The 57,671-nt window shown below is 26.5% G+C and carries 57 protein-coding genes and 1 tRNA gene (2 of these 58 cut by a window edge); 20 read left to right on the top strand and 38 right to left on the bottom strand.

Going from position 1 to position 57,671, the window contains the following annotated elements; genetic code table 11:
* The 16 genes from ABLL_RS00935 to mqnP form a co-directional block, all read right to left on the bottom strand.
* On the bottom strand, positions 1-279 hold the 5' end (the start) of the coding sequence (locus ABLL_RS00935) for a hypothetical protein (protein WP_014472901.1). 807 nt of this gene lie to the left of the window's left edge; the window shows 279 of its 1,086 coding nt (coding positions 1-279); its start codon is at positions 277-279; its stop codon lies beyond the left edge, outside the window.
* A gap of 9 nt (positions 280-288) precedes the next feature.
* Complete coding sequence (locus tag ABLL_RS00930) at positions 289-1,290, bottom strand: SH3 domain-containing protein (protein WP_014472900.1); 1,002 nt, start codon at positions 1,288-1,290, stop codon at positions 289-291.
* An 18-nt stretch (positions 1,291-1,308) separates the two neighbouring features.
* A complete protein-coding gene (locus ABLL_RS00925; protein WP_014472899.1) occupies positions 1,309-3,483 on the bottom strand; it encodes a hypothetical protein in 2,175 nt (724 codons plus the stop codon).
* Entirely contained in the window at positions 3,480-3,971 is a 492-nt protein-coding gene (locus tag ABLL_RS00920) for a hypothetical protein (protein ID WP_041654611.1), read from the bottom strand. Before ABLL_RS00920 ends, ABLL_RS00925 begins: the two co-directional genes overlap by 4 nt.
* Positions 3,968-4,717, bottom strand: coding sequence for a hypothetical protein (locus ABLL_RS00915; RefSeq protein ID WP_014472897.1), 750 nt, complete (start codon positions 4,715-4,717; stop codon positions 3,968-3,970). The genes ABLL_RS00920 and ABLL_RS00915 overlap by 4 nt, the downstream gene beginning before the upstream one ends.
* A complete protein-coding gene (locus tag ABLL_RS00910; RefSeq protein ID WP_014472896.1) occupies positions 4,705-6,396 on the bottom strand; it encodes a GspE/PulE family protein in 1,692 nt (563 codons plus the stop codon). Before ABLL_RS00910 ends, ABLL_RS00915 begins: the two co-directional genes overlap by 13 nt.
* A 12-nt stretch (positions 6,397-6,408) precedes the next feature.
* Complete coding sequence (locus tag ABLL_RS00905; protein ID WP_014472895.1) at positions 6,409-7,425, bottom strand: hypothetical protein; 1,017 nt, start codon at positions 7,423-7,425, stop codon at positions 6,409-6,411.
* Positions 7,426-7,427: 2 nt separating this feature from the next.
* A complete protein-coding gene (locus ABLL_RS00900; protein ID WP_014472894.1) occupies positions 7,428-9,086 on the bottom strand; it encodes a hypothetical protein in 1,659 nt (552 codons plus the stop codon).
* Positions 9,087-9,097: 11 nt separating this feature from the next.
* The gene (locus ABLL_RS00895) at positions 9,098-12,400 is read right to left on the bottom strand and encodes a hypothetical protein (RefSeq protein WP_014472893.1); all 3,303 of its coding nucleotides are present in this window, start codon (positions 12,398-12,400) and stop codon (positions 9,098-9,100) included.
* Between the two features lie 69 nt (positions 12,401-12,469).
* Positions 12,470-13,243, bottom strand: coding sequence for a hypothetical protein (locus ABLL_RS00890; protein WP_014472892.1), 774 nt, complete (start codon positions 13,241-13,243; stop codon positions 12,470-12,472).
* Positions 13,240-13,968: a hypothetical protein gene (locus ABLL_RS00885; RefSeq protein ID WP_014472891.1), complete on the bottom strand. Its 729-nt coding sequence runs from the start codon at positions 13,966-13,968 to the stop codon at positions 13,240-13,242. Before ABLL_RS00885 ends, ABLL_RS00890 begins: the two co-directional genes overlap by 4 nt.
* Complete coding sequence (locus ABLL_RS00880) at positions 13,965-14,672, bottom strand: hypothetical protein (protein WP_014472890.1); 708 nt, start codon at positions 14,670-14,672, stop codon at positions 13,965-13,967. Before ABLL_RS00880 ends, ABLL_RS00885 begins: the two co-directional genes overlap by 4 nt.
* Before the next feature lie 99 nt (positions 14,673-14,771).
* The gene (locus ABLL_RS00875; protein ID WP_014472889.1) at positions 14,772-15,470 is read right to left on the bottom strand and encodes a hypothetical protein; all 699 of its coding nucleotides are present in this window, start codon (positions 15,468-15,470) and stop codon (positions 14,772-14,774) included.
* Positions 15,471-15,551: 81 nt separating this feature from the next.
* Positions 15,552-16,139, bottom strand: a complete 588-nt coding sequence (locus ABLL_RS00870; RefSeq protein ID WP_014472888.1) for a hypothetical protein — start codon at positions 16,137-16,139, stop codon at positions 15,552-15,554.
* Positions 16,140-16,372: 233 nt separating this feature from the next.
* Positions 16,373-16,449, bottom strand: a tRNA-Arg gene (locus tag ABLL_RS00865).
* Between the two features lie 57 nt (positions 16,450-16,506).
* Positions 16,507-17,367 carry a menaquinone biosynthesis prenyltransferase MqnP gene (gene mqnP / locus ABLL_RS00860; RefSeq protein WP_014472887.1) on the bottom strand — a complete coding sequence of 287 codons (861 nt, stop codon included), beginning with the start codon at positions 17,365-17,367 and terminating at the stop codon, positions 16,507-16,509.
* A 91-nt stretch (positions 17,368-17,458) separates the two neighbouring features.
* Between mqnP and ABLL_RS00855 the strand changes: the two genes are divergently transcribed.
* The 8 genes from ABLL_RS00855 (at position 17,459) to ABLL_RS00820 (ending at position 23,653) form a co-directional block, all read left to right on the top strand.
* Positions 17,459-17,662, top strand: a complete 204-nt coding sequence (locus tag ABLL_RS00855) for a hypothetical protein (RefSeq protein ID WP_014472886.1) — start codon at positions 17,459-17,461, stop codon at positions 17,660-17,662.
* Positions 17,659-18,534, top strand: a complete 876-nt coding sequence (miaA, locus tag ABLL_RS00850; RefSeq protein WP_014472885.1) for a tRNA (adenosine(37)-N6)-dimethylallyltransferase MiaA — start codon at positions 17,659-17,661, stop codon at positions 18,532-18,534. The genes ABLL_RS00855 and miaA overlap by 4 nt, the downstream gene beginning before the upstream one ends.
* Positions 18,535-18,614: 80 nt before the next feature.
* On the top strand, positions 18,615-18,818 hold the full coding sequence (gene rpmE, locus ABLL_RS00845; RefSeq protein WP_014472884.1) for a 50S ribosomal protein L31: 204 nt from the start codon (positions 18,615-18,617) through the stop codon (positions 18,816-18,818).
* 9 nt (positions 18,819-18,827) lie between these two features.
* On the top strand, positions 18,828-19,649 hold the full coding sequence (gene rsmI / locus ABLL_RS00840; protein ID WP_014472883.1) for a 16S rRNA (cytidine(1402)-2'-O)-methyltransferase: 822 nt from the start codon (positions 18,828-18,830) through the stop codon (positions 19,647-19,649).
* Complete coding sequence (gene rlmB, locus ABLL_RS00835) at positions 19,646-20,335, top strand: 23S rRNA (guanosine(2251)-2'-O)-methyltransferase RlmB (protein WP_014472882.1); 690 nt, start codon at positions 19,646-19,648, stop codon at positions 20,333-20,335. Before rsmI ends, rlmB begins: the two co-directional genes overlap by 4 nt.
* A gap of 19 nt (positions 20,336-20,354) precedes the next feature.
* Positions 20,355-21,161 carry a hypothetical protein gene (locus ABLL_RS00830; RefSeq protein ID WP_014472881.1) on the top strand — a complete coding sequence of 269 codons (807 nt, stop codon included), beginning with the start codon at positions 20,355-20,357 and terminating at the stop codon, positions 21,159-21,161.
* A 5-nt stretch (positions 21,162-21,166) separates the two neighbouring features.
* Positions 21,167-22,381, top strand: coding sequence for an LL-diaminopimelate aminotransferase (locus tag ABLL_RS00825; RefSeq protein ID WP_014472880.1), 1,215 nt, complete (start codon positions 21,167-21,169; stop codon positions 22,379-22,381).
* Between the two features lie 9 nt (positions 22,382-22,390).
* Positions 22,391-23,653 (top strand): homoserine dehydrogenase, encoded by a 1,263-nt coding sequence (locus ABLL_RS00820; RefSeq protein WP_014472879.1) that lies wholly within the window; start codon positions 22,391-22,393, stop codon positions 23,651-23,653.
* 30 nt (positions 23,654-23,683) lie between these two features.
* Here the strand turns inward: ABLL_RS00820 and ABLL_RS00815 are convergent, their stop codons facing one another.
* Positions 23,684-24,289, bottom strand: coding sequence for a cysteine hydrolase (locus ABLL_RS00815; RefSeq protein WP_014472878.1), 606 nt, complete (start codon positions 24,287-24,289; stop codon positions 23,684-23,686).
* Between the two features lie 172 nt (positions 24,290-24,461).
* On the opposite strand from ABLL_RS00815, the gene ABLL_RS00810 reads away from it, so the two are divergent.
* The gene (locus tag ABLL_RS00810) at positions 24,462-24,776 is read left to right on the top strand and encodes a MerR family transcriptional regulator (RefSeq protein WP_014472877.1); all 315 of its coding nucleotides are present in this window, start codon (positions 24,462-24,464) and stop codon (positions 24,774-24,776) included.
* On the top strand, positions 24,769-26,124 hold the full coding sequence (locus tag ABLL_RS00805; protein WP_014472876.1) for an MATE family efflux transporter: 1,356 nt from the start codon (positions 24,769-24,771) through the stop codon (positions 26,122-26,124). Before ABLL_RS00810 ends, ABLL_RS00805 begins: the two co-directional genes overlap by 8 nt.
* A gap of 25 nt (positions 26,125-26,149) precedes the next feature.
* Here the strand turns inward: ABLL_RS00805 and ABLL_RS00800 are convergent, their stop codons facing one another.
* From ABLL_RS00800 to hisF, 14 genes are all read right to left on the bottom strand, one after another.
* Positions 26,150-26,455, bottom strand: a complete 306-nt coding sequence (locus ABLL_RS00800; protein ID WP_014472875.1) for a hypothetical protein — start codon at positions 26,453-26,455, stop codon at positions 26,150-26,152.
* 45 nt (positions 26,456-26,500) lie between these two features.
* Positions 26,501-27,076 carry a YceI family protein gene (locus ABLL_RS00795; RefSeq protein WP_014472874.1) on the bottom strand — a complete coding sequence of 192 codons (576 nt, stop codon included), beginning with the start codon at positions 27,074-27,076 and terminating at the stop codon, positions 26,501-26,503.
* A gap of 50 nt (positions 27,077-27,126) precedes the next feature.
* The gene (locus tag ABLL_RS00790) at positions 27,127-30,228 is read right to left on the bottom strand and encodes an efflux RND transporter permease subunit (protein WP_014472873.1); all 3,102 of its coding nucleotides are present in this window, start codon (positions 30,226-30,228) and stop codon (positions 27,127-27,129) included.
* A gap of 6 nt (positions 30,229-30,234) precedes the next feature.
* A complete protein-coding gene (locus ABLL_RS00785) occupies positions 30,235-31,239 on the bottom strand; it encodes an efflux RND transporter periplasmic adaptor subunit (protein WP_014472872.1) in 1,005 nt (334 codons plus the stop codon).
* Positions 31,236-32,432, bottom strand: coding sequence for a TolC family protein (locus ABLL_RS00780; protein WP_014472871.1), 1,197 nt, complete (start codon positions 32,430-32,432; stop codon positions 31,236-31,238). Before ABLL_RS00780 ends, ABLL_RS00785 begins: the two co-directional genes overlap by 4 nt.
* Positions 32,432-32,815, bottom strand: a complete 384-nt coding sequence (locus tag ABLL_RS00775; protein ID WP_014472870.1) for a FixH family protein — start codon at positions 32,813-32,815, stop codon at positions 32,432-32,434. The genes ABLL_RS00780 and ABLL_RS00775 overlap by 1 nt, the downstream gene beginning before the upstream one ends.
* Positions 32,816-32,877: 62 nt before the next feature.
* Entirely contained in the window at positions 32,878-34,032 is a 1,155-nt protein-coding gene (locus ABLL_RS00770) for a HAMP domain-containing sensor histidine kinase (protein ID WP_014472869.1), read from the bottom strand.
* Positions 34,007-34,669 carry a response regulator transcription factor gene (locus ABLL_RS00765; protein ID WP_014472868.1) on the bottom strand — a complete coding sequence of 221 codons (663 nt, stop codon included), beginning with the start codon at positions 34,667-34,669 and terminating at the stop codon, positions 34,007-34,009. Before ABLL_RS00765 ends, ABLL_RS00770 begins: the two co-directional genes overlap by 26 nt.
* Positions 34,670-34,826: 157 nt before the next feature.
* Positions 34,827-35,093: an RNA-binding protein gene (locus tag ABLL_RS00760; RefSeq protein WP_014472867.1), complete on the bottom strand. Its 267-nt coding sequence runs from the start codon at positions 35,091-35,093 to the stop codon at positions 34,827-34,829.
* A gap of 53 nt (positions 35,094-35,146) precedes the next feature.
* Complete coding sequence (gltX, locus tag ABLL_RS00755) at positions 35,147-36,556, bottom strand: glutamate--tRNA ligase (RefSeq protein WP_014472866.1); 1,410 nt, start codon at positions 36,554-36,556, stop codon at positions 35,147-35,149.
* Between the two features lie 90 nt (positions 36,557-36,646).
* On the bottom strand, positions 36,647-37,729 hold the full coding sequence (rlmN, locus tag ABLL_RS00750) for a 23S rRNA (adenine(2503)-C(2))-methyltransferase RlmN (protein WP_014472865.1): 1,083 nt from the start codon (positions 37,727-37,729) through the stop codon (positions 36,647-36,649).
* 19 nt (positions 37,730-37,748) lie between these two features.
* Entirely contained in the window at positions 37,749-38,285 is a 537-nt protein-coding gene (locus ABLL_RS00745) for a purine-nucleoside phosphorylase (protein ID WP_014472864.1), read from the bottom strand.
* Positions 38,282-38,968, bottom strand: coding sequence for an SIMPL domain-containing protein (locus ABLL_RS00740; protein ID WP_014472863.1), 687 nt, complete (start codon positions 38,966-38,968; stop codon positions 38,282-38,284). The genes ABLL_RS00745 and ABLL_RS00740 overlap by 4 nt, the downstream gene beginning before the upstream one ends.
* A 1-nt stretch (position 38,969) precedes the next feature.
* Complete coding sequence (gene hisF / locus ABLL_RS00735) at positions 38,970-39,731, bottom strand: imidazole glycerol phosphate synthase subunit HisF (RefSeq protein WP_014472862.1); 762 nt, start codon at positions 39,729-39,731, stop codon at positions 38,970-38,972.
* A gap of 73 nt (positions 39,732-39,804) precedes the next feature.
* On the opposite strand from hisF, the gene rsmA reads away from it, so the two are divergent.
* The 10 genes from rsmA to ABLL_RS00685 all read left to right on the top strand — a co-directional run bounded on the left by rsmA (position 39,805) and on the right by ABLL_RS00685 (position 50,441).
* Complete coding sequence (gene rsmA, locus ABLL_RS00730; protein ID WP_014472861.1) at positions 39,805-40,599, top strand: 16S rRNA (adenine(1518)-N(6)/adenine(1519)-N(6))-dimethyltransferase RsmA; 795 nt, start codon at positions 39,805-39,807, stop codon at positions 40,597-40,599.
* The gene (locus ABLL_RS00725; protein ID WP_014472860.1) at positions 40,586-42,517 is read left to right on the top strand and encodes a ribonuclease J; all 1,932 of its coding nucleotides are present in this window, start codon (positions 40,586-40,588) and stop codon (positions 42,515-42,517) included. Before rsmA ends, ABLL_RS00725 begins: the two co-directional genes overlap by 14 nt.
* 13 nt (positions 42,518-42,530) lie before the next feature.
* Positions 42,531-43,493: an SIS domain-containing protein gene (locus ABLL_RS00720; protein ID WP_014472859.1), complete on the top strand. Its 963-nt coding sequence runs from the start codon at positions 42,531-42,533 to the stop codon at positions 43,491-43,493.
* Positions 43,494-44,321, top strand: a complete 828-nt coding sequence (locus tag ABLL_RS00715) for a pseudouridine synthase (RefSeq protein ID WP_014472858.1) — start codon at positions 43,494-43,496, stop codon at positions 44,319-44,321.
* Entirely contained in the window at positions 44,305-45,489 is a 1,185-nt protein-coding gene (locus tag ABLL_RS00710; RefSeq protein ID WP_014472857.1) for a replication-associated recombination protein A, read from the top strand. The genes ABLL_RS00715 and ABLL_RS00710 overlap by 17 nt, the downstream gene beginning before the upstream one ends.
* A gap of 1 nt (position 45,490) precedes the next feature.
* A complete protein-coding gene (gene hemJ, locus ABLL_RS00705) occupies positions 45,491-46,009 on the top strand; it encodes a protoporphyrinogen oxidase HemJ (RefSeq protein ID WP_014472856.1) in 519 nt (172 codons plus the stop codon).
* Positions 46,009-47,415: a PhoH family protein gene (locus ABLL_RS00700; protein WP_014472855.1), complete on the top strand. Its 1,407-nt coding sequence runs from the start codon at positions 46,009-46,011 to the stop codon at positions 47,413-47,415. The genes hemJ and ABLL_RS00700 overlap by 1 nt, the downstream gene beginning before the upstream one ends.
* A gap of 341 nt (positions 47,416-47,756) precedes the next feature.
* Positions 47,757-48,113 carry a hypothetical protein gene (locus ABLL_RS00695; RefSeq protein WP_014472854.1) on the top strand — a complete coding sequence of 119 codons (357 nt, stop codon included), beginning with the start codon at positions 47,757-47,759 and terminating at the stop codon, positions 48,111-48,113.
* A gap of 1 nt (position 48,114) precedes the next feature.
* The gene (locus ABLL_RS00690; protein WP_014472853.1) at positions 48,115-49,716 is read left to right on the top strand and encodes an FAD-binding protein; all 1,602 of its coding nucleotides are present in this window, start codon (positions 48,115-48,117) and stop codon (positions 49,714-49,716) included.
* Positions 49,713-50,441 (top strand): succinate dehydrogenase/fumarate reductase iron-sulfur subunit, encoded by a 729-nt coding sequence (locus ABLL_RS00685; protein WP_014472852.1) that lies wholly within the window; start codon positions 49,713-49,715, stop codon positions 50,439-50,441. The genes ABLL_RS00690 and ABLL_RS00685 overlap by 4 nt, the downstream gene beginning before the upstream one ends.
* A 16-nt stretch (positions 50,442-50,457) precedes the next feature.
* Here the strand turns inward: ABLL_RS00685 and ABLL_RS00680 are convergent, their stop codons facing one another.
* The 7 genes from ABLL_RS00680 to ABLL_RS00650 form a co-directional block, all read right to left on the bottom strand.
* A complete protein-coding gene (locus ABLL_RS00680; RefSeq protein WP_014472851.1) occupies positions 50,458-51,525 on the bottom strand; it encodes a TRAP transporter substrate-binding protein in 1,068 nt (355 codons plus the stop codon).
* A 55-nt stretch (positions 51,526-51,580) separates the two neighbouring features.
* Positions 51,581-52,201, bottom strand: coding sequence for a 5,6-dimethylbenzimidazole synthase (gene bluB, locus ABLL_RS00675; protein ID WP_014472850.1), 621 nt, complete (start codon positions 52,199-52,201; stop codon positions 51,581-51,583).
* The gene (locus ABLL_RS00670) at positions 52,201-52,503 is read right to left on the bottom strand and encodes a hypothetical protein (RefSeq protein ID WP_014472849.1); all 303 of its coding nucleotides are present in this window, start codon (positions 52,501-52,503) and stop codon (positions 52,201-52,203) included. Before ABLL_RS00670 ends, bluB begins: the two co-directional genes overlap by 1 nt.
* Positions 52,504-52,557: 54 nt before the next feature.
* Entirely contained in the window at positions 52,558-54,348 is a 1,791-nt protein-coding gene (gene asnB, locus ABLL_RS00665; RefSeq protein ID WP_014472848.1) for an asparagine synthase (glutamine-hydrolyzing), read from the bottom strand.
* Between the two features lie 6 nt (positions 54,349-54,354).
* Positions 54,355-55,260 (bottom strand): AEC family transporter, encoded by a 906-nt coding sequence (locus ABLL_RS00660; RefSeq protein ID WP_083840879.1) that lies wholly within the window; start codon positions 55,258-55,260, stop codon positions 54,355-54,357.
* Positions 55,261-55,343: 83 nt separating this feature from the next.
* On the bottom strand, positions 55,344-56,969 hold the full coding sequence (locus ABLL_RS00655) for an inorganic phosphate transporter (RefSeq protein ID WP_371325615.1): 1,626 nt from the start codon (positions 56,967-56,969) through the stop codon (positions 55,344-55,346).
* 128 nt (positions 56,970-57,097) lie between these two features.
* Positions 57,098-57,671, bottom strand: the 3' portion of a protein-coding gene (locus tag ABLL_RS00650; protein ID WP_014472845.1) for a DEAD/DEAH box helicase. Its footprint extends 962 nt past the window's final position; 574 of the gene's 1,536 nt are visible here — the last part of the coding sequence; the start codon falls outside the window, past its right edge — the gene reads right to left on this strand; its stop codon occupies positions 57,098-57,100.

Raw genomic sequence — 57,671 nt, 5'->3', positions numbered from 1 at the left:
GAATTGATGATATTTTGCCAATAACTTTTTCATTTCTTCTTTTAAAATGCCAATAATTTCATCTATACATAAACTTATTTCCAAAATAGATGTTTGAATATTTTCATGATTTTCATTGAATATTTGTCTATTTAATCTAGTTTTTCCACCATTTTCACTAGAAAATATCTCTTCTATATTAAAAAACTTGTTATATTTTGCTTTTAATATAAAAACTTCATTTGATATTTTTTCAATGTTTTTTGAAATTTCTGATTTATAATCGTATAGATTTTCCAATTTTATTTCCTATTTACAATTACTTGTAGCACTTACAGTTCCATCACTTACTTGCACCCAGTTACTCTCTTTTGATACATCCATCACATCACCTGAGATTTTTTTATAAATTGTATTTATTTGTACCCAATCTTTATCTTTTTTATTAATCGTAAATTGATCATTTATTTTTAAAACTCTTAAGATTTTAGCATTTAAATCATTTTCATTTCTTACATTTAAGTTATATTTTTTTACTGTGTATAAACAATTTGAAAGTTCTTCTTTTGTTAATTTAGTCTCTGTTTGCACATTTTCAAAAACTTTTTTTATAGTAGGTTTTTCTTGTTCATTTTCTATTTTTTTATTTTTATTATTGTCAGTAGTTTTATTTTCTTCTTTTTTTTCTGTTTTCTTTAAATCACTTACTGATATACCATAATTACTTAAATAAATAGTGTATCCATACTCTTCATCAAGTTTTTTATACAACTCTACACTTTTTGTTCTTGTATTAATATCGATTATTTTATGCCCTAAAATATTATCACCTTCTACATATCTTCCTTCTATATTTGCACTTAATTCTGATTTTTGATTGTTTTGTTTATTTGAATTTGCTTCGTCACTCAACTCTAAAACAACATAATCTTTTCCATTAAAAGAGTACATACTTTTAATTCTCAAATCTTTTAATTTTTTAGTTCTTGTAAAATCTGTTGTTAGTCTTGCCATTTCATTTTGATGAGTAAATACATTTTTTTCATAATCTTCTTGGGATAATTTTGGTTCCTCTTTTATAATAGTTTGAGGTTGATTTACTGGATTTTGATTTGGCATATTTTCTTTATTTTTGATTGTATTAACCTGTTCTTCTAAATAATCTTTTTCAAGTCCTGTAATTGCTTTAAAAAACTCTTTAGATTGTTGATCTAAAACATCCAACTTATCAATATTTTGCATATTTTGTTCTTCTGCATAAAGACTAAATGCTGTAAATAACCCCAATAAAACTATACTTATTCTCTTCATATTTTCCCTTTTAAATTTTTATTTAAATATAAACTCATAATTAAATCCACCTATATATGTAGGATATTTTATAAAAAATGGTTTTCTTGAATCATTTGTTGTCCATTCATCTGATGTCATGTTTGTAAGATAATTATCTCCACCTTCTGCTACTAAAAAATCTCTATCTAAATCATACAAATTTGTATTAAATACAGGTATCATAAAAGTATTACCATCTGCATAGCCAGAACGATAAAAAGATTGTATTCCCCAACAATACATTTGATTATATATATCTATTCCACACATTCCATTATCATCTTCAATTACTTTTATTTTTTTCCATTGAATTTTTGATATTGAATCCTTAAATATAGGATTTGATTCATTTTCACTTGTATAATAGTCTCCCTTTAATTTATTCTTACTATTTATCCATACTATTCCGTTAGAAGTAAAATCAACTGATATAAGTTCACTATCATTATCTTTATCGTATTGACTATCATAATTTGTTTTTATTAGTTCTTCAACTGATTCAACTTTTACCTCTTTTCCCCATGCTTGACTTATTTTATAATACTTTTCATCTTCACCTTTTGCAACAAAAGCATTTAAGCCTCCTTGAATAGAAGCAAATACAATATCTGAATCAACTTTTAAAGGACTACATAGATTTACTGTCGTATTATTTATTTTTTGCTTACAACTGTAATTATAATAATTATCTAATCCCCAAAGATATACATTTCCATTATTAGATAATGCAGCCATTTTTCTATATCCAATTGTCAATAAATAAGTTATATCTTTAAATAATACTTTTGTATTATTTTCTGTTACACTTATTTCTGTAGGATTATTTTTATTATTATATGATTTTCCTCCATCACCTGCAAAACCTGCAAAATCATAACCCCATCGATAAATTCTTCCATTTTGATAATTTCCATTTGCATCAACATCAGTATTAGCTAAAATCAACCAAATTTGATTATTTGCAAATATTTTTGTTGCTTTTTTATCAGCTGTTCCATCAAAATATTTACTTCTATAAAACATCTCTTTGGGATTACTTTGATTATTTGTGTCTAGTTGTGTGTACATTGAAGTTGTGCTATCTGCAGTCACTCCACCACAATACAATTCACCTTTTGTAGAAATACCACAAGTTCCATGATAAACTGTGCTAAAAAAATCTATAAATTTAGGTCTTAGTGGTGAAGAAAAATAATTCTGATTATCTAAACTTGTATTATATGTCTTTACTTTTGCTCTTACAAGTCCTGTAATTACAGGGAAATTTTTATAGGAACCTGCTAATCCATTACCTTGTGTAAATTTTTCTATATCTATACCTGTAATTTTATTTGCATTATTTCCCCACGTATAGATATCTCCATTTATTATCATTCCACCTGCACGTCTTGTAAATTGAATTATTGTTTTTCCTATATCTCTTGTTATCTGTTTAACTTTTACTGCATTTGATGAACCTATCATAATATATTCATCTGCTGTATTTGAAGTTGCATTTTTATGTAATACTGTCATTCCAGCAAAAGAGACATCACTTACCAAATTTTTATACTCTGTATTAACTGTTCCATCATCATTTAATAAAGTCACACTTTCATCAAGAAGTAATTCATTATCAAATGAAAATTTATATTTTCCTGAAGCATCATACCAATGTAAAACACCTTTTGAATCCAAAAAATATTTATCTTTTGCATCTTCTTTAGTTGTAGTAATTTTTGATTTATTTGAATAAATAAATTTCTCTTTTGATGATAATAAGATTTCAACTTCATCATTATTATCTTCATTATCTTTTTTTATTTTTAATGGAGCTTTTGTATAGGTTCTATACTTATTTGAATAGTAATAATCATATAAATTTGATTTTAAATTCATATCCTCTGGCAATGAACTTTCTATTTTATTATCTTCTATTAAACTAATTATTTTACCAAATGGATTTATTGTACTAAATCCCTTTGGTAAATAATTATCTATTAATAAACTAGATATATTAGTTGGATTTTCACCTTTTTCTAAAATATATTTTTTATAGGCAATTGCAATTTCTTCTTCTTTTTGCACAAGTTTTTTAATTTTTGTTAAAGTCAAAGTATCTACATTATTATCTGCATTTAATACACTTATAAAAAGGAATAAAAGGAAAAATAATTTTAAATTAAATCTCATTTTATTTCCTTCGCTTTTGAAATATAATTTACAAAATATAAAGAGTCATCTTTATCACTTTTTTTAATCTCTCCTAAATATGATAAAATTCCCTCCGCTGCTTTTAATCCATTTTCACTTTCAGTATGTATTCTTGCTACTATTATATATCTATCAATACACATTTTTTTGGCGTCTATATAATTTAATTGATAATCAACTAAAGACATTCTCTTAAATATTTCTTTTACTTTTGGTTCTAATTCCTCTTTTGTTATATAACTCTTTTCTAAATTTTGAATTCTTTTTTTTGCTTCATTTACTTTTGTTTTCAAAGAGTTTGTTTCTTCTCTTTTAACTTGAAGTTCGTTTGTTAGTTTTTCTTTTTCATAATAGCTTTTATAATAATTCATTGCTCTAAAAGTTATGTATAAAGCTGAGTATATAACTAATGTTGATATAACTATTTTACTAATATTTAATATAAGTTTATTACTAAGACTAATCATTTAACTACCTCATTTTTACTTATACAATCAGTTAAATCTTTATATTTCTTTTGATTATCATTCAATAATATTTGTTGCCTTTTGGCTAACTGTGTTTCTATTCTCAACTCTCGATTTAGATTTTCTAAAGGCTCAATATAAAATACTTTATCTGTTATTGTTTTTAATCCAAAAAATATTATCCAAAAGCTAGCACCTAACAATAAAGACATATAAACCAATTTTGTTATATGTGATTTTGTAGTATCTAACTCTTTTAAAGGTTTTACTAGCTCTTCCATCTCTCCCAATGATTTTGCAACAACTTCTTGTTTTTCATTTTTTGTATTTTGTTTCAAAATATTTTCTATTGCACATTTATATTTTGAATTAATTACATAATAGATATTTTCTATTGCTCCACCACTTGAAAGCATTGCAATATGTTTTGTAATCAAAATCGATTTAATCATATCATCTGTAATAAAATTTTGGTTTATTTTTGCAGAATAAACTGTTTTATGATTAAATAAAATTACATATTCTCCATCAGCAATATGGATTAAAAATTGATTTTTCCCTAAATATTTTCTTGATAATAGATTTAAAGAGTATATTTCATCATTAGTATATTTAGATAAATAAACACTATATTTCTTAAAAGATTGATATGTGAACATATTTTGAGAAATATCAAATTCATCATTTATATAAAAAAATTCACTATCTTCTTTTGTTGCAAAATCAGTAATTACTAATCGTACCATACTTCTTCTCCTCTGATGATAGCTACTGCATCCTCTTTTGTTATTAGTCCCTCATTATATTGAGCCATTGCAGCTTTTTCTACTGTCATATATTCTGCTGGATTATCAAAATCTCCACCATGTCCAAGTTTAAATCTAATAACCTCAGCAATTGGTACCCTATCTTTAAATCCAGTATTATTACACTCATCACAACCAACTTTTTTATAACCACCTTCACCATCTGGTTCTTTACAATAACTACAAAGTTTTCTAACTAATCTTTGAGACACTATTCCTCTTAAGTTATCTATAATATCCCCTTCATTAATTCCAAGAGAACTTGTCATCCTTGAAACTGTTGCAGGAGCAGAGTTAGTATGCATAGTTGAGAATACCAACTGACCTAAGTTAGAAGCATTAACAAGTTGAGATGCTGTTTGAGGTTCTCTTGTTTCTCCAATAAGTATAATATTTGAATCTTGTCTTAAAATATCAACTACGGCTTCTGGATAACCATATTTGAACTCTTCACTTGCACTTGCAAACTCAGATAAATCAATTTGGAAAAATGATTCATCCACATATTCAACTGGATCTTCAATAGTTATAACATATTGTTGTTGTTTTGCTAGTTGTTGTAAAAGTGCATACATCAAGTGAGTTTTTCCTGAACCAACTTGTCCTGTGATTAATATCATTCCATTTGCATATTTTGTTAAGTTTGATAAAATATCAACTGTTTCTTGTGGATAATTTAATCCTCTTAGATTATGAGAAACAACTCCACGCCCACCAATCATCCTCATAACTAAAGAAAAATTTAATTTTGAGTTTATAAGCCCAAGTCTAAATTTGATATTTTTTTTACCATATTCATAATTTATAACACCATTAATTGATTCATAATCAGAATCTTCTTGATCTGCCATGGTTACCAATCTTCTTTTTACTGTTTTTGCAATAGTAATTGGCATTGTTCCCATATCAACTTTTATACCATCTATTCTAAACCATAAAGATGCATATCTACTTGTTTTTTGTATGTGAATATCAGAAGCTCCAAGTAAAATAGCTTGCCCCATCATTTTGTCAAAATATTTATTTATCTCTTCGTCATTTTCAGTATCACTATTTGAACTAAAAATAATCTCTCTATCTTCTCCAAATACTGAAGATAAAACGCCCTCACCTAAAACTACGATTTTTGTAAAATAAAACTTACTTAAAATTTCAAAATCAAGATTTACAACATCTCTAATACCTAAAACTTTATTTTTATTCTTTTTATCTTCCAATGTAATAATATACATTGTTGTACAAAATTCAAGTTTTTTTTCATCTAATTGAAAAGAAGTATCTTGATAATATTTTGATAACTCATTATAAGTTGCATAATACTCATAACCCAAAGTTCTTACAAATTGTTCATATTTTTCTTCATTTGCAATTAAATCTCCATATCCACCTTTTAGGTGAAATTTATCTTTTATCATATCTTCAATTACATTTGATAAGTGAGTATCTGGGTCGTCACTTTTACCTATAAAATCATAAATTGATTTTTTTTGTTTTTCAAAAAAACTTTTAAAATTTATCTCGTTTAGAAAATCTTTTTTATTAGCTTTTTTCTTTTTATCTTTTTTCATAAAACTAAAGTTTGGTACATTTTTTAAAGTAGTTACTATTTTTTTTATCATATCTTCTGTCTTTTATTGATATAAAGTTTTAAATGTAAAGGTACTAATTACTAAATTTATAACATCAGAACCTATTATTACTGTAACTAACATTGCAATCATCCAAAATAGAAATTTCCATTGCAAAACCATATAATTGATATTTTTTTCATACATTGTGTCGCAAGTTTGATATAAAGCTTTTGTCACTTCTGAAAAACTTGTTTTACTAAGTTCTGATAGTTTTATATCTGCTGTGATAATTGCAGGAAAATTATATCTTTCAAACATAATAAACAATTTTTTATTTTTATTTATCATTTCAGCTAAATCTTTGAAAAATGGTCTAAATCCATCTTTGAAATAATCTTTTGATAAAATCAATGAAGTTTTATGAAAAGAAATACCAGCACTAAGCATTCCATTTAAAATTCTAAACATAAATCTTCCATCTGAAAATGCTTGTGTTTTAAATACTTTATATAACCAAGCTGGCTTATATTTTTCAGTGTATAAATATCCAAAAAATATAAATGCAGTAACAAATATGGAAATACCTAATCCTATATAAGCAACATCATATGTAAAATATTTTGGTATTCCTAAAAATTGCTCAACATCAGGATTTAATTTTCTTAATTGAAGTAAATCTTTTTGCAGAATATCAAGATATAAAATCAAACCATAAAAAGTTCCAATAATGATAGATAAAGGAACAAAAATTGGGTTAATCATCTTCATTATCAAATTTGAATTTGCCTTTTTAAAAGATAATACCAGTTTTAATCCATCAATTGTATTTGTACTATTAACAACTAAACTAAATTGGAAACTATTTAAAAACTTATGTTTATGCAAAATTGCTTCTAGTTTATGTTTTCCTAATTCCATATCTTTTATAGCAGCCATTAATCTTTTTTTGAAGTTTGTTTCTCTTGTAATTTGTTCACTATACAACAATAATGCTCTTCTTGTATTAGAACCATTTTCAAGTTTTGTTACAAGATAATCAAGTAAAAATTGTTCATAGGGATCAGCAAACATACTCATTATTAAAAGCCTTTTATATTTTTAAGAGTAACTACATAAACTATTTCACGTCTTACATAAGATTTTGAATCACTTCCACCTATTGCAAAACCTTCAACTGGCAAAATTCCTTGATAATTTTTTGTGTCATCATGAACAATAATTGATCCAACAATTGATGTTTCACCTAATCTTATCTCTCTTGAAATATTATAACTTTGGTCATTGTATTGTGGTAATTTTATCATTGTTCCATCAACACTAACTTCTCCAAATTCAATAAGTTTTTTTATTGTAGGAGTAATATTTAAAAATATCTTATCTCTTGATATCTTTGCCATTGCAGTTATTGAAGTACCTTCTTTTAAAGTATTAACTGTAACATCAGAAGTTCTTGTATTTGTGTCAGAATCGATTGTTGTTTCTATTTTTTCAACATAATCTGTATTATCTGTAATTGATTGTACTGTTGGGATATTATTTTTTAATACCAACATATTTTTACTGTAATTTAATATTTTTCCTATTTCATTATTTGCCTTTGCAGTGATTTTTAAAAGTCTTGTTAGATTATCACTTGTAAAATTAATTGCTCCATCTGTTCCTATTTCTCTAACAACTCCTGCTCCTGCATTTGTTTGTCTATCATCAGTTATGCTTCCTATTCCATATTCTCTATTTTTATTTAATAGTAACTCTATTCTTTCAAACTCTATAACAGCTTCTTTTGAAAATGTTGATTCATAAGCTTTTGCTACTGCTCTTACTGTATTTTCTATTGATTTAGTTGATTTTAAAAATACCAAACCACTTGCTTTATCTATATGATAAGTTGATATTTTATCATTTGAAATTATATTTTTTAACATTTTGTCTAGTTCATCATATAAAACAATTTGTGCATTATTTTCTACTTTACTCTCACCTGTTGTTTCTTGATTTGAAGTTTGACTTGATGATTTTATATCTAAAAGAGGGATATTTAACTCTATTACAAAATCTTTATATCTAGTTATATTTATAACTTCTTTATCATAATCTATATCAACAAATACATCTTTTGCATGTCCTAAAGAGTTTAAAGCATCTTTCAAGTTTTTTGAACTAATACTTACTATACTATTTTGAAAATCATCTCTATTATCTATATAATTTCCGATAGTCACTTCATAACCTGATTCAGCAGTTATTAGTTTAATTAGCTCTTCTACTGAGATTTGACCATCAAGTTTAAATGGAATGTGTTCTATTGATTGTTTTTTTGTTTCACTTGTACTTAATAGTTTTACTAAATAAATTGAACCATTCTTTTTGATGAAAAGTTCTTTATCTAAAACTGCATTTAAATACTGATTTAACTCTGTTATATTATGAATTTTTATTCTACTTTTTGGAATTAATACATCACTACTTTTTAAATAATAAAAATTACCATCTATCACTTCCATCTCTTTTAGTATATCACCTAAAGATTTATCTTCTAAAATGGAAATAAACTCTTTTGATTTATTTTTTTCATCTACCAAAGAAGCTGAATATGACTCTTTTAGTTCATTATAATCTTTCTTATCAAAAGATTGTTTAGTTTTATCTATCATTTCATCATGATAACTTTTTGAACTACAACCACCAAGTAGAAAAAAGAGTGTGCCTAAAAATAATAAATTTTTATAATTTTTCAAAATATGTTTCCTTATTTAAAATAAAATGCATAATCAAAGCCCCCGATGTAAGTTGGATATTTTAAAAACAGATTTCCACTATTATTAAAATTATCAAAAGCCATTTGTGTATGAACATCACTTTCTTGCGTAACAAATAATTTATTAATAGTAGATATTTTATCAACATCATATAAAGATGTACTTAAAATAGGGATACTACGCCCTACATTACCCCAGCAATACATTTGAGAAGAACTACCTATTCCTGTCATTGTACAAATAGTTGGTACACTTACCTCTTTTGTAGAAGTACTTGAACTTCCACCTGAGGTATTTGTATTTCCTGTTAAAGTGAATTTTACATTATCAATTCCCCAAGATGTTTGAGTAATATCATTATCTTTTATATAAGCCCCAAACCCAAGTCTTATATTTCCATATGCATCTAAATACTCTGTTCTAGTAAATGTAAATTTTCGAAAGCTATAATAATCTAAAATTGGTGTTGAATATGTTTCCGTTCTATTTCCATTTATAAAAGTATAAAATTTATCTATTGTATACCATATATCATGTCTCCAAGTTCCAATTCTATAAAAATCATAACTTATAGTAACTTGTTTATTTGCATTTTCTGCTCCAAAGCTAAATACTTTATAAACTTCTTCACTTCCATCACTATTACCATGATAAATTGTTCCACTTGAAGATTTTTTATTAAATCTTCCTAAAAATTTAGTTGCTGTTCCACTATCTACATAAATAGGATATTTATAAAATTCACTTGTTGAAGCCGTATAAGGTACTGGACCTGGGGGAACAACCCAATAGTCATGATTTTCATCTTCAAAAGTTTCTAAATATACATTACTTGAAAAAGTTACATTATCAATCTGTTTTGAGATATCTATATTATTTATACCAAAAGATTCTACTGTATAATCTGCATTTTTACCTGCTACATTATGCCATCCACCCAAGGCTGCTCCAAAACCTAATTTAAAACTTCCTGTTGAATCAAGAGTAATACTGTATGAATATTGATGTTTTTGAATATAATTGTTGCCTGAATTTGGTAGAATTCCTAAATCTGTTCCTACTTTTGTATCTTTTGAATCATCTCTTGTATAAGTATCTTTACTAACTAAAACATTATTTATATAAACATAAAAAGCATCTTCCAATCCATTTCCATTGTTTCCATCCCAATAACCTATTTCATACATATCAAATGCTATTTTTATATTTTTATTTGCCCAAGAACTTCCTAAACTAAAAGTTTTATATACTGTTTGACTACCACTTGTAGTATCAATTCTACCATTTCCTAATCTTCCTAAAAACTTCCCTGTAACACTCTCTCCATCATGTATATAGTTTACATTCCAACCTGTTGTTGAACTATTTTCAAAATCTTCTGTATAATCTGTTCCATAATCAACAACTGTTTTATTAATTTTACCCTCAAAAATTGAAACATTTGAAAAGTTTGCATATAAGCTATTATTTATAGTATTTGTTAAACTATTTAATTCAGTTAATGCTGTTGAAAATATAGTTTTATCTGCTGTTGAACAACTATTAAAATCTTTATCCATACAAGTTAATAATTCATTTGAACCTTGTAATTGCATATTTTTATCCACATAAACTAGTAACTGTTTTGTTCCATAATCATAAACAGAAGCACTCAATGTTCCACCATCTATTCCCAAATCTTTAATACTTATATCATCATAAGTTCTATAAAATTTATTATCAACCCCTTTTAGTATAAACTCTTTACTATTTACAAATATCCCATCTTCGTTGAATTTTTTTGAATTAGATAATATAGTAGGCTTATAGTATACTTTTCCATTAGGTCTTTCTCCCCAAATCCAAAAATTATTATTTTCATCTAAAGCTCCAAAACCTTTTATATCTCTTAATGCATAAATCTTTTTAAAAGTTACTTCACTTTCAAGTATTTGGGGAATATGTGTTGAAAAATTTTCATCAGTATTATTTATTCCTAATGATCCTTTTAGATTTGATCCAAAACTATAAATTTTTCCTGTATCAGATAGTAAAATAAAAGTTCCATCTGTCATTACAATATCTTTTAGATAAATTACTGATGAACTATAAATACCATCATCTTTTCCATTTGATATTATTTTATTTTTTCTTAAAATAGAAGTTTGAGTTTGTCCTATATTCTCAACATAAAAATAATCAGAATGTAGGTATCCATTACAATATAAATCTCCACCTATTTTATATCTAATCCCTGATTCATAATAATCAAATATAGGAGAAATACCACAAACATTTTTATCATTCATCGCCATTTTTTCAAATTTTACTCTATATGGATTGTTATACCATCTTTTAGATATTAAATTTAAAGTTTCATCTTCAACTTTAATATTTTCAATGTCAACTTTTAACATCACAGGAGTATTTACATAATTAGGAGTTAATTTGTAATCTATTTGCCCATAAGTTTCTATACCTGATTTTTTGTATTTATTGTTCCCCCAACAAAATATATCTCCATTAGCAAGCATACAACCACCATTACTTCTTATAATCAAGTCTTTTGAATCAGGGATATAAGACAATATCCTTTCTTGCATAGTTATATCATCATTTACTTGTGAAGTTGTTCTTCCTGTTCCTGATGGTATCCAGCTAGAGTTACCTTCATAATAATACTCATACCAAGAATTTCCATCTTTTACATAAGCTTTTTCACCTATTCCTACTTTTATATAAGATAAATCATCTAAATTGTCTAAATAGACTGGTGTTTTTTGATATATTTCAATAGAATTACCAATTGCTTTACAATATTTATATGTTAACTTTTCATTTTTTAATTCATAAAAATATTTTCCTGTATTACAATTTTGTGAAGGTAAAACTATTGAATTTGTATTTTTTGTTATAACTGAAGCTATCTCTTTTTGAATATTATTATATAAGACTTGAGTACCTTTTTCTAAATCTGCAGGCAAAATACTTTTGGGTGAAATTGTATTTACCCTAAAAACTTTATTTACATAAAAATTATATACATATTTATATTGATCTTTATATTCATTTATATTTTCTATCGCACCTTTTATATAAGCATTATTATCTATATCAAAAGTCACAACTAGATTTTTTTTAGTTATAGGATTCTTTTTATTAAAATTTACTCCTAAATAATCTTCTACCATCAACTTTTCCCAATCTAAAGAGTCATTAACATCTTTTGGGATTGTTCCTGTTTGAAGAATATATTTATTTATTGCAAGAGAAAGGTACTCTTCTTTTTGAATAAGTGATTTAACATCATTCATCAATGATATATTCTCATTTGCTGCAAAAATATAATTAAAGAAAATTAGTATAAATATTAGAGCTTTGATTTAATCCACCTTTAAAATTTGTAAATTTCCAGAAGAGTCATTTACCAATTTTACATTTTTTGTTTTATCTTTTATAAATATATAACTACCAACTTTTAAATCATTCAATTTTATAGTTTCTGAATTTATAATACTTTCACTACTTATTGTTATATTTCCACTATTAAAATCTTTTTTATCATATTCAATCCAGTTTGAAGCGCTGTTATACCATCTTATAGTATTTTTATTTTCTTTATCACAATATCTATATCTATTTTTCAAAGAATCTGAACAAGTTTTTTCAATAATATTTCCATTTTTCAATAAATCAAAAATCGTTTGAGCCTCTGGTGTTTTTAACTTAAATTCAACATATGAATTTTCAGAATTATCTTTTTCATAATAAACACAAGTATAATCTCTATATAAATCTCTATTGTAAAGCTGAACGATATAATTTTCTACACCTATATTTTCATCTCTTTTTTTTCTATACTCATCTTTTGTAATTGCATATTTTAATTGTAAATCACTACTAGATTTAAAATCTATATTTTCACCCATTTTATTTGATACTGAAAAATTTGTTCCTAAATATTCATCACTTATCAAATCATTCATTGTTGGTAATTTAAACTCTGTCAAAATATATTTTTCAAAATTTTTAGCTATATTTTCTTCGATTTCAATCATATTTTGAATATATAATGCATTTTGTTTTTGAGCTGTTAAGTTGTCAACTCCAAAAGATGAAAGAGCTAATAAAACTATAATAAAAATCTTTCTTATCATTTTAGAACCTCTATTCCATCAATTGTTTTTACATATTTAACTCCATCTGTGTCATAAAGCAAAGCACCTTTTGGAATAGAATCAAAAGCACTTTGTGTAATATGTTTTGAAGTATCATTTGTAATAATTATTGGACCTGTTTTAAATTTATCAATATGATAAGCTATCAAATAAGTATCTGGAACTACTTCCAATCCATCAAGTTTTTTTGTTAGTTGAATAAAAATATGATTATTCTCTTTACAATTTACAGCTGTTGTAAATACTGTCGTTGGACAATCTTGAATTGCTCCGCCATTTTGTTTTATCAAATCATATAAATGTTTTGCAAATTCATCTTCAAGAATAAAATTCACTTCATCATTTCTAACATAAGTTCTTTTTCTATAAGTATTACTTTCATATAGTGCTTTTATTGAACTATCTGCTTTTAAATCATTATTTAAACCATAAGAAACTTTCATCAAAGTTCCATCTAAATTAAGTGTAGTAGTAATACCTGAAATTGTTGTTGTAATATCACCAATCAAACTTTTAATTTGAGTTAAATCAGCAATTGCATAATTTGTCAAAATATACTCTTCATAAGCTTTTGCAATTGATTCTTCATATAAAATAATTGTTTTTACATCTTGTAAGGCTTTTTGTCTCTCTTCAAAATTATCTAAATCCAATGAAAAAGAGATATTAACAAAAATAAAAAATATAATTACAATCTTTTTCATAACATATCTTTCAATTCTTTATAAAGTCTTGTTTCTTGTGAATTTTCGTTTTTATAAAGTCTCTCTTTTATTTTTGATTTAAAATAATTTTTTTTCTCATCTTCTTTTAAATCTTCTAAAAAATAGAATTTATCATCATTAGGAATAAATTTATTAACAACATCATTTACTACGGTTTCTTTATTTGTTGTAGTTGAATATAAAATATCTTTTGCTAATGCATCAATTGCATTAGTAATACTATTTTCAATATCAATATCTTTTATAACACTATTTTTATTTTGTTGCCCTACTTCAAAGGTATATTTGTTATTAGTTACCTCAATAGAATTTACATCTATAATATCTTTTAATTTTGCTTTTAATGCTAAAAGTTTTAACTTCTCATTTTCACTTATTTCTATTTTCCCAAGACTATTTATCAGTTCTTTATTTGATAAATTACTAGATTTATCTCTATCCAAAAGTAAAACCTTTTCCCAATTTTCACCTTTTGGTAAATTTGCGATTATTTCATCTCTTGTTATATCTTGTGGATTTTTATTATATTGCTTGGCTATTAGAGTTTTGATTTCAGAGATTATTTCATAATGTTCTTGGATTTGTTTGGCTTCTTGAATATCACTATAAGATTTGTACATAGCACTTATAGAAAATATAGCTGTAACAATAAGTGCCGATGATAGCCATATATTTCCCAACATTAGAAAAAAACCTTTTTTAAGAATAAAAACAAAAAATAAATGCTAAAACTTAGTACTTATTTTTTGTCTTAATAACATTTAGGCAAATGCCTAAATGTATTAATTATTATCAATTACAACTTCATTTGAACCAAAATCTTGGAAATAAATTGTAAACATACCATCATTTAACAATGTATCTGCACCTGTTGTTTCAACAGGAATTCTTTTTTCAACATCTGTACCTGTTGTTCTTAATGCACCTGCAGCTGGTGTATCAGTAGCAGTCGCTACATTTGCTTTTCTATCTATCGTCGCTACAGATTTTAAATCATTAGCAATTTGAGATTCAAGGAAACCTGCTCCATCTTTTAATCCACCTCTTGATAAATCTACAAATATTCCAGGAATTTGTCCTTTTGTGTTTGCTACCAAACGAATTATCATATCAGCAGTTGCAGAAGTTGCATTATCACTATTTCCACCAAAAGAAATAGCAGCATAAGTATTAAAATCAGTTGTTGTTCTTAAAACACCATCTTTATCTTTAGATATTTGTTCATTAATTTGCTCAGCAAAGTATTTTAACTTAGCTATACCTGCAAGTTTATTATATTCATCATTAGTAGCATTATCAGCCGTTGCAATACTTCCACTTCTTGCAGCTAATTTTAAACCATTCTTAATATTATTAATCTCTGTAATAACACTCGTTTTTTGTGCAATACCTTCGATTTTATCTCCAGTTCCCCCAAATGTTTGAAACATATAAATCATTGCTCCAACTACTACGATAATCATCGCTATCAACTGTGGCATTTTTTCCCCTTTTTTTTAAATTTAAGTTTACCTACCAACCGCCCTATTATACAACAACTATTATTTTAGTTGCACCAAAAATCACTTAAAAACTATACAAGCAAAATACCCATCACTATCTGTTCCATCTAAAGAAAAAGTCTCTTTATTTTCAGTTGAAACATAAGTTTTTGCATTTCTTTGTAAAGTCCCTAAAAGCATCTTTTCACAAAATTCTCTACCTGAAAAACTCTCTGAAAATATTGCTTTACTCATTAAAGTAGAATTATTATGCATATCAACCAAAAGTTTATATGCACTACCTGCTGAATCACCAAAATCAGCATTATCATCATTAGAATTAATATCTCGAACCGGAATTAACTGCCATTTAACTCCACTTTTAGGAAAAGTCAAAGTTGAAGCAAAGCTTGTACCCTCAACTTCTTTACCTGTACCTTTTTCTATATTTCCAAGTAAAATACCGTTGTTATACAGTTCTTCAAAATTTATACTAGATAAATCCCCACCTGATTGGATATATGTATTTACAAATCCATCAATTGTAATAAACATTGATTTCATTTTTTCAAGTTCACCTGTAATCGCACTATCATCAGCTTCATATCTTGTAAATAAAATAATCATTGCAGAAACAATTGCAATTATAGAAGAGACAAAATATGGCAAAAAATTATCCTTGAATTAGAGATTTTCTAACTTGAAAGATATTCTAACACAAGATATACTAAAGATAAACTTAAATATATGCCTATTTTACCTATATTTTGGTTATTAATAAAAATTAAATAATAAAATAATTAGATTAGTTAATAAATAACTAAATTTAGTAATTTAAGACAAAAAAAGCCTGATATAAAAACTTCTATTCTCAAATTTTTATATCAGGCTTTAATAATAAGTGGTACGCCTAGAAGGATTCGAACCCTCAACCTACCGGGTCGAAACCGGTCATTCTATCCAGTTGAACTATAGACGCAATGCTAAATTGGACTGGAATATTATCATAGCAATACTTAAATTTTTGTAATCTTACTTAAAAGAAAATATTATCCATTACTATAAGTATAAAAAATATTATTCCTAAGTAACCATTTACAGTAAAAAATGCTTTATCAATCTTTCTAAAATCTTTATTTACTAAATAGTGTTCATAACTAAGCATAATTGCACTTAAAATTACTGCAAGATAAGCAAAATAAGAGCTATCAGAAAAAATTACAAATAAAAGCCAAAAAACAACTGTTAAAATATGAAAAACTTTAGAAATTAGCATTGTTTTTTCAACACCAAATTTAGAGGGAATAGAATGAAGTTTTAGTTTTTTATCAACTTCTATATCTTGTAAGGAATAGAGTAAATCAAATCCAGCAACCCAAAACATAACTCCAATACTTAAAACAATTGACCAAAGAGGGATAGTTTCACTAACTGCAACAACACCAGCAATTGGAGCAAGACCTAAAGATATTCCTAAAATAATATGAGCAAAATATGAAAATCTTTTAAAGTATGAGTATGAACCAATTATGATTAAAATTGGTACTGATAAATATAAAGCTAAATCATTTACAAAATAAGCAACAACTACGAATCCTAAGGCATTTAAAGAAACAAATATAAACATAGAAGTAGGGCTAATTCTTCCATCTACATTTGGTCTATTTATAGTTCTTGGATTTAAAGCATCTATATCTCTATCTAAAAATCTATTAAATCCCATTGCAAAATTTCTTGCTGTTAAGGCTGCTAAAATACCTAAAACTAAAAGTTTAAAACCAAACCAACCATTTGCTGATACAACCATTGCAATAAAGATAAAAGGCAATGAAAAAATTGAGTGTTTGAACATTACAAGTTCATTGAAATCATTAAGTTTTTTTATTAGTTTATTCATGTTTGGGATTTTATCGAAGATATGATTAAAAAAATAAAAATTAAACTTTTTCTAGTTATAATCTACTATATTTTACACACAAAAGAGTTTTATGAAAAAATATTTGTTATTAATTTTAAGTTTATTGTTTTTATTTAATTTTACTGCTTGTGCTACAAAAGCTGAAAATGATGTTTCTGATTCAAGTAATAAAGATGTTTCAGAATTATTAAGAACACTTATTCAAAAAGAAAAAGAGATAAATGAACTTAATAAAAAATTAGAAGATTGTAGTCAATCAAAAACTATACAATGAAAGAAATTGCAATTATAGGCTCAACAGCCTCAGGAAAAACTGCCTTATCTTTAGAAATTGCTTCAAAAACAAACTCTATAATTCTATCATTAGATTCACTTTGTGTTTATAAAGAAATAGACATTGTTTCAGCAAAACCAACACTTGAAGAAAGAGGAAATATTGTTCATTTTGGGATTGATGAAGTTTATCCAAACGTTGATTTTGATGTTATAAAATTTATGGAACTTTATAAAACTGCAAAAAATTATGCTTTAGAAAATGATAAAAATTTAATCATCGTTGGAGGAACAGGTTTTTATCTAAAAGCTTTGATAGATGGTTTATCTTTAGGTGTAGAAACAAAAATTAAACTTGATATATCTCAATATGAAGCATATGAACTTTTATATTCAATAGATAAAGAATATATGCAGAAAATTGAAAAAAATGATAGATATAGGATTGAAAAAGCTTATGCTATTTATAAAGAAACAGGATTTACACCAACCAAATATTTTGAAAAAAATCCTAAAGTTCCACTTGCTAAAGATTTAAAAATATTTGAAATATTATGGGATAAAGAAGAGTTAAAAAAAAGAATAACTTTACGAACAAATATTATGATGAAATCAGGACTAATTGATGAAATTATTTATTTAGAAAAAAAATATACAAGAGCACCTAATTGTATGTCATCTATTGGCATAATTGAAACATTAGAATATTTGGATGGTAAATTATCAAAAATAGAACTTGAAGAAAAAATTTCATCAAATACAGCAAAACTTGCAAAAAGACAAAATACTTTTAATAAATCTCAATTCTTAGATAAGACTTCAAATATAATAGAAAACTTAAATTCAGATATTATTAAGTATTTTTCGTTATAATCCCGCTTCTAAAGAGTTTGGTAAAGGGCTTGCAAAGACTTGACCTTTTATCTTACATTAATTAAATTAAGGAATATGGAATGAAAAAAGATATTCATCCAGATTACAAAGTTTGTACAATTTCTTGTGCTTGTGGTAACACTTTTGAAACAAAATCAAATGTTGAGTCTTTAAGAATCGATATTTGTTCATCTTGTCACCCATTCTTCACTGGTGAGCAAAAACTTGTTGATGCTGCTGGTAGAGTTGAGAAATTCAAAGCTAAATATAACATGGCTAAATAGTACAATACTATGTTGTGCTTAGTTCCGACTCCAATAGGAAATTTGGAAGATATCTCAAACAGGTCTTTAAAAGTCCTTGAGGAGTCTGAACTAATTTTTTGTGAAGATACAAGAGTAACAAAAAAACTGCTAAGTCTTTTAGGTGAAAAATATAACCTAGACTTTTCAAATAAAGAATATAAATCTTTTCACTCTCATAATGAAAATCAAATTTTAAAAACTTTAGATAAAGAAACTTTTACTAAAAATGTTGTTTACGTAAGTGATGCTGGAATGCCTTGTGTTAGTGACCCTGGTGCTACACTTGTAGATTTTTGTATAAAAAATCAAATTCCTTATGATGTACTTCCTGGTGCAAATGCAATTTTAACTGCCTATGCAATGAGTGGATTTACACATACAACTTTTTCTTTTTATGGATTTTTAGACCATAAAGGAGCTAGTCGTGCTTCAAAACTTGATGAAATTTTAAATGATGATAAATTATCAATCCTTTACGAATCACCTCATAGGCTTTTAAAACTTCTTGAAGAATTAAATGAAAAAGAACCAAATAGAACAATATTTTTAGCAAAAGAGATAACAAAACTTCACCAAACCACTTATAAAGATTCAGCTTCAAATATTTTTAAAGAGTTTAAAAATATAAATATAAAAGGTGAATGGGTTGTAGTAATTGAACCAAAAGAAAAAATTGGTTTAAATCTTGAACTAAATGACATACTACCTTTAGATTTAGCTCCAAAAGTTAAAGCAAAACTTATTGCTAAAATAACTGGGCAATCAATCAAAGAGGTTTATCAACAAATTTTGGATAATATGCCGTCATGATAATATATGGAAAACAAATCGTACTTTATGTACTTGACAATCACCCGCATCTAATAGAAGAAGTTTTTCTTTCAAAAGAAATTGATAAAAAACTTTTTACAAGGTTTGCAAAACTTGATAAAAAAATTCATAAATTGGATAATCAAAAAGCTCAAGCATTAGCAAAAGGTGGAAACCATCAAGGTTTCTTTTTAAAACTTACACCAGTTGGTTATACAGATATTAAAGAATTCAAAAAAATGAATTTTATTTTAGTATTAGATGGTGTTACAGATGTTGGAAACATTGGAGCAATTGCAAGAACTGCATACTCTTTAGGAATTGAAGGGTTAATTGCTTCAAACATAAAAACTGTAAATGATTCAGGAGTTTTACGAACTAGTTCTGGGGCTTTACTTGATTTACCATTTTTAGTTCATCCAAGATCAGCTGATTTAGCTAGTGAGTTAATCGATTGTGGCTTTACATTAATTGGTGCAACAATGGATGGAGTAGATTTAAAAAAATATGGAAAAATAGAAAAAACTGATAAAGTTGCGCTTTTTTTAGGAAGTGAAGGGGAAGGAATTTCTCCAAAAGTTGCTAAAAAACTAGACTTAAAAGTTTCTATTGCTATGGAACATGAATTTGATTCTTTAAACGTTTCTGTTGCTGCTGGGATTTTAATTTATAATCTAAAAAGATAAAAAAAAGAAGAATACCTTGATGAAAAAATTAATTTTAATTATTACTTTATATGTAGCTTCATATGCTGGTTTAAATGAAACTGTACTAAATATGATTGGTAATGCTGATTATAATACTCATAGAAATTTAATAAATCATATATTTAGAAATACAAGTAATTTTTATAAAAATGGTCAAGTTGATTATACTCGGGTAACACAAGAGTTATCAAATAATGGAATATTAAAATTAAATTTAGGCTCAACTCAAGATATTGAAGTTACATTTAATTTTAATTCTAATCCAAAAAAATCAATGAAAAATATTAATGATATTTTAAAAGTAATAGGCTATCAAAACTTTATTACACAAGGTGAAGTTGTAATAAATAATCAACTTAAATGGACAATTAAACTAAAAACTGCAGCCGCCATAAGCCCTCTCAGATTATCTCAAGAATTACAGAGCATAAATTGCCAAATTGTAGATATTAGAAGAGAGGGAAATTATAAATGGAGTTATTCAATTGATTCAAGTAACTCTACAATTTATAAAGCAGAAGATTTAACGAATACAAACCAATTGTCATTAAAAAAACCACTTAAACCGTATATAATTCAAGTGCAAAATGCTTCAAGCATTACAATTGATTCAAATGTTGGTAATAATTGGTATCCAAGTGTAATCTTCTACGATAATGACTTTAATATTATTGAAGTTGTTGAAAAAGATAGTTTGCATAAAAGTTTAAAACTTGATGTGCCTAATAACACAAAATATATCAAAATTGATGATTTTTATAGCCTTACTAATTTAAAACGTGGGCTAAATATTACTAAGGAGTAATTAAAATGTTTCCAGAAATTGAATTTGAAAGAATGAAAAGATTACCAAACTATGTGTTTGCTGAAGTTAATAATATTAAAATGGAAGCTAGACGTGCTGGTGAAGATGTAATAGATTTTTCTATGGGAAATCCTGATGGTCCTGCACCACAACATATTACAGATAAACTAATAGAAGCTTCTGCAAAACCTAAAAACCATGGTTATAGTGTAAGTGCTGGTATTTTCAAATTAAGATTAGCTATTTCAAACTGGTACAAAAGAAAATTTGATGTTGATTTCTTAGACCCTAACAAACATATTTGTGCAACAATGGGTTCGAAAGAAGGATATGTTCATCTTGTACAAGCAATTGTAAATGTTGGTGATGTGGCTGTTGTTCCAGATCCAACTTATCCTATTCACTCTTATGCATTTATGTTAAATGGTGCAGCTGTGCATAAATTTGAATTAGCATTTGATGATGCTTTTAAAGTTGATGAAGATTTATTTTTTGAAAGATTACAAAAAACAATTGATGAGTCAATTCCAAAAGTAAAATTTGTAGTTGTAAATTTCCCACATAATCCAACTTGTGCTACAGTAACACCTGAATTTTATACAAAATTAGTAGCAATGGCAAAAAGAGAAAGATTTTATATTATCTCTGATATTGCATATGCAGATATTACTTTTGATGGATATAAAACTCCTTCAATTTTCCAAGCAGAAGGCGCTTTAGATGTTGCTGTTGAGTGTTTCACTTTTAGTAAATCGTATAATATGGCTGGATGGAGAGTTGGTTGTATCGTTGGAAATGAAAAACTAATTGGTGCATTAAAAAGAATTAAATCTTGGCTTGATTATGGAATGTTTACGCCAATTCAAATTGCAGCAACTGTTGCACTTGATGGTCCACAAGATTGTGTTGCTGAACACGTTGAGAAATATAGAAAAAGAAGAGACTTAATGATTGAAACATTTGCTGATGCTGGGTGGAAAATGAACAAACCAGATGCTTCAATGTTTATCTGGGCAAAAATTCCAGAATGTGCTGCTCATTTAGGAAGTATGGAGTTCTCAAAACAATTATTAACTGAGGCTCAAGTTGCAGTAAGTCCAGGAATTGGATTTGGACACTATGGTGACCAATATGTAAGAATTGCTTTAATTGAAAATGAAAAAAGAATTAGACAAGCTGCAAAAAATATAAAGAAATATTTAAAATCATTAGAAAAATAGGAATTATAGATGTTAAAAGTTGGAATTATTGGAGTTGGTACAGTTGGAACTAGCGTTGCAAATATATTAATAGATAATAAAAATATTATCACCGCGCGTGCTGGTAAAGAAATTGTACCAACCATTGGAGTAGTTTCAAACTTAGGAAAAAAAAGAGATGTTAGTATAAAGTTAACAACTAATGTAGATGAAATATTAGAAGATGATTCAATTGACATTGTTGTTGAATTAATGGGTGGAATAGAAAAACCTTATGAAATCGTAAAAAAAGCTTTATTAAAAGGTAAAGCTGTAGTTACTGCTAATAAAGCTTTATTGGCATATCATAGATATGAATTACAAGAGTTAGCTGGTGATATTCCATTTGAATTTGAAGCAGCCGTTGCAGGAGGAATTCCAATTATTAATGCTTTAAGAGATGGTTTAAGTGCAAATCATATTAAATCTATCCAAGGTATTATGAATGGAACTTGTAACTATATGTTAACAAGAATGATTAATGACGGTGTTAGTTATAATGAAATATTAAAAGAAGCTCAAGAATTAGGTTATGCAGAAGCTGATCCAACTTTTGATGTTGGAGGATTTGATGCTGCACATAAACTTTTAATTCTTGGATCTATAGCATATGGAATAGATGTAAAACCTGAAGATATTTTAATTGAAGGTATCGAAAATATTTCAAATGCAGATATTGAATTTGCAAAAGAGTTTGAATATTCTATAAAACTTCTTGGTATTGCAAAAAAAGTTGGAAATGAAATAGAACTAAGAGTTCACCCAGTACTAATATCAGAAGATAAAATGATAGCAAAAGTTGATGGTGTTATGAATGGTATCTCTGTTGTTGGAGATAAAGTAGGTGAAACTATGTTCTATGGAGCAGGAGCCGGTGGTGATGCAACTGCTTCAGCTGTTGTTGCCAATATTATTGATATTGCCAGAAAAGGAAAAGGTTCACCAATGCTTGGTTTTGAAAACCAACCAGGAGAACAAATCTCTTTAATGCCAAAAGAGAATATCAGAACAAAATATTATCTAAGACTTGAAGTATCTGATAAATCAGGAACTTTAGCAAAAGTTGCAACAATTTTAGGAGATAATTCTATTTCAATTGAAGCTATGATGCAAAAACCTTTAAAATCGCAAAATGCAAATCTTCTACTTACAACTCATACTTGTATTGAAAGAGATATATTAAAAGCTATAAAAGAACTAGAAAATTCTGGTGTAGTTTTAAGTAAACCATCTATGATAAGAATAGAAGCTTAATAAATAAGCTTCTAATTCTTTTTTATTTTTCTATTCTTTCAAAGTCAAGAACTCTTTTGTAGATATTGTTGCACCAAAATGGTGAACTATATATTTTAAGAAGTACTCTTTTTCTTCTTGTGTAAAACTACTTGTTGCATCATCTATAACTATTGAATTATATCCTTTATCATGAGCTTCTCTAAAAGATGATTCAACACAAACATTTGTTGCATAACCTATAAAGAATAGAGTTTTTATATCATTATTTCTTAGAATTGCATCTAAATTTGAGCTGGAAAATGCACTTGCTCCAATTCTACCACTTACAATAAATTCATCTTCTTTTGGGATAAAATCACTATGAAAATCTTTATTTTTCCCTTGCCAAGTTTTTACATTTGGAATAACTGCTCTTAATCCATATTTTGCATTATTTCCAAACTCTTTATAATCATTACTTACTATAAATGGTACATGAATTACTTTCATTCCTATTTTTCTTGCATATTCTAAGACTTTTTTTGAATTGTTAATCGAATCTAAAAATTGTTTTTTATCTTTCATCAATTTATAAAGTTTAGAATTTTCATCTAACCATTCATTTTGATACTCAATAAGCACTAAAGCTGAATCTTTTACATCCATTTCTTCCATTTTCATTCCCTTTATATATAAATTAAACTCAACTAACAAAAATATTACTATTGTTATATTCCTACTTATTTTGTAGATTAGTTACAATTATTGCCCATAATTATCAAATAATCATCCTTAATTGTAGATTAATTACAAAATATGTACAATGCTTAACAAATAAAGGAGTTATATGTTTGAAGAGTTATTTGATCCAAAATTAGTTTCAAAACTTTTAGTAACCATTGGTGATGTATCAGAGGTTACTGGAATCCCTCAGAGAAAATTAAGATATTGGGAAGATAAAGGCATAATTCAATCTTCTGGACAAAAAGATGGAAGTACAAGAAAATTTGATTATATAAATATAAAAAAAATACTTTTAATAAAAGAATTACTTGATGAGGGCTATACTTTAGAATCATCTGTAAAAAAAGTTGAAGAAAGAATAGAAAAACTTCAATTAGCATTTAATAAATTACAAGAAAAGCAAAATCATAGTGAATAAAAATAAAGAATTACTCTCAAAAGATATTCCAACTTTAATAAAACAATTAGCAATTCCAGCAAGTACAGGAATGCTTTTTAATACTTTATATAATGTTGTAGATACATATTACGCAGGATTTATCTCAACTCAAGCTGTTTCAGCTTTAACTATATCATTTATGGTATTTTTTCTTATCATTGGTTTGGGTTATGGTTTTAGTTCAGCAATTACAGCTATTTTAGGAAACTCTTTTGGAAAAAGAAGAAATAAATTAGCATCTATTCATGCACACAAAGGTTTACTATTTATTCCTTTTATTGGAATAATCCTAACTATTCTTGGATATATTTTTGCTTCTGATATGTTTATATTACTTGGTGCAAAAGATGAGTATTTGCAAGATGCAATAACCTATATAAATCCTATATTATTTGGAACAATATTTTTTATGTTTAATTTCTCACTAAATTCAATATTGGTTGCTTTAGGAGATACAAAAACATATAGAAATACTCTCATATTTGGTTTTTTTGCAAATTTAGTTTTAAATCCATTATTTATGTTTGGTTTTTTATTTATTCCAGCGATGGGTCTTTCAGGAATTGCAATTGCTACTGTTTTAATTCAAGTAATAAATATGTTTTATATGTTTTATAAAGTCTTACAAACAAAAGTTATTCACTTTGAAAAGCCTTCATATTTTTTACCAGATTTAAGAGTTTATAAACTATTTTTCTCTCAAGGGATTCCAGCTAGTTTAAATATGCTAATTATGTCTATAGGTTCTGTTATTCTTACATATTTTGTAGCTCAATATGGTCTTATGGCTGTTGCAGGTTATGGTATTGCATTTAGAGTTGAACAACTTATGCTTCTACCAACTCTTGGACTTAGTACAGCTGTATTAACAATTGTATCAAATAATTTTGGTGCAAAAAAATATGATAGAGTGATAGAAACTCTAAAAATAGCAATAAAATACGGTTTTATTTTTTCAACTATCGGAATCATAACCCTTACAATTTTTGGGAAATTCTTAATCTCTTTATTTGATTCAAATCCTACAGTTATTGATTTTGGAATACATTATTTGTTGGTTGAAATTTGGATATTTTATGCTTATGTTGTTTTATTTATTTGCGTATCAACTCTTCAAGCTATAAAGAAACCAAAAATGATTTTATATATTGCTTTATATAGACAAATCGTTGCTAAATTGATAATTGCTTATTTAATTGTAAAAGTTTTTGAATTAGATTTTATTTATCTTTGGTTTGGAGTTTTAGTTATGATTTATAGCGCTGCTATTTTTGCATATTTTTACACAAATTCTTTGCTAAAAAGAGTTTGTAACAAAATACTATAGGTAAAAACTACCTATAGTTAAAAACTTATTTTGATCCGCATTTCCCTGAACCGCAAGAAGCTTTTGTATTTTTCATTTCATCTGCCATTTTTGACATATCATTTTTCATAGCTCCACCACATTTTCCAGCTCCGCAAGAAGGTGTTTTAGCTTCATTCATATTTGCACCACATTTTCCTGTTCCACAAGATGAACTTTTTTTCATTTCCATCTCTTTTTTCATATCTCCACCACATTTTCCAGCGCCACAAGAACCATTTGCAGCAAATGCAGATGTAGATGCAAGGAATAATCCTAAAAATATTCCAGCGAATTTACTTTTTAAATTCATTTCTTCCCTTTTTATTAAAATTTTATTAGCATACTATAAACTAAATTACTTTTCAACAGCTTCAACATCAACTTTTATTTTAACATCTTCTGCTACTGCAACTCCACCTAGTTCTAAAGCTTTGTTCCATTTTAAATCATAATCCATTCTATTAATTTTTCCTTCGATAGAAAATCCAACTTTACTTTTACCTTTATCTGAAATAGTTCCTAAATCTTCAACTTTAAATGTAACTGGTTTTGAAATTCCTCTAATTGTTAAATTACCTTTCATTTCACCTTCATCACCATCGGCTTTGTAAGATGTCATTTCAAAAGTCATTTTAGGAAATTTTTCTGATGAAAAGAAATCTTCACTTCTTAAATGATTATCTCTTTTTTCAATTCCTGTATCAATTGATGTCGTGTCAACAGTTGCTTTAAATGCTTTAAATGTTTTTGATTTTGCATCAAAATCTATATTTGCATCATATGTTTTGAAATTACCGTTTACATTTGTAATCATCATATGTTTTACTGTAAAACCAACATTTGTATGAGCTTTATCTAAATCATACTCACTTGCATTTACTAATCCAATTGTTAAAAGTAATGCACTTGTCATTTTTGTTACGAAATTCATATTAATCTCCTTATTTTTTTGTCTATAAATTCTATATAATTATTGTTTAGTTAATGTGTAGAAACATTATTTTTTCTTAAAGTTATAATATAAAAAATTGATGGAATTATTATAAGTGTCAAAAATGTTGAACTAATCATTCCTCCTATCATTGGTGCTGCTATTCTTTGCATAACTTCACTTCCTACGCCATTTATATACATAATTGGAATTAAACCTCCTAAAATACTAAATAGGGTCATAAGTTTTGGACGAAGCCTTAAAACTGCTCCTTTATAGATTGTTTCAACAATATTTTTGTTTGTAAACTCTTCTTTATTTTTATAAAATTCTTTCATAGCTTCATCTAAATATACTAACATTACAATAGAAGTTTCGGCAGCAACTCCTAATAATGCTAAAAATCCTACGATAACTGCAATTGAGATATTGAAATTTAGATATTCTAAATAAAATATTCCACCAGTTAAAGCAAAAGGTAGTGTGAAAAATATTACAAAAGTATAAGTTAAATTTTTCAAAGCTAAATAGATTAAAATAAATATAATCATAAATGTAATAGGTATAATATATGATAATTTTTTCATTGCTGATTCTAAATATTCACTTTGTCCTGCCCATTCAAAATAGTAACCATCTGGTAACTTTATCTCTTTTAAGATTTTAATTGCTTCATCTTTATATTGTTTTGCTGAAAAGCCATCTTTTGGTGTAATATATATAAAATTAACATTTAATGCTTTTTCTGATTTTATAACTGATGGTCCTTCTTCATATTTTAAATCTGCAAAAAGTCTTAGAGGTTGATAACCTAATTTTGTTTTTATTTGTAAATTTTCTAAAGCTTTTATATCTTCTCTTTGAGTTGTTTCAAATCTTAGACTTATAGGATATCGTTCTAATTTATCTAAATAAGTAGAGATCTGACTTCCCCCTACTCCTAAAGAAACTACTTCTAATAGATCTTTTTTATTTATTCCATATCTTGAAATCATCTCATCATTAATTTCAATATTCAAATAATATCCTGAATTCATTTTATCAGCTGAAACAGATAAAGTTCCTTCATACTTTTTTAATGCTTGTTCTATCTTTGAAGCAGTTGTTTCTAATAATTCATGATTATTTCCATATAGTTTTATACCTAATGGCGTTCTAATTCCTGTTAAAAGCATATCTATACGTCCACGAATTGGATATGTCCATGAATTAATAAGTCCATTAACTTGAAGATTTTTATCCATCTCCTCCATTAATTTTTTATATGTCATTCCTTCTCTCCACTCACTTTGTGGTTTAAAAGTAATTATTGTTTCTATCATTGCAAGTGGTGCTGGATCTGTTGCAGTTTGAGCACGCCCTACTTTTGCAAATGAACTTTCAACTTCAGGAAATGATTTGATTACCATATTTGTTTTTTGTGCTAACTCTTTTGCTAAATCAATCCCAATTCCATAAGGAGTTACAGGCATATACATAAAAGTTTGTTCATTCATCATAGGCATAAATTCCCATTTTTGCTTTTCATAAACTGTTACAGCAAAAACTAAAGTTCCTATAAATATTGCTACTATTAAATATTTCAATTTTAAAGAAAGATGTAAAAGCGGTGAATAAAGTTTTATAAAAAATCTATTTAATAAATTTTCTTCCTCTTTTAATATTTTCCCTTTTATCAAAAATATCATCAAAATTGGTACTAATGTTATTGATAAAATTGCACCTGTCATCATTGCAAATGATTTCGTAAATGCTAAAGGAGAAAATAGCCTTCCTTCTTGTCCACTTAAAGCAAAGATTGGTAAAAAAGAGGCTACAACAAGTATTAGTGCAAAAAATATTGGACGACCAACTTGTTTTGCTGATTCAATTATAATACTCACTCTTTCTTCTTTTGTAATATTTTCTTTTCCTTGTAAATGTTTATGTGCATTTTCAACCATTACAATAGTTGCATCAACCATTGCTCCAATTGCAATAGCAATTCCACCTAAACTCATAATATTTGAACCTATATTAAACGCTTTCATTAGTAAAAAACTAATTAAAACAGTAATTGGTAAAGTTATGATAATAATTAATGCACTTCTAAAATGGAATAAAAATAATCCAGCTATTATCATAACAATAATAGATTCTTCTACTAATGTTCTTTTTAATGTATCTATAGCTTTATCAATCAATGAACTTCTATCATAAACTTCGATAACTTCTACATCTGGAACATTTAGAGTTTTTAGTTTTTCTTTAACTGCATTTATTACTTTATATGGATTTTCACCAAATCTAACAACAACTATTCCTCCAACAGTTTCACCCTCACCATCTAAATCAGCCATTCCTCTTCTATTTGATGAAGTAATATTTACTGTTGCTATATCTTTTATTTTTAGTGGTGTATTATTTAAAGTTTTAATTGTGATATTTTCAATATCCACAACAGATTTTAAGTAACCACGAGCAGTTATAATATGTTCATATCCATTTTCTAAAATTATTCTTCCACCAGTATCGCTATTGTTTGCTACTAATACTTTTTTAATTTCATCAATACTTAAATCGTATTGAACTAATTTATCCTGATTTAGAGTTATTTCATAATTTTTTATATAACCACCAATTGATGCAATTTCGCTAACTCCATCAACACCAAGTAGGGCAAATTTATAATAATAATCTTGTAAAGTTCTAAGTTCTTCTAAGCTTTTTGTTTTTGATTTTAACGCATATTCATAAGCCCAACCAACTCCTGTAGCATCTGGACCTATTTGAACAGATGAACCTTCTGGAAAAGTTCCTTGAAGTGTTGATAATTGTTCTAAGATTCTACTTCTTGAGTCATATAAATCTGTTCCATCTTTAAAAATAATATATATCATTGCATTTGAAAAAGAACTCATTGCACGAACAGTTTGAATATTTGGTAGACTCATCAAACTTGAAATTAATGGATAAGAGATTTGTTCTTCAATTGTTTTTGGACTTTGTCCACTCCATTCAACTTGAACTATTACTTGAGGAGGTGATAAATCAGGTAAAGCATCTAAACTTGTATTTTTTACAGCCCAAAAAGAACCAAGTGTTAATATAAAAATAAAAAATAAAATTAAAAATTTATTTCTTACACTATATGAAATTATATTTTCTACCATAATTTTTTACCAATCTTCATTGTCTGATTCATATAAATTATTTGTTACGGCATCTGAATCAAGTAAGAATAGGGCATTATTAATAACTTCATCATTTTCTTCAAGTCCACTTACTATTTGATATTTATTTGAAGCAACCCTTTTGGCATTTATTTTTACAGGTTCAAACTCATCATTTGAAGTTGGTTTAAATACATAAAAACTATTTGCTTTTTTTAATACAGCTGTTTTTGGAAGAGTTAAAAGTGTCTCTTTTTTGATATTTATATCAACTTTACCAAACATACTTGGTATTAATTCATTATTTTCATTATCAATGATAAATCTAATATTTACTGTTTTACTTTTTTCATCAAAAATAGGGTAGATAAAATCAACTTTTGAAGTAATCATTTTGTTTAATCCATCAATATGAATCATAGCTTCTTTATCTTTTTTAACAAAAGATAAATCATCTTGATAAATTGAAGCAATAAACCACATTTTATCTAGATTTCCTAACTGAAGGAGGGTAGTTCCTTTTTTAACTGCACTTTTATTATTGATATTTTTTTGAAGTAAAATACCATTAAAATTTGAAGTAACCACTAGACCACTATTATTTAATTTTCCATCTTTAATTTTTTGTTGATTTTCTTTTGATATATCTAAATTTTCAAGTTTTAAAAGTGTTGAAAAATAGATATTTTTATTTATATCTTTTGCAATTTGAAGTTCATTTTGAATAGATAAAATATCATCAGAATAAATTGAATATAAAGCTTCACCTTTTTTGATATTCATATAAATCTTATTTGCATTTAAATTTGTTATATAACCATCAAATCTACTTACAATATCAACAATAGATGATTCATCAATCTTTGTTACTCCATAAAAACTTTTATTCTCAATAACTTCTTCTTTTTTTACTTTTACTATTTTTTTATTAAACAGTTGTTTTGCATCTATAATCTCTGCATTTAATACAGCCGTTAAAAATAGGGTGATTATAAGTAGTTTTTTAATCATTTGATACCTTTATTTACATAGTAAATTAATCCTGAATAGGCTTCATAATATTTTTGTTGCTCATCAATTACTTTCATTTGATAAGTGATTAAATCATTTAGGTTTTTAATACTTTCTTGTGGTTTAACATCATCAAAACTATTATATGTTTCAATATTTTTTTGTATTTTTTCTTTCAATGGAATTATTTTTTGTCCTATTAAATTATAATTTTCATAGGCATTATTTAGATTATTCTTTAATATTTTTGATTGAATCTCAAAGTTATGTTTTAGTTGTTCCAATTTATCATTAGTCTCATTTGCACTCATTTTTGCTTGAACTCTTGTAACATTTTCTGTATCATAAATTGGAAGAGGAATAGAAACAGCCATATTTACATAATCATTAAATTTATCATCCCTTTGAAAATATGCCAAACTTACTTGAACATCTGGAATCTTTTTTGCTCTTTCTAATTCAGCTATACTTTGTTGTTTTGATGAACTCTCTTCTAAACTTTTAAATTTTGGATGAGAAGAATTTTCAATCAATAAATCAACTTTTTTTATATCTATTTTTTCATCAATTTTGTCTATTTTTGTATATGTTATTTGTTCTAATTTTAAGTACGAATTATCTATTAAATTCTTTAGATTTTGTTTTTGTATTTTTAATTCAACTGTTGAGATTTGAGAATTTATTATCTCATTTTGAGTTGCTTTTTGATATTTATATAAAGAACCATATAAACTCTCTAATTTTTCCAAGTTTTTTTCATACTCTTCTAAAAGTTTATATTTTTCTTCTGATAACAAGATATTATAAACCAACTCATTTATTTTTGATGTAAGTTCTAACTTCTTATCTTCAAAATCATAAAGCTTTATATTTTTCTCTTTAGAAGCAATTTTTTCTTTTATATCAAGTTTATTTCCAGTTGGAATTACTTGTGAAATTCCTATAAAAGAGGCTTGCATTGCCTCTTTATTTCGTGAACTAAAATCATTTATCCATACATCATTTATTCCCATAGATAATACTGGATTTTGCCATTTTTTTGCTATTGATATTTGTTGATTTGCAACTTCAATAGATTTTTCTACACTTTTTAAATCATAACTATTTTCAAATGTAGAATTAACTAATTCATCAATTGATATTGCACTTAAAAGTGATAAAGTTAATGATGAAGCTAAAACTATTTTTAACATTAGATATTTACGCTTCCTCTAATTGTATGAACAACATCATCATCTGTTTTGAATTTAAGTTGATATTGCCATGTTCCAGCCATTGAGAAATTAACTTTTGTTTTATAAACGCCATCAACTAACTCAGCTTTTTCTTCATGTTCCATATATGGCATTCCTGGCATTTCAGGCATAAAGAATTTTATTTTCACTTTTGCTGTTGTTACATTTTTTTCATCTTTAGCTAACTTGATTACAAATTCATTATCTCCAACAACAAGTGATTTTTCACTCATTAATGTAACAGTGTAACCATCTTTTTCACCATTTTGATTTATTGGTTCTGCATTTAAAAAGTTTAATGCAAGAACTAAAGTTAGAATTATTTTGAAAAGGTTTTTCATAATTTCTCCTTGAAATATTTATGAAAAAATTCTATCAAATACTTTGTGCAGTTTGTGTGGAGTTAAAAATATAACTTAAAAATAGTTCCTTCGTTTTCTATAGATTCAACTTCAATCTTTATATTGTAACTTTTACATATCATATTTACAATGTTTAATCCTAAACCAAAACCACCATTTTGTGTTGTTGCTCTATAATATCTTTTGTAAATATCTTTTAATTTATCTTTTTTTATTCCTATTCCATTATCTTTAATACTTAAAACTCTATTTTTTAGTGATATTTCTATTTTTCCATTTATTTTATTATATTTTATTGCATTGGAAAAAAGATTGTTAAATAATCTAATAAAATCATCTTTATCAATCTTATAAGTTGTTATTTCTAATTGTGTTAAAACTTCTATTTTCTTTTTTAAAAATAGAGGCTCAAAACTGTCTATTTGTTCTTTAATAAGCAAAGAGAAATCTAACTCTTTTTTATCTTTTTTTATCTCTTTATTCTCTAAAAATATATAAGTTAAATCTTTATATATTTCACTTATTCTTTTAGCACTTAGTTTTATTCTTTCTATTTGTTTTAAAGATAAATTTTCCCCTTCTGTTGACATCATAATTGCACTTATGGGAGTATTTAACTCATGTGTTGTATCTTTTATAAAATTATTTAACTTTATTCTTTCATCTTTTATTGGTTTTAAAAATAACTTAGCAAGATAAAAACCAATTATTGTAACTAAAGAATAAAAAGCTAAAAAAATCAAAATTATAGATATTTTCAACTCATAAATCTTCACTTCTAAACTAATATCTTTTAAAACAATATATTCAATACCTAAATGTCCTACCGTTGAATTATCTACTAAAATTAATGATTTTTCATCAAAGATATATTTCTGACTAAAATCTACATTTTCACCAAAATTACCATAAATTAGCTCTTTATTCTTATTATAAAAAGATATTTTGTACTCTTTTGAATTTAAGTATTTATCTTTATCAAAGTTTGTGCCCATCATATGAGAAACAATTACTTCATTTGAAATTTTTGAAGTAATATTTTGCATATTTGATTTTATTAAATCAATAAATAAAGTCTTTTCATTTTGATAATAAAAAAATATAGTTATTAACATCAAAATTAACGAAGAACCTAAATATAAAAATAAAAATCTAAAGAAGGTGATTTTTTCACTTTTTGTTAAATCTATAACCAACTCCTCGTATATTTAAGATTTGTTCTTCTCCTAAAATTTTACGTAAATTTTTAATATATGTTCTAATTGTTGATGCATTTGGTGTTTCTTCATATGCCCAAATATTCATACTTAGTTCATCAATACTTACTGTTTTTATTGAGTTATTTATCAAATATTGTAAAACTTCGCTCTCTTTTTTTGCAATATGAATTTTTTTATCTTCTTTTAAAATGTAGAGATTTTGAGTATCTAATAATAAATCTTTTTCAAGAATTATTATATTTGTAGGAGTAATATTAAAAAGTCTTTTGATATTATTAATTCTTATATCAAGTTCTTTAAGCTCAAAAGGTTTTTTGATGTAGTCATCACAACCACTATCAAAACCCTTTTGCATATCATCTGCCATATTTAACGATGTAATAAATATTGCAGGAGTTTTTATATTTTGGGCTCGTAAATTGCGTAATAATTCAAAGCCATTTAATTCAGGAACATTTACATCTAAGAGTAATAAATCAAAAGTTTGTGAGTACAAATAATCTTCTGCTTCATTTCCATCAAAGGTACTTATAACTTCGTTATTTTGTGAAATCAGGTATTCTTCTATAATTTCATTTAAAATTAAATCATCTTCTAGCAATAAAATTTTCATACAAATTCCTTATTTGAACTGTATTATAAAATTTTTTATTAAATTGAGAAATAGGGATATTAAAAACTTTTACAATTGCTATTATAAATCATAATTTTTTGTAAAAGTAATTTTAGTTTTAAGCTAGTAGTGCTAGATAAGCACTACAAAAACTTAATTAAAATTGTCTTCTTGGTCTTTCTTCTCTTGGTTTTGCTTCGTTAACTCTTAAAGTTCTACCTTCGCAATCATTACCATTTAAAGATTCAATAGCTTGGCTACCAGCTGCTGATTCTACCATTTCAACAAAACCAAATCCTTTTGATTTTCCTGTTTCTTTATCCATAATAACTTTTGCACTTTTTACTGCACCAAATTTTGAGAAGATTTCTTCTAAATCTTTATCATTCATTCTGTATGATAAATTACCTACGTAAATGTTCATCTATTCTATCCTTTATAAAAGTTTGAACATTATGCCTGATTATTTTCAAATAATCAAGAGTTTTGAAAATTTCTTTTTAAAGCCTCATTTAATCTTCTCGAAACTTCGTCAAAACCGAGTATTGAGATTATGTCATAAACAGAAGGTGCTTGTGTTCCACCTGTTAATGCAATCCTAATTGGTTGAAATAATTGTGGAAATTTTAATCCATTATCATTTATAAATGGTTTTGTAAACTCTTCTACTTTTTCAGCACTATAAAGATTTTCTTTATTTTTTTCTAATAATAAAAGATATTTTTCTAAAAATTCTTTTGTATCTTCTTTAACAAATTTTTTAATTCCTGCTTCTTCATATGAAGTTGGAATATCAATAATATCAGTAATTGATTTTTTTAAATCAACTAAAGTTTGTGCTCTTTGTTTAGATAAATCTAATAATTCAGTTCTTTTTGGATGTTCAGATAAATCTAAATCAAAAAATTTTAACTCTTCAATTAATCTATCATTTGATACAGCTTTTATATACTCGCTATTTAACCATAAAAGTTTTTCAGCATTATAAGATGATGCTGATTTATTGATATTTGATGGGTCAAATAATTCTAACATCTCTTCCATAGAGAATATTTCTTGATCACCATTTGACCAACCAAGTCTTACTAAAAAGTTTAATAAAGCTTCTGGTAAATATCCTTGGTTCTTATAATCCATAACATCCATTGCACCATCTCTTTTAGATAGTTTTTTACCAGATGGATTATTAATCATTGGTACATGATAGAATTTTGGAACTTTAAATCCTAAAGCATTATAAACTACAATTTGTTTTGGAGTATTAGATAAGTGGTCATCACCTCTAATAACATCTGTCATTCCCATTAAAGCATCATCAATAGCAACAACAAAGTTATATGTAGGCATTCCATTACTTCTTGCAATTACATAATCATCAACCTGATTTGCATCAAATTTCATATGTCCTTTTACACCATCATCAAACTCAATTGTTCCAGTTGTTGGAGCTTTTATTCTTATAACTGGTTCAACACCTGCTGGAATTTGTGGTAAAACTTTTCCCTCTTCAGGTCTCCAAGTTCCATCATATCTTGGTGTTTGTTTTGCTGCTTCTTGAGCTGCTCTTAAGCTATCTAGTTCATCTTTACTCATATAACATTTATAAGCATTTCCATTTTCTAATAATTTATCAATATATTGTTTATAAATATCTGTTCTTTTTGATTGATAAAAAACTTCACCATCATAATTAAGTCCAACCCATTCAAAAGCGTTTATAATTGCTTTCATTGCATCTTCACTATTTCTTGCTAAGTCTGTATCTTCGATTCTTAATCTAAATTCTCCACCAGTTTTTCTAGCCCATAAATAACTATATAATGAAGTTCTTAATCCCCCAATATGTAAATATCCAGTTGGACTTGGAGCAAATCTTGTTACTGCCATTTAAATTATTTCTCCTCTTTTTTATTTTGTATATAAAATCCTACACCCGTTACAATCACCACTATTGCTATAAACATCAATAAAGAAATTTCAAGAATTCCCATTTGCTTCCTTTTCTTTTAATTGCCCACAAGCAGCAGATATATCAAGTCCTTTTGATTCTCTGATTGTACAGATTACACCTTTTTGGTTTAAAAAATCTTTGAATCTTAACATATCTTCTTCAACAGGTCGCTGATATGAAGTTCCAGGATATGGATTAAAGTAAATTAAATTTACTTTTGCTTGAATTCCATTTAATAAAGTAACCAATTTTCTAGCAGCATCTATTGAATCATTTTTATCTTTTATTACAAGATATTCAAACATAACTTTTTTTCTTGTATCAACAGGAAAGCCTTTAACAGCTTCGATAATAGATGCAATATTATAAGCTTTATTCATAGGAATTAATTCACTTCTTAACTCATCATCAACTGCATGAAGTGAAATTGCAAGTTGCATACCTAAATCTTTTTCGCCAAGTTTTTTGATTTTACTTGCAATTCCTGAAGTTGAAACTGTTTGTCTTCTTCTACTAATTGCTAAACCATCAAGTTCAGAGAAAATCTCAACAGCTTTAGTGAAGTTATCAAAGTTATCAAGAGGTTCACCCATTCCCATATAAACGATATTTAAAGCTTTATTTTCAGCTATTTGATTATCTCTTTTTATATTTACAATTTGAGCAATATACTCCCCAACAGTAAGATTTCTTACAAATCCACCTTTTGCAGTTAAACAAAAACTACAGCCAACTTTACAGCCAACTTGAGAAGAAATACAAACAGTATATTTTTCACTTCTTACAATTTGTCCATCTTCATCTATCTTTTTATCTTTCATTAAAAGTAAAACTGCTTCAACTGTATGGTTATCTCTTAATTTAAAAAGATATTTAATACTTCCATCTCTACTTTGTTCTTTTTTTACAATTTGCATAATATCTATTGGATAGTTTGCTTTTAAATCTTCTTTTAATTCATTTGGTAAGTTTTTCATATCATCATATGAACTAGCATATTTTTTATAAAGCCAATTATAAACTTGCTTTGCTCTAAATGATGGTTTTAATTTTTCTTTTAATTCATCTAATGTGTAATCATATATAGATGGTAATTCTTCTTTTGCCATTATAATTTATTCCAATTTTCTATTTTATTATATTTTTTTCTATTAAATAATTTGTTAATTTTTCCATTGCCTCTTTATGATTCTTTATAAAATCTTCATGGGCATTTTCATTTGTATAATTTGTTATTATAAATATTCCAGCAACTGGAATTTCAAACTCTTTTGCAACACTAAGAACTGAAAAAAACTCCATATTTTCAATTCCAACACCATATTCCAAAAACTCTTTACATAATTTTTCATTTGTTGATATATAATTTGATGAATTTACAATAGTATCATTTCTTGCAAATTTATTTTCAGATTCTAAAACATTATCTAAAGGTGTATATGCACTTCCAGTTAAAAATCCAAGTTCGATATTTGAAGCTCTTTTTGATTCAACTATATCAAAAATTTTGTGATTTCCATAACTTCCTGCACTTCCAACAAAAAGCAGATATTCTGGCTTATCAAATAAACATATTCTTGTAAGATTTATTGATGATTCTATTAGACCAACACCAATTTGATGAGCAAATGGAAAAGTTTCATTTCTTCCCGCACATACAATCATCTGCACTCCAAAATAAAATTTGGATTTACTGTAATATTTTGTTCACTACTAATTGGAGCTACATCTGCAACTGATTTTGACATACTTGATAATGCTATTTCACTTCTAGCATATACAATATTTCCATTATTAAATTCATTTATATTTATCTGCTTTACTTCACATTTTTTATTTAATTTTGAAGATAAAGTTTTTGCATAATTTTCAATCCAATTAATTGCTTCAAATCGTAAATCATCATAACTTTTATTTTGTAAATCATCACTTATTTGCCAAGAAACATTTGATATATTAAGTTTTACATCATCAGTTTTTATTTTATCTTTAATCAAAATCAATTCATTCATAAATTTATTTAGTTCTTTTGCATCTTTTGATTCTGCTGTATATCTTAAACTTCCTACATATCCAATAAATTCTTGTTTATTATTGTAATATTTATATTTTGGGCTTAAAGTATAACTTCCATTTTTAATATTAACATCTTTATTATTTTTAATAAAATCATTAAACTTATCTATTTCAGTATTTACTTTAGTTTCATCTTTTTTTTCAACATTGATATTTATATTTGTACTTAATAAATCAGGGTTAACAATTTTTGCAAAACTTTTATTAAAATTTAATTCATAAGAAAATCCCAAAATGGGTAAAATCAATGCTAAAAATATCCTTTTCTTCATCTTATATCCTTACTGGTATATTATTTGCTCTTAAATATCTTTTTAAATCCATAATATCTATTTCTTTAAAGTGAAAAATCGAAGCAGCAAGTGCAGCACTAGCACCATGTTCAAATGCCTCTTTTATATGTTCCATAGTTCCAGCTCCACCACTTGCAATTACTGGAATATCAACTAATTTTGAAATTTGTTCTGTAATATTTAACTCAAATCCAGTTTTTGCACCATCAGTGTCCATAGAAGTAAGAAGTATTTCACCAGCACCTCTATCATAAACTTCTTTTGCCCAAGCAAGTGCATCAAGACCTGTATCTTCACGTCCACCTTTTACAAAAACATGGTAAGAACCATCTGCAACTCTTTTTACATCAATTGCAACAACAATACATTGACTTCCAAATCTTTTTGAACTTTCATTTATTAAATCTGGATTTGAAACTGCTGAAGAGTTAATTGAAACTTTGTCACAACCAACATTTAAAAGTGCATAAATATCTTCAAGTTTTCTAATTCCTCCACCAACAGTTAAAGGAATAAAAACTTCTTTTGCAACTTGTTTTACTATATCAACAATAGTTCCTCTATTTTGATGACTTGCAGTAATATCTAAAAATGTTATTTCATCTGCACCTTCTGCGTTGTATCTTTTTGCAACTTCTACAGGATCGCCAGCATCTCTCAAACCCACAAAATTTACGCCTTTTACAACTCTTCCATTGTCAACATCTAAACATGGTATTATTCTTTTTGCAAAACTACTCAAATAAAATCCTTCGTAATAACTAAAAATTATCTTATCTAATTATAAGTTAAAAGCAGATATACTCTTTCCAATTATGGAAAAAGTAAAAGCAAAAAAACAATACGGACAAAACTTTTTAAAAGATACGACTATTTTGGATAAAATCATCCAATCGATGCCCATGAATAATAATTACGTGGTTGAAATTGGGCCTGGATTAGGTGATTTGACCAAAAATTTAGTCAAGTACAAAGATTTAACTGCTTATGAAGTTGATACTGATTTAATTGGTATTTTAAAGTCTAAATTTGTAATAGAGATAGAAGAAGGTAAACTAAAACTGATCCACACTGATGTTTTAGAGGCTTGGGATAAGCAAAAAAGCCTTCATGATGGTAAATATGATTTAATAGCAAACTTACCATACTATATTGCAACAAACATTATATTAAGAGCGTTAGAAGACGTTGCTTGTGAACATATTATAGTTATGATTCAAAGAGAGGTTGCTGAAAAATTTACAGCAAAGGCAAATGATAAAGAATACTCATCATTAGGTATTATTACTGAATTACTTTCAGTTGATGCAAAAATACTTTTTGATGTTCCCCCTGAATCATTTGATCCTCCACCAAAAGTAATGTCTTCAATTCTTTATATTAAAAAAGATATGTCTAAAAGTTTTGATAAAGAGTTTAATAAGTTTTTAAAAGCCTGTTTTATACAGCCTAGAAAAAAGCTTTCTAAAAACTTAACATCACTTCTTACTAAAGAGACGATTTCTGATATTTATAAGGAACTAAATATTAATGATAATGTAAGACCTCATGAAGTAAGTTCATCTTTGTATAGCCAAATGTATACAAAGGTAAAAAATGGAAGAAATTAACAAAGAAGAACAAACTGTTGTTAGTACTCAAAATGAGACTAATCAAGAAGAAGTTACAAAAACTATTGATCAAGTAGAAGGCAAAAAACCTCCTTACAAGAAAAGAAAACCTAAACCAAAAGTTGCAAGAGATACACAAACTACACAACAAACTAGAGGTGAAGGATGGGTAAGTGATCTTAAAAAAGCACATATCATAAATGAAAAAATTCATAGAGATAGACTTAATCCACACTATAAACTTAACTTAAACACAGCTGCTAAACTTAGAGTTACTCCTCTTGGAGGATTAGGTGAGATTGGTGGTAATATGATGGTTATTGAAACTGAGAATGAAGCAATAATCGTTGATGTTGGTATGAGTTTCCCTGATGGAGATATGCATGGTGTTGATATTTTAATTCCTGATTTTACTTATATTAGAGAAATCAAAGATAAAATTGTTGCTGTAATTATCACTCATGGACATGAAGATCATATTGGTGCAATGCCATATTTATTCAAAGAGATGCAATTCCCAATTTATGGTACATCATTACCTTTAGAAATGATAGGTTCTAAATTTGATGAACATAAAATGAGAGAGTACCGATCTTTATTTAGAGCTATTCAAAAAAGAACACCTATAAAAATTGGAAATGATTTTGAAGTTGAATGGATGCATGTAACTCACTCTATTATTGATTCATCATGTATTGCTGTTAAAACAGCAGCTGGAACAATGATTCATACTGGTGATTTTAAAATTGACCATACTCCAATAGATGGTTTTCCAACAGATTTACATAGAATTGCGCATTATGGGGAAGAGGGTGTTTTACTTTTAACATCTGATTCAACAAATTCTCATTCTCCAGGTTTTACACGAACTGAAAAAACTGTTGGTCCTACATTTGATAGAATATTCCAAAATGCAAAAGGTAGAGTAATTATGTCTACTTTTTCATCAAATATTCATAGAGTTTCACAAGCTATAGAAAAAGCTCTTTTTTATAATAGAAAAATCTGTGTTATTGGAAGATCTATGGAAAAGAATTTAGAAATTGCAATGAATTTAGGGTATATTAAATTCCCAAAAGATCAATTTATTGAAGCACATGAAGTAAACAAGTATAATGATAAAGAAGTTTTAATTGTAACAACAGGAAGTCAAGGTGAATCAATGTCAGCATTATACAGAATGGCAATTCATGAACATAGACATATTAAAATTAAACCTGATGATCAAATAATCCTTTCTGCAAAAGCAATTCCAGGTAATGAAGGAAGTGTTTCTGGAATAATTAATCATCTTTTAAAAGCAGGTGCAAAAGTTGCATATCAAGATTATCCAGATATTCATGTGTCAGGACATGCAGCACAAGAAGAGCAAAAATTAATGCTTAGACTTGTAAAACCTAAATTCTTCTTGCCAGTTCATGGTGAATATAATCATGCTTTAAAACATGGTCAAACTGGAATTGATTGTGGTGTTTTAGAAAGAAATGTTTATATTATGAGTGATGGTGAACAAATTGAAGTTACACCTAAATATCTTAAAAAAGTAAGAACAGTAAAATCTGGAAAAGTTTATATTGATAATCAACTAAATCACAAAATTTCTGATGATGTAATTTTAGATAGACAAACAATGGCAAAAGAGGGTGTCGTTATGATTGTTGCACAAATTAACGAAAGTGATCGAACGTTGGCACAAAAACCAAAAGTTTCTTCATTTGGATTAGTTTCAGATAAACAAGATAAATTCTTTTCAAAAGAAATTGAAGATTTATTAAATATCTTCTTAGAAAATGTAAAACCTGGTATTCTTAAAAATAATAAAATTTTAGAAGATGAACTAAGAAAAGTTGTAAGAAAGCACTGTACTAGAAAATACAAAAAATATCCTATGATAATCCCAACTATATTTGTACAATAAGGAACTATTAATTATGGATTTTAAACAAATTGTTAAAGATGTTTTATTAACAGAAGCAAATGAATTAGAAAAAGCTGCGCAAAAAATCTCTTTTGATATTGAAAAAGCAATTGATTTAATCATTAATTCTAAAGGAAAGCTTATCGTTTCAGGTGTTGGAAAATCAGGACTTGTAGGTGCAAAAATTGCAGCAACATTAGCAAGTACAGGTACAAGTTCTTTCTTCTTACATCCTACAGAAGCTATGCATGGAGATTTAGGGATGATTGGTAAAGAAGATATTGTTCTTGGAATTTCATATAGTGGTGAAAGTGAAGAGCTTGTTCAAATTTTACCTCACTTAAAAAGATTAAATATACCATTGATAGCAATGGCAAAAAGTGAAAACTCAACTTTAGCTAAATATGCTGATGTTTTTATAAATATAGCAGTTGATAAAGAGGCTTGCCCTCTTGATACTGCTCCTACATCATCTACAACTTTAACTATGGCAATGGGTGATGCACTTGCTGTTTGTCTAATGAAAAAAAGAGATTTCAAAAAAGAAGATTTTGCTTCATTTCATCCAGGTGGAAGTTTAGGTAAAAAACTTTTTGTAAAAGTTGATGATTTATTAAGAAAGCACGATTTACCCGTAGTTTCACGTGAAACTAAACTTAAAGATGCCATTTTAGTAATGAGTGAAGGAAGACTTGGAAGCGTAATAATAACAGATAAAGATAATAAAGTATTTGCACTTTTGAGTGATGGAGATTTAAGAAGAGCATTAATGAATGATAATTTTTCTATGGACTGTAAAGTAGAAGATATAGCTACAATTCATCCTAAAACTTTAAAAAATAAAGAATTATTAGCAAGTGATGCTTTACAAATTATTGAAAACTATAAAATCCAACTATTAATAGTAACAGATGCAAATGATAAGTTGGTTGGAGTATTACATATTCACGATTTAATTGAAGCTGGAATAAAATAAATGAAACCAAATAATACATCTTCTAAAAATAAAAAAGAAGAAATAAAAGAAGAACTAATAAGATTAAACAAATTCTTATCTCATAATAGTAACTACTCAAGAAGAGAAGCAGATAAATTAATAGAAGAGGGAAGAGTAAAAATCAATGGAAAAGTTGTAACTAATCTTGCAACAAAAGTATCATCAAAAGACGATGTACAAATTGGTAAAAAGAATATTAAAGAAGATAAAAATAAAATTTATACAGTAATAGTTTATAATAAACCAAAAGGTGAAATTGTATCAAAAAACGATCCTCAAGGAAGACGTACAATTTATGATTCACTTGAAAAAAAATACAAACATTTTTTATGTGTTGGAAGACTTGATTATTCAAGTGAAGGATTGCTATTACTATCAGATAATGTTGATGTAGTTAATTCATTAATGCATTCTGACTTAGAAAGAGTATATAAAATCAAAGTAAATGGTGTAATTACTAAATCTGTTGAAGAAGCCATGCAAAATGGTATTACAATTGAAGATGCAAGAATAGGTGCCCATAAAAATAGTAAGATTACATCTATGACTTTTGCACCTTTTTTAGCATATGATATACAAACAAATGGCGAAAAATTTTCAAAAATAAAAGTTGTAATAAATGAAGGTAAAAATAGAGAATTAAGAAGATTTTTTGCTCACTTTGGACTTGATGTTTTAGATTTAAAAAGATTAGAATATGGTGGAATTTCTTTAAATAATCTACCTACAGGAAAAACTAGATTTTTATCAAAAGAAGAATACAAAAATCTTAGAATCTTTATGAACGAAGATGATAGATCTATCTAATAAATTAAGACCAACAAGTTTAGATACTTTTGTTGGTCAATCTCATATAATTGGTAAAGAAAAAGCACTTTATAAATTAATCAAACAAAAAGATATTCCTCATCTATTTTTTTATGGTAAACCTGGAACTGGTAAAACAACTTTAGCAAAAATTATTGCAAGAGAAATTAATACTGACTACTTTTATTTTAATGCAACAAGCATAAAAATAGAAGATTTAAGAAAAGTATTTGATAAATATAAAAATAGTTTAATTAAACCGTTAATATTCATTGATGAAGTTCATCGTCTTTCAAAAAACCAGCAAGAAGTTCTTCTTCCTATTATGGAAAATTATGATGCATTAATTATTGGAGCAAGTACAGAAAATCCTTTTTTTACTTTAACTTCTGCTATTCGTTCTCGATCTTTCTTATATGAATTTAAAGCTTTCACAAAAGAAGAAATGATAAAAATTCTTCAAATTGCATTAAAAGATGTTGATATAACTCTAACAAATGAAGCTAAAGAATATCTAATTATCTCTAGTTCTGGTGATGCAAGAGCAATGCTTACGTTATTGAATTTTTCATATAAAATATCAAAAAATATAAATATAAATTTATTAAAAGAATTAAGAGAAAATGTAATAGGAGATGGAGTATCTTCGTCAGATACTCACTATGATTTAGCAAGTGCTATGATAAAATCTTTAAGAGGTTCAAATATTGATGCAGCACTTTATTATATGAGTAGATTAATAAATGGTGGAGAAAGTGTAGATTTTATAACAAGAAGATTAGTAATTTTTGCAAGTGAAGATATTGGAAATGCAAATCCAAATGCTTTAAATCTAGCAGTTAATACTATGATAGCTTGTAATAAAATTGGATATCCAGAATCAAGAATCATTCTTTCTCAATGTGCAATATATCTTGCATCAAGTCCAAAATCAAACAGTGCTTATAAAGCTGTAAATAAAGCCCTACAATTGATAAAAGATGGTAAGATACTTGATATACCTAAACATTTAGATTCACAGCATATAGGCTATTTATACCCCCATGATTTTGGTGGATATGTTGAACAAGAATATTTAAAAGAAAATTTATCACTTTATGATAATTCAAATATAGGTTTTGAAAAAACATTAAATGATTGGCTTATAAAAATAAAGAATAAGGATTAAAATGGAATATTATACTTGGATTTTAACTTTTCATGTTGTTGCAGTTATGTCATGGATGGCAATGCTATTTTATCTTCCTAGACTTTTTGTTTATCATGTTGAGAATATAGATAAAAAAGAGTTTATTGAAGTTGTAAAAATACAAGAATATAAAATTTATAAGTATATAGGTGCTCCAGCAATGTGGGCTACAATTGCAAGTGGAATCACAATGATTATTCTTAATCCAATTTTATTAGATATAAATATTAATCCTTGGATGTATGCAAAATTAATCTCATTAATTCTATTAATTATCTACTCTTTTTCATTAGAAAAATATAGAAAAGAGTTAGAAAAAGATATATGTAAAAAAACTGGTAAATTTTTTAGAATGTATAATGAAATGCCAACAATGTTGGCAATTTTAATTGTGGGATATGTAATCACTAAATCTTTTTCACTTTTATTCACATCAATTATCATAGTTTTATTTGCATATATCTCTTATGTAATAATGAAACCTAAAAAGGAAATATAATGAGTTTTGATAAATACTATATTCTTGACACAAATATTTTACTTGAAGATGCAACAAATATTTATAAATTGTCTCAAGATGGTAAAAATTTAATAATCCTTGCAGAAACTGTTTTAGATGAAATTGATACAAAAAAAAGTGGATTTGATGAGATAAACTTTCAGGCTAGAGAATTTGCAAGAATACTTGAAAATTCCACTATTGTTAATTCTATAAAAAAAGATACATATAAAATTATTAGAATAAAAATAGAAAATGATAAAAATACAATTATTGATATAATTTCTAAAGAAGAGTATGAAGTTAATATAAAAAATGTATCACTAAATATCATAAATGATAGAAAAATATTAGAAATTGCAACTTTTGCAAATAACTATTATAAGAATCAAGTAGAATTTTTATCTCTTGATATAATGGCAAGAACAAGAGCTATATCTCTTGATATAAAAACTGATGCATTAGTTGGTAAAGATAAAGATGTATTTGATTTTAATTTTATCAAAGAAATAGAAATAAACTTTGAAGATTTAGCATATATTGATAATCAAGAAATAAATAAATTTGATATAGATTACAAACCATATAATTTTTCTTACTGTTTTAAAGTTAAATCATCTGATCAAGTTTTATTAGCAAATATACAAAATAGAAAAATTAAATTACTTGATGAAGTAGAGATTAGAGATCAAGTTATTACTCCATTAAATAAAGAGCAATTATTCTTTAGTGATGCGATATTAAATCATTATTTTAACGTTTTAGTTGTTGAAGCAAAAGCAGGTTCAGGGAAAACTCTTTTAGCTCTAAGTGGGGCATTAAAACTTGTGCGTCAAAAATTCTTTCAAAAGATTATTTATATAAGAAACTCTATTGAATCTCTAGATAAAGGTGAAGATGTAGGTTATCTTCCAGGTTTAGAAGAAAAGTTTAAAATATACAATCATCCATTAATGGATAGTTTAGATTATATAATTAGAACTGAACACAAAAGAAAAAGAAATAAAAAGAATCCAGATATTACAATTTCTGAATTAGATGATAGTGAAGTAACTGCTAGAATTGAACAAATGATAAGTAATTATGGCATAGAAACAATGTGGGTAGGGGAAATGAGAGGAAGAACTCTTTCTAACTCATTTATTATCATTGATGAAGCTCAAAATATGTCAAATAAAACTATGCAAATGGTTTTATCAAGAATAGATAGTAGTTGTAAAGTTGTAATTCTTGGTTCAAATAAGCAAATTGACAACTTTTATGTAAATAAATATACAAATGCTTTAACAACTCTTTTAAAATCAACAAAAAACGAAGATAATCTTGTAAATATTTTTGCAATAAAATTACAAAAAGTTCTTAGAGGGCCTATAACAGAGTGGGCTGAACAAATCTTTTCTAAATAATTATCTAAAGAAATCAATTTTCTTAGATAATTAAACATCTCATCTAAAAACTTATTATTGTTTATACTTAAATATGATTTTTTATTTTATAGAATTTAATTTAAATTTTAAATCATAAATTATATTTTATTAGTAATTTTAATTATATTACAAATATTAATGTTAATCATAAAAAAATACTTATTATTAAATATTTAGAAAATTTCTTATAAATAGCCATTATATGGTATAAAATTTGCATAATACAATTTATAATAATTTGTTAATCATCTTTTATTTTTTTAAATAAAAAGAATTTAATAATGTGTTATAATACATATTATAATATGTAAAGGAATTTAATGTCACTACTACAATATACATCAAATGAAATGTATTCTTCAACTGAATTAGTAAGAAAAAGTAAATATATTTTTGATAAATTAAATAAAAAAGAGATAGAAAAAGCAATTATACTTAGAGATGGTAAACCAGGTGTAATTATACTTGATTTCAATGAATATGAAAGAATCATTGCTGATTATCTAAAATTAAAAAATAAACAAGAATTTCCTATTGAAAAAAAAGACTATTCATCTCAAATAAAAGAAGATAAAATTCAAATTAAAAATAAAGATAAAATAGAAGAAATTGATTTTAATTTTGATTCAGACAGTATAAAAGAAAAAGAAGAACCTCTAAAAGAATTTTGGGATTAACATGATAGATGTTTTAGTTATAGGAGCAGGTGGAGCAGGTTTAACGGCAGCTATTAATGCTAAAGAATCAAATTCTAACGTATTAATTATTTCAAAAACTCATCCAACATACTCACAAACAGTTCAAGCACAAGGTGGTATAAACGCAGTCTTATATGAGAATAATGATAGCATTTCAAAACATATTGAAGACACTTATCAAGGCTCTTATAAACTCTCTATAAAAGATAATATTGAATATATCTGTAAAGAAGCAAAAAATTCTATTTTATGGTTAGATTCCATAGGTGTGCCATTTAATAGAGATAGCAATGACAACTTTTCACAAAGAAAATTTGGTGGAACAAAAAATATTAGAACTTGTTACTCAAGTGACTATACTGGCTTAAAAATTATTCATACATTATATGATCAATGCATAAAAAATGATATAGATTTTTTATGTGATTATTTTTTACTTGATTTGATTATTGAAGATAATATTTGCAAAGGGGGAATATTTTTAGATATTTCTTCTGGTGAAGTAAAAGAAATTCTTTCAAAAACAACAATTTTAGCTACAGGTGGTTATGCTGGTATATATAAAAACAATACAACAAATTCATACTCAAATAGTGGAGATGGAATTGCTGTGGCATTAAGAGCAGGAGTAAAACTATCTAATATGGAATTTATACAATTTCATCCAACAACTTTATTAGATACAAATATACTAATAAGTGAAAGTGCAAGGGGTGAGGGTGGATATTTAGTTGATCAAAATAAAATTAGATTTGTTAATGAATTAGGATCAAGAGATGAAGTAACAAATGCAATATATAAAAAAATACAAAAAGGTGATAAAGTTTTTTTAGACTTAAGACATTTAGGATTAAATAAAATAAAAGAATTAATCCCTCAAGAACGAAATTTGGCTTATCTTTTTTCAAATATTAGAATTGAAAATGAATTATTACCCATTATTCCAGCAGCTCATTACAGTATGGGAGGAATAAAAACTGATTTACATACAAAAACTAACATAGATAATTTATATGCTTGTGGAGAATGCTCTCAAGCGTCTATACACGGTGCAAATAGATTAGGAGGAAATTCTCTATTAGAGATTATTACTTTTGGCAAATTAGCAGGTTTAAATGCTTCAAAAAAGGCAAAAGAAATCAAATCTTTTAATACAAATCAAACTCATTTAGAAATAAATACTAAATTAATAAATGATATTTTCAATTATCCAAATAAAATCGATTTTTATGAGAATAAAGAGATTTTTTCTAACGAAATATTCTCTAAGTTGGGTATCTTTAAAACAGAAAAATCTATCAACGATTTTATTGAAATCTTAGATGAACAATTATCAATTTTAAATCAAATGGGAATAGGTGATAAATCAAAATATTATAATACAAATTTAGTTGAATTTCTAGAATTTATAAACATACTACAAATATCAAAAGTTATTGCATTAAATGCTAAAAATAGAAAAGAAAGTAGGGGAAGCCATAATCGATTGGATTATAAAGAGAGTTTAAAATCATATGAAAAATTTTCATATACTTATTTTAAAAATTCTAAATTAGAAATAGGTTTTGAGGATATACAATGAAAATAAGAATAAAAAGATTTAATAAAGAATTAAATGTTGATTCACAAAATGAATATGAAGTATTAGACTCAAATCTTCTCAAATCATTGATTTATGTAAAAACTAAAATTGATAATTCATTAAGTTTTAGATGTGGATGTAAAAGTGGTGTTTGTGGTTCGTGTGCTGTAAGAGTAAATGGCATTGAAAAATTAGCTTGTAAGACATTTATAAATGAAAATGATTTAATTGAACCATTAAGAAATTCTAAAGTGATAAAAGACTTGATTATAGATGTTTCACATGAAACATCCCTAATAAAATCAACTTCAAGTTATATAGATATAAAATCCAATAAACAAATAAATCAAGACAATATAAAGCAAATTGATTTACAAAGCAATTGTATATTGTGCAATTCATGTTTTAGTTCTTGTCCAGTTTATGAAGTAAATACAAACTTTATAGGTCCTTTTGCATTAACAAGAGCATTAAGATATGTAAATGAGGCTAAACTTGAATCAAATGATAAAATTCTAGCTAATATACAAATAAATGGTATTTGGGATTGTACATTATGCAGTAGCTGTACATTAGTTTGTCCTCAAAGTATCGATCCAAAAGCAGATATAATGCAACTTCAGAATATATCAGTACAAAAAGGATTTTCTAATCCTAACTTTCAGAATTTTTCTTTAGATTTTAATGATGATTTTGCAGGAGGATTTAATCCAAATGGATTTTAGAATAGAGAAGGGGTCTCTATTCTAGATTATCTTTTAAATATAAATAATCTGACATTTTAGTCCACTCTCTAACTTTCTTCATATAAGCATCTTGTGAATCTAAAACTTCTTTTAATAATGGACTTTCTTTAGACATCTCAACTCTTAATTCCTGATTTGCTTTTTTCATTGCATCCATTACAGGTTTAGGAAAAGTTTTTACTTTAATATCTGGGTAATCAGCTTTCATTTTTTGCCATGCTGTTGCATTCATATCATAATTTTGAATATACATATCGTATGCACTAACTCTAATTGCAACAAGTAAAATCTCTTTTAAATCAGCTGGTAACTTTTCAAACTTTTTAGTATTTATAATAAATTGCATTTCTGAAGCAGGTTCATGCCAACCTGTATAATAAAATGGTGCAATTTTATGAAATCCCATACTTATATCCATTGAAGGTCCAACCCATTCAAGTGCATCAATTGTTCCTCTTTCTAAAGACATATAAAGTTCACCTGGAGCATTATTTGTAACTTGAACACCTAGTTTTGCCATAATTTCACCAGCAAAACCTGGTATTCTCATTTTAAGTCCTTTTAAATCATCAAGGGAGTTAATTTCTTTTCTAAACCATCCACCCATCTGAACACCTGTGCTTCCACCTGGAAAAGATAAAACACCATGTTTAGCATAAACTTTTTGCATTAAATCCAAACCACCACCATAATAAAACCACGCATATTGTTCAGGACTTGTTAGACCAAAAGGCATAGATGTAAAAGGCAAAGTATTTATATCTTTTCCTTTCCAATAATATGATGCTGTGTGACCCATATCATATTGTCCAGCTTTAACCATATCTAAAACACCAAATGGTGATTTATGTTTATTTGCTGCATCAACTTTTATAACTAATCTTCCATTTGACATATCATTAGCTAATTTAGCCATATTTTTTGCTGCGTCAATTAATGGAGATGTAGTATCTGTCCATGTTGTTGCCATTGTTAATTTGTATACTTTATCATCTGCTTGTAAAGAAGTAATTAAACTTAAACAAACAAATAAAAAAGATAATTTGACAAAGATTTTTTTCATTTGTTCTCCTTAAAAAATAGAGAAGCATTATAATAGTAGGTGAATATTAAAAGGCTTAATTAAGTATGCAATCTTTGAGTTTTTTCTCTTTATTCCAATTTAGTTTTTTAAGTTCTGGTTCATCATAAAACTCTTTTGTATAACCAAAGCATAAATACGCAATAAATTTATACTCATTTTTATCCATATCAAATATTTTATTGATTTTTTTAGGTTTTAAAATAGAAACCCAACCCATACCAATATTTAAAGCACGAGCAGTAAGCCACATATTAAGTATTGCACAAACAACAGAGTATTCACCAGTTCTTTTCATATATGTTTGACCAAGAATATTCTTTTTGTTCTTTTTATAATATACAGCAATATTTATATTTGATTCTTTTATACCTTCTAATTTTAAATTGTTATATAAAGGTCTGTCTTTAAATTTTTTTTTACTCTTTTCATATGATTTACTAAAGTGTTTATAAACAAAAGCTCGTTTTTCTTCATCAACAATTATAAATCTCCAAGGTTGAGAATAACCAACAGATGGAGCGTGTAAGGCAGAGTTTAAAATAGTATATAAATCTTTGTTTGATATTTTTTTATTTATAAAGTTATTGCCTCTTACATCACGTCTAGAGGCAATAATGTTTGTAAGTGTTTCTAAATCTTTTTTATTAAATTTCATTAGATTGAAAAATCGTGTAAATCTTTAAATAAAAAAGCTTCCACAATTTCATCTATACTTTTTTGAGTTGGTGCAATAAGTGCAATAATACCTTCGTCCATAAAAGGCCAAACATATTCTAAATTGTTAATAACAACAACTGCATCAATCCAACAAGTAATATCTTCTCGTCTATCAAAAAATTCTACTTTTGAAATTTTACCTTCTTCCAAAGTTATAAATGCCCAAGCTTTATTTTCTTCTATTGATGATATTACACATTGATGTCTATCTTTTGAATTTACAGGAATTAATATAGTCATAATTTCTTTTTTTCCCTTATAATCTAAAATTTCTTGATTTTACAATCTTTTATCTTAAGAAAGAAATTCTTTTTTATACCATAAAGAAAAAACAAAAAGTGAATATAAATGCTGTTTGAATTTATTTGATTTTGAAAGCTCGTAAATATGCAAAATATACTCATGATTAAATAAATTTGTTTGATTATTTACTTCAACTATTACATCAAGTATTTTATCTTTATACTCTTTATTTAACCACTCATTAAAAGGTGAATTAAATCCTTTTTTTGTTCTATTTATTATTGTATCTGGAATATATTTTGAAGCAATTTTCTTTAAGAGATATTTATTTGTATCGCCAACTTTGATAGATGATTCTACACTAAACATATAATTTACTAAATTAAAATCTAAAAATGGAGTTCGCACTTCTAAAGAATTTCCCATAGATATTCTATCAACTTTTGATAAAAGTGACTCACCAAGCCATATTTTTAAATCAATATAACTCATCCAATCAACTGGATCTTGTTTTGCTGTTTCACTTTTATATGTTGGAACTTTTTTGAATAATCTTTTTCTTTGAATATCTGTATAAATTTCTCCAAAAGAGTTATAAAGATTTTGTTTTTTTACAATTCTTCTTAAATACTCACTCTCTTTAGTATTGTTTTGTAAAGCTCCAATGATATCATTTAAAAAAAGATTTTGTTCATTTGATAAACTTTTTTCAAACTCATAATATTTTAAAAACTTTGCATAGTTATCATAACCTAAAAATATCTCATCACTTCCTTCACCAGATAATACAGTTTTAATTCCAGCTTTATGTATCTGTTTTGTTAAGATATTTAAAGGAATTGCTGCACTATCTCCATGAGGTTCTTCAAGCATATCAAGTGTTTGCTCAAAATGATTGATATACTCTTTTTGATTTATTTCTACTGGATGATGATTTGAGTTTATATGTTTTGCAGTAATTTGTGCAAAATCTAGTTCACAATAATTTTTATATTCATCATAACCAATACTAAAGGTATTAATTTTTTTTCCTGAAATTTTTGTATAAAGTGCAGAGATTAAAGAACTATCAATTCCACCACTTAAAAGTGAAGCAACTTCAACATCACTATTTAATCTATATTCAACACTTTTAAATAAAAGCTCCTCAATATCATTTAAAGCTTGTTTTTCATCTTTTATAGCTTTATAGGTGTTTATCTTATAGTATTTCTTCTTTTGAAGCTCACGGCTTTTATTTGACTCGTAAATAAGATATGTAGAAGCTTCAAGTTTAAAAATATCTTGATAGAATGAATCTTCACCAAAAGATACAAAATATTGCATATATTTAGATAGAGCAACTTTATTAAGATTTGGTTTATAATCAAGTAGATTTAAAATTGATTTTACACTTGATGAAAAGATAAATTTGTTATCTTTAAAATAGTAAAAAAATGGTTTTTTACCATATCTATCTCGTGCACAAAAATATAAATCTTTTTTCATATCATAAATACAAAAAGAAAACATTCCATTTAGTTTATTTAAAAAATCAAATCCATACTTTTGATAAAGTCGAATTAATACTTCACTATCACTTTTTGTTTTACACTCTAAATGTTCCACGTGAATCAATTCTTTATAATTATAAATTTCACCATTAAAAACAAGTAAAATATCATCAAAAATCATAGGTTGATTTGCTTCTTCATCTAAATCAATTATTGCAAGTCTTGTATGACCAAATTGTTTATTTCCAATTTTTATTGAATTTTGAAAGTCTGGACCTCTATGATGTAAAAGTTCTAAAGATTTATCAAATCTAGGTGATAAAAAATTTGTTCCAATAATTCCACACATAAAAACCTACTTTATAAAATAATTTATAATTTCAATATAAAAATATAATATTGCTACAAAAATTGTACTAGAGACTAAAATTGTAGATGCAACCTCAAAAGGTTTACAGTTATATAAAACTGAGAAATTAACATTATTAACAGCAAGAGGAACCATAAGTTCCATAATCAAAATTGAAGCAACAAAAGAGTTAAAATTTGTAAAAGAAACAACAATAAAAATTCCAATCAATGGTAATAATATATGTTTTGCAAAAGACACATGTAAAGACAATTTCCAAGGGATAGTTTTTATTTTAACACTATAAAGATATACACCAAAAATAAAAAGTTGAATTGTCAAAGAGGTATAAGCTCCCATATCTAAAGCAACTTGAATATGTTCACTTATTGGGATTTGATAATAATTTAAAAAAAGTGCAAATAATGCAAACCAAATTGCTGGTATTTTTAAAATAGAAAATAATGCACCTTTTAAAGAAAATTGTTCACGTGCAAAGAAATACACAGATATTGTATACATGAAAAAAATATTTGCAATATTTATGATACTTGTATAAGGTACTGATTCAACGCCAAAAAGTGCAATTCCAAATGGAATTCCTAAATTACCTGTATTTCCAACAAGTGCACTCCCTAAATAAATAGATTCATCTGTTCTTGAAGTAAATACAATCTTAGAAATAAAGATTAATACAGATAAAGTTATTAAAACAATTATTAGATAAAAAATTGGTGACATTATAAATTCATAGTTTATAGGAGTTTTAGTTAATCCCCAAACTATTAGAATTGGTTGAAAAAAATATAAAGATAAAAGAACTAAAGTTTTTTCATCAATTTGAGTAGTAAATTTTTTTTTAGCAACAAAACCTAATAAAATAAAAAAATAAACAGGTAAAACAGAAAATATAGCTTCGATTGTAGATTCCTAAAAAGTTTTAGAAATTTTAGCATTAATGAGATAAATAAAAAGAGTTTGCATAGGAAAATTTCCTATGCAATAACCATAATACCTTTAATCATAAAAAAGATAGCTGCAGAAAGGATAGCCGCAGCAGGTACAGTTATAATCCAAGCTGCTATTATCTTCTTAATAGCATCCCTTTTTACATATTTTGTACTTTTTGCATCTTTTACATCTTTTCTCTCTTGTTTTACCAAGTTCTCTTTATCATCTATCTTTTTATACAACTCTACTATTTTTACATAATGTGTTTTTGATTTATCTTTTATTATCTCTAATCTATTCAACTCTTCTTGCATCAAGTCCAATTCTCGTTTATGTCTTTTAAACCTTTTTCTTGTCTCTTGCAAAAATCTCTTCTCATTATTATCCAAAAACTCTCTTAAAAATCCTACTCCAAACACTCCACCTACTGCTATATGTGTTGAAGACACTGGAAGTCCCAATTGGCTTGCTACTATTACTGTGAATGCTGCTGCCATTGCTATTGAGTATGCTCTCATTTGATCAAGTTCTGTTATCTCTGAGCCTACTGTTTTTATCAGTTTTGGTCCATATAGAGTCAATCCTATTACTATACCAAATGCTCCTACTGCCATTACCCAAAAAGGAATACTTACTTTTGATGCTATTTCTACATTTACTATTGCATCATTTATTGCTGCAAGTGGTCCAATTGCATTTGCCACATCATTTGCTCCATGTGCAAAAGAAAGCAAGGCTGCTGCAAACACCAAAGGAATATTAAACAAGCTATTTACAGAAGCTCTTGTATTTGCCAATTTATTTGAAGATTTAGCTATTAATGGTTTAACAAGAAGATAAACACCAACAGTTATAAAAAATGCAATTACAGAAGCTACAAAGAAATTCAAATCAACAAGGTGTTTCAAGCCTTTCAAGATGATATAAGTACTAAAAGTCCAAGTCATTACTGAAATCAAAATTGGAACAAATTTTTTTGAGGCTTCTATCATATTTTCTTTATAGATTATTTGTTTTTTTATAAAGTAAAGAAATCCTGCTGCTATTATTCCACCAAGCAAAGGAGAAACAACCCAAGAGGCTACAATTTTACCAACAGTATCCCAAGAAACTATTGCAAAACCAGCTGCTGCTATTCCTGAACCCATTACACCACCTACAATAGAATGTGTTGTCGAAACAGGTGCTCCAATAGAAGTTGCAAAATTCAACCAAAGTGCAGCAGAAAGCAAGGCAGCTGTCATTGCCCAGATAAATATTTCAGGATTTTTTATCAAATCAGGATTAATAATACCATCTTTAATTGTTTTTACTACATCCCCACCAGCTATGAAAGCTCCAAGTGATTCAAAGATAGCAGCGATAAAAATAGCACCTGTAAGAGTCAAAGCTTTAGAGCCAACTGCTGGTCCTACATTATTTGCTACATCGTTCGCTCCAATATTCATTGCCATATAAGCACCAAACACTGCTCCTATTATTAGAAACGTATTATTTGGCAAGTTCCCATGTGAGGCATACGACCACAAAAACACTACTACTATAAATAGCAATGCTAGCGACAACTTCGCAAAATCTGGCAGGGTCTTTGCAGTAGCTTTTTCCAAGCTGTTTATTGTTTTAATATCCAAAGTAAACCTTTTGTAATTATTTTGTAATTTAAATAACATATAATTATAGTGGGTTTATTCTTATCAAAGCTTTAAAATAGCTTAATAATTTTATAGAGAAAAGTTATTTTTTTAATAGATTGTATATAAAATATAGAGTTTTTTAGTTAGTTTGTAAAAAAAGAGAATTAATCTCTTTTTCTACTTCTTTCTGTTCTAGGTTTTGAAGGTTTATCACTTTTAGGAAATTTACTTCTATCAGAAGAAGGTCTACCATTTCTATCCCCACTCCCACTTCTTGTATCTTTTCTTCTATCTCTGTCCCTATCTGAACCTCTTGATGAAAATCTTCCTCCTCTACCTCTAGAGTTTCTTCCAGAACTTTCATCTCCACCTCTTAAAGAGTTTTCAATCAATCTTTTAATATCAGATTCTGATTTTCCAATATTATTATTTCCTTGAACATAAGTTGATGCTGAAATCATTGAAGCAAGTTTAAAAGCAATTGTAGAAATATCAAATTCTTCTTTTAATTCTTCTACTAATTCTAAAGCATAATCTTTAATCTCTTGATCAATAATTTGTTGTTTTAAATCTGCAATTTTTTTAGTTTTTACAGAACTAATATTTGGAACAATTTTAGCTTCTAATTTTGTTCCAATATTTTTTTCAATTTTTTGTAACATTCTAAATTCATGTGGAGTAACAATAGAAATTGCAACACCTTCTTTTCCTGCTCTTCCAGTTCTACCAATTCTATGT

This window comes from Arcobacter sp. L (assembly GCF_000284235.1).
Classification (GTDB): Bacteria; Campylobacterota; Campylobacteria; order Campylobacterales; family Arcobacteraceae; genus Aliarcobacter; species Aliarcobacter defluvii.
Note: the sequence above shows the minus strand (reverse complement) of the source record. Positions and strands in the feature narration are given on the sequence as shown.

Excerpts from the sequence above, each read along its gene's own strand:
- ABLL_RS00930 (WP_014472900.1), bottom strand. The coding sequence starts at position 1,290 with ATGAAGAGAATAAGTATAGTTTTATTGGGGTTATTTACAGCATTTAGT.
- ABLL_RS00925 (WP_014472899.1), bottom strand. The coding sequence starts at position 3,483 with ATGAGATTTAATTTAAAATTATTTTTCCTTTTATTCCTTTTTATAAGT.
- ABLL_RS00920 (WP_041654611.1), bottom strand. The coding sequence starts at position 3,971 with ATGATTAGTCTTAGTAATAAACTTATATTAAATATTAGTAAAATAGTT.
- ABLL_RS00915 (WP_014472897.1), bottom strand. The coding sequence starts at position 4,717 with ATGGTACGATTAGTAATTACTGATTTTGCAACAAAAGAAGATAGTGAA.
- ABLL_RS00910 (WP_014472896.1), bottom strand. The coding sequence starts at position 6,396 with ATGATAAAAAAAATAGTAACTACTTTAAAAAATGTACCAAACTTTAGT.
- ABLL_RS00905 (WP_014472895.1), bottom strand. The coding sequence starts at position 7,425 with ATGAGTATGTTTGCTGATCCCTATGAACAATTTTTACTTGATTATCTT.
- ABLL_RS00895 (WP_014472893.1), bottom strand. The coding sequence starts at position 12,400 with ATGAATGATGTTAAATCACTTATTCAAAAAGAAGAGTACCTTTCTCTT.
- ABLL_RS00890 (WP_014472892.1), bottom strand. The coding sequence starts at position 13,243 with ATGATAAGAAAGATTTTTATTATAGTTTTATTAGCTCTTTCATCTTTT.
- ABLL_RS00885 (WP_014472891.1), bottom strand. The coding sequence starts at position 13,968 with ATGAAAAAGATTGTAATTATATTTTTTATTTTTGTTAATATCTCTTTT.
- ABLL_RS00880 (WP_014472890.1), bottom strand. The coding sequence starts at position 14,672 with ATGTTGGGAAATATATGGCTATCATCGGCACTTATTGTTACAGCTATA.
- ABLL_RS00875 (WP_014472889.1), bottom strand. The coding sequence starts at position 15,470 with ATGCCACAGTTGATAGCGATGATTATCGTAGTAGTTGGAGCAATGATT.
- mqnP (WP_014472887.1), bottom strand. The coding sequence starts at position 17,367 with ATGAATAAACTAATAAAAAAACTTAATGATTTCAATGAACTTGTAATG.
- ABLL_RS00855 (WP_014472886.1), top strand. The coding sequence starts at position 17,459 with ATGAAAAAATATTTGTTATTAATTTTAAGTTTATTGTTTTTATTTAAT.
- miaA (WP_014472885.1), top strand. The coding sequence starts at position 17,659 with ATGAAAGAAATTGCAATTATAGGCTCAACAGCCTCAGGAAAAACTGCC.
- rpmE (WP_014472884.1), top strand. The coding sequence starts at position 18,615 with ATGAAAAAAGATATTCATCCAGATTACAAAGTTTGTACAATTTCTTGT.
- rsmI (WP_014472883.1), top strand. The coding sequence starts at position 18,828 with ATGTTGTGCTTAGTTCCGACTCCAATAGGAAATTTGGAAGATATCTCA.
- rlmB (WP_014472882.1), top strand. The coding sequence starts at position 19,646 with ATGATAATATATGGAAAACAAATCGTACTTTATGTACTTGACAATCAC.
- ABLL_RS00830 (WP_014472881.1), top strand. The coding sequence starts at position 20,355 with ATGAAAAAATTAATTTTAATTATTACTTTATATGTAGCTTCATATGCT.
- ABLL_RS00825 (WP_014472880.1), top strand. The coding sequence starts at position 21,167 with ATGTTTCCAGAAATTGAATTTGAAAGAATGAAAAGATTACCAAACTAT.
- ABLL_RS00820 (WP_014472879.1), top strand. The coding sequence starts at position 22,391 with ATGTTAAAAGTTGGAATTATTGGAGTTGGTACAGTTGGAACTAGCGTT.
- ABLL_RS00815 (WP_014472878.1), bottom strand. The coding sequence starts at position 24,289 with ATGGAAGAAATGGATGTAAAAGATTCAGCTTTAGTGCTTATTGAGTAT.
- ABLL_RS00810 (WP_014472877.1), top strand. The coding sequence starts at position 24,462 with ATGTTTGAAGAGTTATTTGATCCAAAATTAGTTTCAAAACTTTTAGTA.
- ABLL_RS00800 (WP_014472875.1), bottom strand. The coding sequence starts at position 26,455 with ATGAATTTAAAAAGTAAATTCGCTGGAATATTTTTAGGATTATTCCTT.
- ABLL_RS00795 (WP_014472874.1), bottom strand. The coding sequence starts at position 27,076 with ATGAATTTCGTAACAAAAATGACAAGTGCATTACTTTTAACAATTGGA.
- ABLL_RS00790 (WP_014472873.1), bottom strand. The coding sequence starts at position 30,228 with ATGGTAGAAAATATAATTTCATATAGTGTAAGAAATAAATTTTTAATT.
- ABLL_RS00785 (WP_014472872.1), bottom strand. The coding sequence starts at position 31,239 with ATGATTAAAAAACTACTTATAATCACCCTATTTTTAACGGCTGTATTA.
- ABLL_RS00780 (WP_014472871.1), bottom strand. The coding sequence starts at position 32,432 with ATGTTAAAAATAGTTTTAGCTTCATCATTAACTTTATCACTTTTAAGT.
- ABLL_RS00775 (WP_014472870.1), bottom strand. The coding sequence starts at position 32,815 with ATGAAAAACCTTTTCAAAATAATTCTAACTTTAGTTCTTGCATTAAAC.
- ABLL_RS00765 (WP_014472868.1), bottom strand. The coding sequence starts at position 34,669 with ATGAAAATTTTATTGCTAGAAGATGATTTAATTTTAAATGAAATTATA.
- ABLL_RS00760 (WP_014472867.1), bottom strand. The coding sequence starts at position 35,093 with ATGAACATTTACGTAGGTAATTTATCATACAGAATGAATGATAAAGAT.
- gltX (WP_014472866.1), bottom strand. The coding sequence starts at position 36,556 with ATGGCAGTAACAAGATTTGCTCCAAGTCCAACTGGATATTTACATATT.
- rlmN (WP_014472865.1), bottom strand. The coding sequence starts at position 37,729 with ATGGCAAAAGAAGAATTACCATCTATATATGATTACACATTAGATGAA.
- ABLL_RS00745 (WP_014472864.1), bottom strand. The coding sequence starts at position 38,285 with ATGATTGTATGTGCGGGAAGAAATGAAACTTTTCCATTTGCTCATCAA.
- ABLL_RS00740 (WP_014472863.1), bottom strand. The coding sequence starts at position 38,968 with ATGAAGAAAAGGATATTTTTAGCATTGATTTTACCCATTTTGGGATTT.
- rsmA (WP_014472861.1), top strand. The coding sequence starts at position 39,805 with ATGGAAAAAGTAAAAGCAAAAAAACAATACGGACAAAACTTTTTAAAA.
- ABLL_RS00725 (WP_014472860.1), top strand. The coding sequence starts at position 40,586 with ATGGAAGAAATTAACAAAGAAGAACAAACTGTTGTTAGTACTCAAAAT.
- ABLL_RS00720 (WP_014472859.1), top strand. The coding sequence starts at position 42,531 with ATGGATTTTAAACAAATTGTTAAAGATGTTTTATTAACAGAAGCAAAT.
- ABLL_RS00715 (WP_014472858.1), top strand. The coding sequence starts at position 43,494 with ATGAAACCAAATAATACATCTTCTAAAAATAAAAAAGAAGAAATAAAA.
- ABLL_RS00710 (WP_014472857.1), top strand. The coding sequence starts at position 44,305 with ATGATAGATCTATCTAATAAATTAAGACCAACAAGTTTAGATACTTTT.
- hemJ (WP_014472856.1), top strand. The coding sequence starts at position 45,491 with ATGGAATATTATACTTGGATTTTAACTTTTCATGTTGTTGCAGTTATG.
- ABLL_RS00700 (WP_014472855.1), top strand. The coding sequence starts at position 46,009 with ATGAGTTTTGATAAATACTATATTCTTGACACAAATATTTTACTTGAA.
- ABLL_RS00695 (WP_014472854.1), top strand. The coding sequence starts at position 47,757 with ATGTCACTACTACAATATACATCAAATGAAATGTATTCTTCAACTGAA.
- ABLL_RS00690 (WP_014472853.1), top strand. The coding sequence starts at position 48,115 with ATGATAGATGTTTTAGTTATAGGAGCAGGTGGAGCAGGTTTAACGGCA.
- ABLL_RS00685 (WP_014472852.1), top strand. The coding sequence starts at position 49,713 with ATGAAAATAAGAATAAAAAGATTTAATAAAGAATTAAATGTTGATTCA.
- ABLL_RS00680 (WP_014472851.1), bottom strand. The coding sequence starts at position 51,525 with ATGAAAAAAATCTTTGTCAAATTATCTTTTTTATTTGTTTGTTTAAGT.
- bluB (WP_014472850.1), bottom strand. The coding sequence starts at position 52,201 with ATGAAATTTAATAAAAAAGATTTAGAAACACTTACAAACATTATTGCC.
- ABLL_RS00670 (WP_014472849.1), bottom strand. The coding sequence starts at position 52,503 with ATGACTATATTAATTCCTGTAAATTCAAAAGATAGACATCAATGTGTA.
- asnB (WP_014472848.1), bottom strand. The coding sequence starts at position 54,348 with ATGTGTGGAATTATTGGAACAAATTTTTTATCACCTAGATTTGATAAA.
- ABLL_RS00655 (WP_371325615.1), bottom strand. The coding sequence starts at position 56,969 with ATGTTATTTAAATTACAAAATAATTACAAAAGGTTTACTTTGGATATT.